This window comes from Sutcliffiella tianshenii (genome assembly GCF_016908565.1).
GTDB lineage: Bacteria > Bacillota > Bacilli > Bacillales > Bacillaceae_I > Sutcliffiella_A > Sutcliffiella_A tianshenii.
Map to the genome: position 1 here is coordinate 230687 of NZ_JAFBED010000001.1, position 57671 is coordinate 288357.

Annotated in this window: 50 protein-coding genes (1 of these 50 cut by a window edge); 8 read left to right on the forward strand and 42 right to left on the reverse strand. The window is 39.4% G+C overall.

All coding sequences use genetic code 11. The features are described from left to right. Positions 1-286: 286 nt before the first annotated feature. The 15 genes from JOC95_RS01010 to JOC95_RS01080 form a co-directional block, all read right to left on the reverse strand. Positions 287-1018: a flagellin N-terminal helical domain-containing protein gene (locus JOC95_RS01010; RefSeq protein WP_204412598.1), complete on the reverse strand. Its 732-nt coding sequence runs from the start codon at positions 1016-1018 to the stop codon at positions 287-289. Positions 1019-1181: 163 nt separating this feature from the next. Continuing rightward, the gene (csrA, locus tag JOC95_RS01015) at positions 1182-1409 is read right to left on the reverse strand and encodes a carbon storage regulator CsrA (RefSeq protein ID WP_204412599.1); all 228 of its coding nucleotides are present in this window, start codon (positions 1407-1409) and stop codon (positions 1182-1184) included. A gap of 15 nt (positions 1410-1424) precedes the next feature. Continuing rightward, entirely contained in the window at positions 1425-1862 is a 438-nt protein-coding gene (gene fliW, locus JOC95_RS01020) for a flagellar assembly protein FliW (RefSeq protein ID WP_204412600.1), read from the reverse strand. Between the two features lie 12 nt (positions 1863-1874). Beyond that, on the reverse strand, positions 1875-2468 hold the full coding sequence (locus JOC95_RS01025; protein ID WP_204412601.1) for a DUF6470 family protein: 594 nt from the start codon (positions 2466-2468) through the stop codon (positions 1875-1877). A gap of 73 nt (positions 2469-2541) precedes the next feature. Beyond that, positions 2542-3420, reverse strand: coding sequence for a flagellar hook-associated protein FlgL (gene flgL, locus JOC95_RS01030; RefSeq protein ID WP_204412602.1), 879 nt, complete (start codon positions 3418-3420; stop codon positions 2542-2544). 9 nt (positions 3421-3429) lie between these two features. Beyond that, positions 3430-5292, reverse strand: a complete 1863-nt coding sequence (flgK, locus tag JOC95_RS01035) for a flagellar hook-associated protein FlgK (RefSeq protein ID WP_204412603.1) — start codon at positions 5290-5292, stop codon at positions 3430-3432. Between the two features lie 12 nt (positions 5293-5304). Then, a complete protein-coding gene (flgN, locus tag JOC95_RS01040) occupies positions 5305-5769 on the reverse strand; it encodes a flagellar export chaperone FlgN (protein WP_204412604.1) in 465 nt (154 codons plus the stop codon). Between the two features lie 9 nt (positions 5770-5778). Then, a complete protein-coding gene (gene flgM, locus JOC95_RS01045; RefSeq protein ID WP_204412605.1) occupies positions 5779-6036 on the reverse strand; it encodes a flagellar biosynthesis anti-sigma factor FlgM in 258 nt (85 codons plus the stop codon). A 63-nt stretch (positions 6037-6099) separates the two neighbouring features. Further along, positions 6100-6516 (reverse strand): TIGR03826 family flagellar region protein, encoded by a 417-nt coding sequence (locus JOC95_RS01050; protein ID WP_204412607.1) that lies wholly within the window; start codon positions 6514-6516, stop codon positions 6100-6102. A gap of 60 nt (positions 6517-6576) precedes the next feature. After that, positions 6577-7257: a ComF family protein gene (locus JOC95_RS01055; RefSeq protein ID WP_204412609.1), complete on the reverse strand. Its 681-nt coding sequence runs from the start codon at positions 7255-7257 to the stop codon at positions 6577-6579. Further along, positions 7250-8671 carry an ATP-dependent helicase ComFA gene (locus JOC95_RS01060; RefSeq protein ID WP_239582648.1) on the reverse strand — a complete coding sequence of 474 codons (1422 nt, stop codon included), beginning with the start codon at positions 8669-8671 and terminating at the stop codon, positions 7250-7252. Before JOC95_RS01060 ends, JOC95_RS01055 begins: the two co-directional genes overlap by 8 nt. Continuing rightward, positions 8668-9639: a nuclease-related domain-containing protein gene (locus tag JOC95_RS01065; RefSeq protein ID WP_204412611.1), complete on the reverse strand. Its 972-nt coding sequence runs from the start codon at positions 9637-9639 to the stop codon at positions 8668-8670. The genes JOC95_RS01060 and JOC95_RS01065 overlap by 4 nt, the downstream gene beginning before the upstream one ends. A gap of 356 nt (positions 9640-9995) precedes the next feature. Then, positions 9996-10838, reverse strand: coding sequence for a DegV family protein (locus tag JOC95_RS01070; RefSeq protein WP_204412613.1), 843 nt, complete (start codon positions 10836-10838; stop codon positions 9996-9998). 184 nt (positions 10839-11022) lie between these two features. Continuing rightward, complete coding sequence (locus tag JOC95_RS01075; protein ID WP_204412615.1) at positions 11023-11724, reverse strand: response regulator; 702 nt, start codon at positions 11722-11724, stop codon at positions 11023-11025. A gap of 26 nt (positions 11725-11750) precedes the next feature. Continuing rightward, the gene (locus JOC95_RS01080) at positions 11751-12893 is read right to left on the reverse strand and encodes a sensor histidine kinase (RefSeq protein ID WP_204412618.1); all 1143 of its coding nucleotides are present in this window, start codon (positions 12891-12893) and stop codon (positions 11751-11753) included. A 356-nt stretch (positions 12894-13249) separates the two neighbouring features. Between JOC95_RS01080 and JOC95_RS01085 the strand changes: the two genes are divergently transcribed. Further along, on the forward strand, positions 13250-13888 hold the full coding sequence (locus JOC95_RS01085; protein ID WP_204412620.1) for a YigZ family protein: 639 nt from the start codon (positions 13250-13252) through the stop codon (positions 13886-13888). Between the two features lie 19 nt (positions 13889-13907). Continuing rightward, complete coding sequence (locus JOC95_RS01090) at positions 13908-14891, forward strand: LCP family protein (protein WP_204412622.1); 984 nt, start codon at positions 13908-13910, stop codon at positions 14889-14891. A 126-nt stretch (positions 14892-15017) separates the two neighbouring features. On the opposite strand, the gene JOC95_RS01095 is transcribed toward JOC95_RS01090, so the two are convergent. The 9 genes from JOC95_RS01095 to JOC95_RS01135 all read right to left on the reverse strand — a co-directional run bounded on the left by JOC95_RS01095 (position 15018) and on the right by JOC95_RS01135 (position 25242). Beyond that, a complete protein-coding gene (locus JOC95_RS01095) occupies positions 15018-16364 on the reverse strand; it encodes a sugar transferase (RefSeq protein ID WP_204412624.1) in 1347 nt (448 codons plus the stop codon). Between the two features lie 274 nt (positions 16365-16638). Then, the gene (locus JOC95_RS01100) at positions 16639-17700 is read right to left on the reverse strand and encodes a glycosyltransferase family 4 protein (RefSeq protein WP_204412626.1); all 1062 of its coding nucleotides are present in this window, start codon (positions 17698-17700) and stop codon (positions 16639-16641) included. A 340-nt stretch (positions 17701-18040) separates the two neighbouring features. Continuing rightward, a complete protein-coding gene (tuaG, locus tag JOC95_RS01105) occupies positions 18041-18811 on the reverse strand; it encodes a teichuronic acid biosynthesis protein TuaG (RefSeq protein WP_204412628.1) in 771 nt (256 codons plus the stop codon). Next, positions 18792-18947 carry a hypothetical protein gene (locus JOC95_RS01110; RefSeq protein ID WP_204412630.1) on the reverse strand — a complete coding sequence of 52 codons (156 nt, stop codon included), beginning with the start codon at positions 18945-18947 and terminating at the stop codon, positions 18792-18794. Before JOC95_RS01110 ends, tuaG begins: the two co-directional genes overlap by 20 nt. Before the next feature lie 4 nt (positions 18948-18951). Next, on the reverse strand, positions 18952-20985 hold the full coding sequence (locus JOC95_RS01115) for a cell wall-binding repeat-containing protein (protein ID WP_204412632.1): 2034 nt from the start codon (positions 20983-20985) through the stop codon (positions 18952-18954). Between the two features lie 34 nt (positions 20986-21019). Further along, positions 21020-21520 (reverse strand): hypothetical protein, encoded by a 501-nt coding sequence (locus tag JOC95_RS01120; RefSeq protein ID WP_204412634.1) that lies wholly within the window; start codon positions 21518-21520, stop codon positions 21020-21022. Between the two features lie 121 nt (positions 21521-21641). After that, a complete protein-coding gene (locus tag JOC95_RS01125) occupies positions 21642-22958 on the reverse strand; it encodes a UDP-glucose dehydrogenase family protein (RefSeq protein WP_275580503.1) in 1317 nt (438 codons plus the stop codon). A gap of 19 nt (positions 22959-22977) precedes the next feature. After that, complete coding sequence (gene galU / locus JOC95_RS01130; RefSeq protein WP_204412636.1) at positions 22978-23856, reverse strand: UTP--glucose-1-phosphate uridylyltransferase GalU; 879 nt, start codon at positions 23854-23856, stop codon at positions 22978-22980. A gap of 15 nt (positions 23857-23871) precedes the next feature. Continuing rightward, positions 23872-25242, reverse strand: a complete 1371-nt coding sequence (locus JOC95_RS01135; RefSeq protein ID WP_204412638.1) for an O-antigen ligase family protein — start codon at positions 25240-25242, stop codon at positions 23872-23874. Positions 25243-25448: 206 nt separating this feature from the next. Between JOC95_RS01135 and JOC95_RS01140 the strand changes: the two genes are divergently transcribed. Then, positions 25449-25823 carry a hypothetical protein gene (locus JOC95_RS01140; protein WP_204412640.1) on the forward strand — a complete coding sequence of 125 codons (375 nt, stop codon included), beginning with the start codon at positions 25449-25451 and terminating at the stop codon, positions 25821-25823. An 11-nt stretch (positions 25824-25834) separates the two neighbouring features. On the opposite strand, the gene JOC95_RS01145 is transcribed toward JOC95_RS01140, so the two are convergent. The 8 genes from JOC95_RS01145 to JOC95_RS01180 all read right to left on the reverse strand — a co-directional run bounded on the left by JOC95_RS01145 (position 25835) and on the right by JOC95_RS01180 (position 40437). Next, the gene (locus JOC95_RS01145; protein ID WP_204412642.1) at positions 25835-26641 is read right to left on the reverse strand and encodes a glycosyltransferase family 2 protein; all 807 of its coding nucleotides are present in this window, start codon (positions 26639-26641) and stop codon (positions 25835-25837) included. Positions 26642-26686: 45 nt separating this feature from the next. Then, a complete protein-coding gene (locus tag JOC95_RS01150; protein WP_204412645.1) occupies positions 26687-27601 on the reverse strand; it encodes a glycosyltransferase family 2 protein in 915 nt (304 codons plus the stop codon). 30 nt (positions 27602-27631) lie between these two features. Continuing rightward, on the reverse strand, positions 27632-28750 hold the full coding sequence (locus JOC95_RS01155) for a glycosyltransferase (protein ID WP_204412647.1): 1119 nt from the start codon (positions 28748-28750) through the stop codon (positions 27632-27634). Between the two features lie 203 nt (positions 28751-28953). Then, positions 28954-31206 (reverse strand): SpoIID/LytB domain-containing protein, encoded by a 2253-nt coding sequence (locus JOC95_RS01160; protein ID WP_204412649.1) that lies wholly within the window; start codon positions 31204-31206, stop codon positions 28954-28956. 32 nt (positions 31207-31238) lie between these two features. Further along, positions 31239-31988 carry a hypothetical protein gene (locus tag JOC95_RS01165; RefSeq protein WP_204412651.1) on the reverse strand — a complete coding sequence of 250 codons (750 nt, stop codon included), beginning with the start codon at positions 31986-31988 and terminating at the stop codon, positions 31239-31241. A gap of 58 nt (positions 31989-32046) precedes the next feature. Beyond that, complete coding sequence (locus JOC95_RS01170; protein WP_204412653.1) at positions 32047-34116, reverse strand: cell wall-binding repeat-containing protein; 2070 nt, start codon at positions 34114-34116, stop codon at positions 32047-32049. A 218-nt stretch (positions 34117-34334) separates the two neighbouring features. Further along, on the reverse strand, positions 34335-38954 hold the full coding sequence (locus JOC95_RS01175; protein ID WP_239582649.1) for a cell wall-binding repeat-containing protein: 4620 nt from the start codon (positions 38952-38954) through the stop codon (positions 34335-34337). 376 nt (positions 38955-39330) lie between these two features. Next, a complete protein-coding gene (locus tag JOC95_RS01180; RefSeq protein ID WP_204412655.1) occupies positions 39331-40437 on the reverse strand; it encodes a heparan-alpha-glucosaminide N-acetyltransferase domain-containing protein in 1107 nt (368 codons plus the stop codon). 95 nt (positions 40438-40532) lie between these two features. On the opposite strand from JOC95_RS01180, the gene JOC95_RS01185 reads away from it, so the two are divergent. Next, the gene (locus tag JOC95_RS01185; RefSeq protein WP_204412657.1) at positions 40533-41267 is read left to right on the forward strand and encodes a PIG-L deacetylase family protein; all 735 of its coding nucleotides are present in this window, start codon (positions 40533-40535) and stop codon (positions 41265-41267) included. 34 nt (positions 41268-41301) lie between these two features. Here JOC95_RS01185 and JOC95_RS01190 read toward each other — a convergent pair whose 3' ends face one another. From JOC95_RS01190 to JOC95_RS01200, 3 genes are all read right to left on the reverse strand, one after another. Further along, positions 41302-42624: a cell wall-binding repeat-containing protein gene (locus JOC95_RS01190; protein ID WP_204412659.1), complete on the reverse strand. Its 1323-nt coding sequence runs from the start codon at positions 42622-42624 to the stop codon at positions 41302-41304. 138 nt (positions 42625-42762) lie between these two features. After that, a complete protein-coding gene (locus JOC95_RS01195) occupies positions 42763-45057 on the reverse strand; it encodes a cell wall-binding repeat-containing protein (protein WP_204412661.1) in 2295 nt (764 codons plus the stop codon). 666 nt (positions 45058-45723) lie between these two features. Beyond that, positions 45724-46533, reverse strand: coding sequence for an SGNH/GDSL hydrolase family protein (locus JOC95_RS01200; RefSeq protein WP_204412662.1), 810 nt, complete (start codon positions 46531-46533; stop codon positions 45724-45726). A 206-nt stretch (positions 46534-46739) separates the two neighbouring features. On the opposite strand from JOC95_RS01200, the gene tagU reads away from it, so the two are divergent. Continuing rightward, entirely contained in the window at positions 46740-47687 is a 948-nt protein-coding gene (tagU, locus tag JOC95_RS01205; protein WP_204412664.1) for a polyisoprenyl-teichoic acid--peptidoglycan teichoic acid transferase TagU, read from the forward strand. A 47-nt stretch (positions 47688-47734) separates the two neighbouring features. On the opposite strand, the gene JOC95_RS01210 is transcribed toward tagU, so the two are convergent. From JOC95_RS01210 to JOC95_RS01240, 7 genes are all read right to left on the reverse strand, one after another. After that, complete coding sequence (locus tag JOC95_RS01210) at positions 47735-48502, reverse strand: tyrosine-protein phosphatase (protein WP_204412665.1); 768 nt, start codon at positions 48500-48502, stop codon at positions 47735-47737. A 92-nt stretch (positions 48503-48594) separates the two neighbouring features. Next, positions 48595-49284 carry a CpsD/CapB family tyrosine-protein kinase gene (locus JOC95_RS01215; RefSeq protein ID WP_419096211.1) on the reverse strand — a complete coding sequence of 230 codons (690 nt, stop codon included), beginning with the start codon at positions 49282-49284 and terminating at the stop codon, positions 48595-48597. Continuing rightward, entirely contained in the window at positions 49277-50023 is a 747-nt protein-coding gene (locus JOC95_RS01220; protein ID WP_204412667.1) for a YveK family protein, read from the reverse strand. The genes JOC95_RS01215 and JOC95_RS01220 overlap by 8 nt, the downstream gene beginning before the upstream one ends. A gap of 238 nt (positions 50024-50261) precedes the next feature. Continuing rightward, positions 50262-51023: a tyrosine-protein phosphatase gene (locus JOC95_RS01225; RefSeq protein WP_204412669.1), complete on the reverse strand. Its 762-nt coding sequence runs from the start codon at positions 51021-51023 to the stop codon at positions 50262-50264. Positions 51024-51267: 244 nt separating this feature from the next. Beyond that, the gene (locus JOC95_RS01230) at positions 51268-51879 is read right to left on the reverse strand and encodes a class D sortase (protein WP_338083038.1); all 612 of its coding nucleotides are present in this window, start codon (positions 51877-51879) and stop codon (positions 51268-51270) included. Positions 51880-52122: 243 nt separating this feature from the next. Continuing rightward, positions 52123-52440 (reverse strand): hypothetical protein, encoded by a 318-nt coding sequence (locus JOC95_RS01235; RefSeq protein WP_204412671.1) that lies wholly within the window; start codon positions 52438-52440, stop codon positions 52123-52125. A 156-nt stretch (positions 52441-52596) separates the two neighbouring features. Beyond that, positions 52597-53385 carry an N-acetylmuramoyl-L-alanine amidase gene (locus JOC95_RS01240; protein ID WP_204412673.1) on the reverse strand — a complete coding sequence of 263 codons (789 nt, stop codon included), beginning with the start codon at positions 53383-53385 and terminating at the stop codon, positions 52597-52599. A gap of 222 nt (positions 53386-53607) precedes the next feature. Here JOC95_RS01240 and JOC95_RS01245 point away from each other — a divergent pair, with 222 nt between their 5' ends. The 3 genes from JOC95_RS01245 to JOC95_RS01255 all read left to right on the forward strand — a co-directional run. Further along, positions 53608-54159 carry a BsuPI-related putative proteinase inhibitor gene (locus tag JOC95_RS01245; protein WP_204412675.1) on the forward strand — a complete coding sequence of 184 codons (552 nt, stop codon included), beginning with the start codon at positions 53608-53610 and terminating at the stop codon, positions 54157-54159. A gap of 128 nt (positions 54160-54287) precedes the next feature. Beyond that, complete coding sequence (locus JOC95_RS01250; protein ID WP_204412677.1) at positions 54288-55838, forward strand: hypothetical protein; 1551 nt, start codon at positions 54288-54290, stop codon at positions 55836-55838. After that, a protein-coding gene (locus tag JOC95_RS01255) for a DEAD/DEAH box helicase (protein WP_204412679.1) crosses the window boundary here: on the forward strand, positions 55831-57671 show its 5' portion. It continues 967 nt past the right edge of the window; only the first 1841 of its 2808 coding nucleotides appear in the window; it begins with the start codon at positions 55831-55833; the stop codon falls past the right edge of the window. The genes JOC95_RS01250 and JOC95_RS01255 overlap by 8 nt, the downstream gene beginning before the upstream one ends.

The window sequence follows — 57671 nt, forward strand, 5'->3', positions numbered from 1 at the left end:
GTAGGGGTCGGGCACTTCGGATTCACAATGCTGATGGACATTGTATCACCTATGGATTTCATCACCATTGCTTACGCTTTAGGTGGTTTATCCTAGTCGTTGAACCTTCTCCATCCTTTCGGAACAGGAGCTTGGCTGCTGATTGCCAAATCTTTTCTTTTATCAAACCATCACGATTGTCGTTTCCAACTGCGTTGTGGTAAGAAAAGCTCTAATGGGTTTCCAGCAATTCACCCGATCATAATCACTAACCGTTACCAGTTAGGACGACTGTGCTTGTTGCTGCTTAGGCAACTAAAGCATAATCAACGTCACGGATACGAGATTCCGCAGCAGTTACATTTTCAGAAGCATTGTTTAAGTTATTAATAGTGTGATCTAATCTGTTTTGAAGTGCTCCAAGGTAAGAACGACCAGATGACACACTTTCAATTTGTGATTGGACAGCAGTAATCGCCGCATCGGCGCCAGATTGAGTAGAAATATTAAGAGCAGAAACAGCTGAGGTAGCAGCAGTTAGGTCAACTCCTACAGTATCTAAGTCAATGTTAATTACTTGTCCTGCATCAGCACCAACTTGAATTTTCAATGCAGATGAATGAGAACCATCTAATAATTTTTGTGTATTAAATGTAGAGTTGTCTTTAATACGTCCAATTTCAGAAGACAACTGATCAAATTCAGCTTTTAATGCTGTACGGTCAGCACCAACATTTGTATCATTGGAAGCTTGAACAGCTAGTTCACGTTGACGTTGAAGGATAGAATGTACTTCATTTAATGCGCCTTCTGCTGTTTGAATTAGAGAAATACCATCTTGGGCATTTTTAGAAGCCATGTCTAAACCACGAACTTGGCCACGCATTTTTTCGGAAATCGCTAAACCTGCAGCATCGTCTCCAGCTTTATTAATACGAAGACCTGAAGATAATTTCTCCATAGATTTCATTTGTCCGTTGTTTGCAGCGCCCAATTGACGGTGCGTATTCAACGCAGCGATATTGTGATTAATTCTCATTATTATTTTCCTCCTTGAGTTGTCGCCGATTTCACGTCCTTGTGTAATCGGTACTATATTTGCAGACAGTTCAAAAGTCGGCCGCCTTTTAATTCTATCTGCTTACATGTTTTATATCGACCTGACTCGACAACGTTTAATAGGGTTGGGAGAAAATTTTACATTATTTTTTCATTTGTTGTGACAGGGCCTGAAGCAGGTCCAGGGAGGAGTGAGACGCTGCGTTGTTTTCTTCCTGTATGGATAAATAAATTTCTTTACGGTGTATTTCCACATGCTTTGGCGCTTCGATTCCGATTTTCACTTGGTCGCCGCTGATGCCAATCACTTTAATTTCAATGTCATCGCCAATTTTGATCGCTTCATCTTTTTTACGAGTCAGTACTAACATGCTGTCTCCTCCTTTCTATTTGGCTTCAGCTTCTTGGAATAGTTTGTGTTTTGTCAAATAAGGTGAACCTGATAGAATGACTTGCTTGCCTAGCTTTTTCATTCCATTAATGACAACCGGTGCCTGCAGATTTGCTGTTGTTCTGGTGAATGGTTCCTGGACAGTCAGCACAGTAAATACATCCACCTCTTCCGGGGCATTTAGTTCTAAAGCCTCGACAGCTTGGTTCTCCAGCTTAAAATCATAATCCGGGAAGAATGCAAATGGATTCGTTATGACAAAGCCTAATTCAGAAGTGCTTACACTTTGTAGAATCTGAAACACTCCATCCTCAGAGAATGGAATTACCGTGAACTGCTTTTCTTCATTAAAACCTGGTATCCCATTAGGAAAAGTTACGACATCCTGTTCTGATACTTCCATAACTCCATGATATTTCGTCTCTATTTTCATCTTTTCACAACCTTATATAGTTTGTTCGTATCCGCCTGTGCCCACATGGCGCAGGTTCTCGAAATCTATTTTTAATGACTGGTATCTTGCAAGATTCACTTCTGTTGAGCCCGGGGTGTATTCATGGACCGGTTTATTGATCTGCACCTGGATATTCGGACTGTTTTCCTTGAAGCGGATTTCCACTCTACCCGGATCATAGTCAATTTTCACACTAAAATGGGAGGGAATCCAGCCAATATTGAACTGATCTTGGGAACCCTCACTGTTGCGTTTCGCCTGGCGTACAATGGCACCGCCGCCATGCTCGATCCGCATCATCTCATTTCCGTCCTGAGCAACTCGAGCCATCCCCTCCAGCCAGTCCTGATAGCCTTGTTGGGCCGCTTCTTCAATCCGCCGTCCTACACTTTTCAAGTCCATATCTTCCCGTGCCTTGGTCTGGTCGATGCTTAAGCGAGAAGCGGTTCGGTCAATTATCAATTCCGCTTTAGGCTGTTCGATTATCATTTCTGCCTTGGGCTGCTGGATTTCCTGAACTGGCTTTCTTACCGATAATTCTGTCTGAGCGAATGATGACTCCAATCTTATTTGAGGAAAAAGCATGTTATATAACCCCTCCTATTCGAAAAAAACTGCCTTAAAGCTCTGTCATGCGACAGCCTTAAGACAGTTCCTTTTAGCGTAAAAAGTCCATTAATGATGGCTGAAGGATTCGCGCTCCCACTCCAAGTGAAGCTCGGTGGACGCTTTCCTGACTCGTCAAATCCATGATCACACGCTCTATATCCGCATCCTCGTTGTCTGAAAGGATACGTGTTGCGACAACCTCTTGGTAGCCGATGCGATTATCGACCATTTCCAGTCGGTTATAGCGTGCCCCAAGTTCTGAGCGCTCCGCTGAAATCAGATCGGTCTGCTGATCAAAACGTCCAGCAAATTCCTTCAGGCTATCCATATCACTTGTTTCAAGTGCTGTTTGAATCCCGTTCCAAACTTCCATCATCTCTTTATTGAATACATTATCCACATTGATATTGGCCTGAAGCTTGATGCCTCTGGAAACTTCAATTGTGAAAGGTGAATTTTCTGTGCTGACAGAGGAAGGATCAATCGAATCTGTAATTCTTGGTTTATCGATAGCTGTCCCGTTAAAAATGTATCTTCCTGCGACCTGAGTGTTTGAAACCTGGACAAAATCCTCTTTCAACTGCTCGATTTCCACCGCAATCGCTTTACGATCTTCTGGAGAGAGCGTATCCGTACCGCCCTGTACCATCAACTCCCGCGCTCGATGCATCACACTTTGTACATGATCCAAAGCCGCTTCCGAATTCTCCATCCACGCATACGATTCACTAAGGTTCCGCTTATACTGCTCAAGCTCCGTAAGGTTCGTACGATAGTACATCCCTTTCATCGCGACAACCGGATCATCAGATGGCCTGGAAATCTTTTTGCCTGTGGAAAGCTGTTCCTGCAATTTCCCAAGCTTCCCATAACTTGTACTTAATTGTCGCAACGAATTTTGACTTAACATGCTTTGTGTTACTCGCATTTAACTCTCCTACCTTCCGCCGATGCCCATGCCGTTGATGATCTTGTCCAACAGTTCGTCTGTCAGGGTGATCATACGGGCTGAGGCATTATAGGCATGCTGGAATTGGATCATACTTGACATTTCTTCGTCCAGGGATACACCGCTCACCGATTGGCGGCGCTGATCCACGGATAATTTTAATGTTTCACTGTTATAGGAAAGGCGATTGGCTTCCTGTGCATCCACTGCCAATCCACCGATGACACTTTCATAGTAGTCCTGGAATGTGGTGGATACGCCGTTCAGTTTTAATGCACGGGCTTTTACCTCTGCAAGGGCGATTGCATTGGATCCGTCACCGATCCGTCCTGCTACCTCTCCCTTTTGAGGAATGTCTATTGTAATGAAGTTGCCGTCAGACACATCATCCATTCGGACCAATTCCATATCAAATGCTACAGAAGGTTCACCGTTCTCATCGACAAATTCCTCTGAAAGGGTTACTGCCAAATCATCCAGGCTTTCAAAATTATCTGAAGTCATCATTTCCACTTTAGGCGATTGCGTCATATCATAGATTTTATAAGTGAACTGTCGGACACCCTCAGCATCCAACGTTGACTGTAAAGTGATAGACACTGCGTCTTTCCCGTTGTAGCCATGGAAACTCCCTGTCGGAATGACACCTTGGTTATAGCCGGAAGCTGCAATGTTATCAAGGGACCGCATGATATCCTGTGAAACCGTGAAGAGCTTTGCCGCATCCTTCTTTTTCTCGCTTGATACATCTGTATTTGTAAAAGAGAAAAATTCATAAGAAGTATGCTTACCTTCATTCATGCTTGATACACTCCATCCGGACTTATGTACCCTGTTGATTTCTTGTGCAAAATCATAAGCGATGTTGTCCAAGTGATTCAGCATATCAGGATAGATTCCCATTTCCTTTTGGCCATCCATGAATCCAAAAGAATCAATCAGTCCTCTCAATTTTCCGGAAGATTGGAGAGAGTTTACACCAAAACTATTATCCCCTATCTTGAAACCATCCACCAAGCCTGTTCCTTGACGGAATTCCAAGTCCATATCATATGATTTCAATCGGGATGCATCTACTAAAGTTCCAATTTTTATACCTGCATGGTTTACTAAATCGATATTTACCTTCCCGTCCGCGATATCCTTTGCTGATCCACCGCTTCCTACAGGTGTCGTTTTTATATTGACGATCTTGGAAAGCTCATCCACCAATCTGTCGCGTTCGTCATATAAATCATTCGGTAAATATCCGTGAGGTTCTATTTCCCCGATTTGCATATTTAGGTTATTTATTTGCTGTGTAAGAGAATTGACTTGCTTGATCGTAACATCCATCTCATTTTTAATATCTTGCTGAACTGAAGTGATAGAGCCGGATAAGTAGCCGAACGTCTCTGCAACTGCCAAACCGCGCTGCCTTACTACAGAACGGGCGCCTGCATTGGTCGGATTCACAGCCAGGTCCTGAAATGCCTGCCAGAAACGATCGAGCGTCGTGGATAATCCTGTTTCAGAAGGCTCATTCATGATTTCTTCCATCTTTTGCAGGGCATCAGCACGTGATTCCCAATAACCAACTTTATTATTTTCACTTCGATATTGAATATCCAAAAAACCCTCACGTACACGTTGAATGCTGCCAGCCTCTACACCAGTTCCCATTTGTCCAGGAATTTGAGGGCGATTCATGGAAGCAGGAGGATAAGGCTCTGTCTGAGTGAAGTTTACGCGTTGTCTTGTATATCCAGGCGTGTTGGCGTTGGCAATATTGTGACCTACTGTCTGAAGGGCCGTCTGTTGTGTGACTAAACCACGTCTCGCTACCTCGAGACTGTGAAATGTTGAACGCATGGGGTCTTCCTCCTAAGCTTTTGAATCGAACATGGAGCGTGTCGGGGTGTTGGTGTTCTTTTTGATGTTTGCACTCTTTTCATAGGTAACCGCACTAGGCTCCTGTGTTAGCGTGTTCAGGGTTACTGCAATGAATTGCAAGGACTGTTGTAAAAGCTGTTGATTTAAATCGTTCTGTTCTTGTATTTGTTCGATGCTTATTGATAAACGGTCTTTTAATTGCAATAGCGCAGTTTTTTCCTCATCAGTGGCTACTACCATTAGCTCCGAAATGGTCTTATTGTTCGAAAGTGCCAACCTTTGCTGTTCAAGCTGAGAAATGGCTTTCAGGAATTTCTGCTCTTCTTTATTTAGATTCTGCAAGTCTTCCAAACTGTTATTTTTCACGATATCTGCTTTCCGCACAGTTAATTCATAAAGATAGTCGTGGAGTGTTGCCAGTTTTTCTAAAATCGTGATAATGGCTGAAATGGACATAATCGCTCCTTAATTCTTATAAAAATCAATCATATTTTTCGCTACAGTTTTAGGGTCTACCTGATAAGTTCCATTCTCGACAGCAATCTTCAAAGATGCCACCTTCTCCTGACGGGCTTCAGCAAACTTGGAACGCTCCTGCAGCTCCAATGCTTTAGTGGAAATTTCAATCTGATCCGCTTTTGCATGAGTCGAAGCTTTCATCGTCTGCTTCGCCTGATTTTTATATGGATTGATACCAGAAGGACCAATATTATTTATTTTCATAAGCATATCCCTTCTTTCTCGTTCGATTTTCTACTTATTATATCGGCAACCATATTTAAAAGTTTATCTCTTATTTTTATTTACGGCATGGTAGGTTTTACCTAAGTTTTTCATCTCTAACTGACGCTCTTCTTCCCTGTCCACTTGAGTCAGCTGTGTCTGGATATCCTTTTTACAGGATACACAAAGCTTTTCTTCCCTTATTAATGTACCACAACGGTCGCATGGGTACCCTAGATGCGGGAACTGGGCAAGCTGGATTCTTCCCTTACGGATGAATTTAATAATCAGCGCTTCTGATACACCCGTACCGTTCACTACATGCTCCATCGTCGCAGTCCTGTTTTGGCGCTGACGGATGAACTTATAGACATTCTGGTAATCCTCTTCCTCCTGCTTATAGCAATCCATGCACACATCGCGAAAAGCATTCTTTATGTAAACCTGCCCGCAATTTGGGCAATTATCAAGCTGAGACATCGCGAAACTCCCCTTTGTCCGAATTCTTCTATCCTTTATATCGTATGGATTTCGAAAAAGTTAACTTCGAACAAGCGTGAGTGAGGAGATTTCTTTTGCCCCTGCATCCTTCAGACGTTTGGATGCCATCCGGATGGTTGTTCCGGTGGTATAGATATCGTCGATGAGCACAATATCTTTATTTTCAATGGCTTCTGGCAGTGCAACGTAAAAGTGATTCTCTCCTGACATGCGATCTAATCGTCCCTTCTTTGACTGCTTTCCCGCTTCGCTCTTGGTCAACGCCTCCACAATTTCGACATCCAGCTGCTGAGCCAAAAACAAGGATTGATTGAACCCCCGCTCATATAAACGCTCTTCACTCAGCGGGATCGGTACAACAAGCAGATCCTGAAAATGTGTCTTGTAGATCTTTTTCAACTCATCCTTAAAAAGTTTCGCAAGCACAGCATCACCCCGAAACTTGTATAGTGCCAGCACTTCCTTCATAAAAGAATTATAGTGATAAACAGACCTGTTGTACTTCAATACCCCTTTATATTTTGTGTTCTCCCATCTCTTGCAGTCCGGACACACACCATCCTTCCATTCCCGAACACACCAATCGCACAGCGCTCCCCCGATCTTTTCGAACCTAGCATCACACTCAGTACAAATCAGCTTTTCCTTTCCCAACCCTAGAAATTCGGTCCATCCAAAATGCGCAGCGATCGACTCCTGACATATGAGGCATTTACTCATGCAGGAACCCTCCCTGCTTTGCCCGGTAATTCATCCTTCTTATGTGGTCTCTTGCCCGAATCATTTCGCCTGTTTTGCCATAGTGGAAGAAGCGCACATCACCTGAAGCGAACTTGGCATTCCGTCCCGCCCTTCCCGCTATCTGCACCAAAGCACTTTCCGTAAAAATGTCATCCTCCGCTCCAAGCACCCCCACCTGCACATTCGGCACGGTCACCCCGCGCTCGAGAATGGTCGTCGTCACCAGGATTTTTACTTTACCTTCCCTAAAACGCGCCACTTTCTCCTTTCGTTCTTTATCCTTGGAATGCACGCCAGCAACCTTATCCCCATAGCTTTGCTGCAAAATCCCCACAACCTTTTCCAAGAGTTCAATGTCAGGCACAAAAAGAAAGATAGGTTTTCCACCTTTAAAATGTTCTTCTAGCCACAGTTTTACATTGATCGGGATTCTACCTTTTCCAAGCTTTACGCGCCATTTCCCGCACCACTTAAAACTTGGCACTGGTAGAGGCTTGCCATGATACCTTGCCGGAATGACCACACTGTCCAGCTTTTTCAGTCTCACCTCACGCTGCATTTCCATTGAAGGAGTGGCAGAAAGGTAAACAATCGCCCCATCCTCCGTCCTTGCTTCATTCGCAGCATACTGCAGCATCGGTTCCATCGAGTAAGGAAAAGCGTCCACCTCATCAATGATGATCGTGTCGAACGCCCGGTAGTAGCGGAGGAGTTGATGCGTAGTCGCAATCGTGAGCACGGCATTTTTCATTCGGTCCTCGCTGCCGCCGTAAAGCACCGCGATATCCGTTTCCGGGAAAACCTGCTGAAGGCGTGGTGCCAGTTCCAGCGCGACGTCGGTACGTGGAGTGGCGATGCAAACCCTTTGTCCTTTCACGAGAGCAGCCTCGATTCCTTTGAAAAGGACCTCTGTTTTTCCAGCTCCGCAAACTGCCCATACAAGTAGAGAGGTCCTGTTATGCACGGCCTGCACAACCTGGTCGGAGGCAAGCTGTTGTCCTTTTGACAAGGTGCCGTCCCACTGAAGCCGGTGATTTGTGGCATTTCTCAGGTTAGGACCATTCCAATTGATCAAAGGCGTACATTCACTCACCCGTCCCATCTGAATGCACTTCCTGCAATACACGCACTCCTTCTTGCACCTGGCACAATGAAAGCTCGCGAACAGCTCACGGTCCTTGTTGCCACAGCGGTTGCAGATGTAGTCTTTAACACCGTGGTGGAAATGTAGATAGCCGTTTTGATGTTGATGTTTAATCAGGTCGTTTGTAAAGGGAAGCTCTTCTGGGAGGAGGCGTTTGCCGGTGAGGAATTGGTGGAGGTCTTTTGAAAAGGGGTATTCAGGATTGGGTGACGGTTGATCAGTGAAGTTTTTCATTAGAATTCGCATCATGGTTGGTTAATCCCATCGAGGAGATAAACGCTACCTTTACCCTGTCCCTCACTCTGAAGTTTCATAGGGCGAAAAATGTACCCAACTGCCGATCTCGAAGGCAGACACAGAAATTCTCTTGCCTGGCTATTGGTGATGGATTTACCTATCAAAAGACTATAGTCCATCAGCGCATCTAAATGTGCGGTTTTTGAACAACACCCGCAGGATTCGCAAAACCATCCTGACTTCAGCTTTACCATTGGAGCGTGTGTACATTGCGGACAAATTACACCTTTTACAAGCTGATCAGCATTCACTCCAAAAAAGTTGAAAAAATCAAAGCTGTCTGGGACATGCTTCTTGATAAGTGTCCGGGCAATTTTCCGAAGCTCTTTTTCATTTAAAATAGGGTTTTGGAAATTTTCATTAAAGGTTTTGATTTTGTTTGGGAGATTGGTCAGGAAGGTGACTTTTTTCATAAGTGCTGGGGTGACCCCAATGAGGGTTGAATTTTTATTCGTTAGGACAACTTGTCCTGCAATTGGGATGTGTTTGCCAAAATGTTGCTCCATCCACTTGCCTAATTGTAATTTTTGCCGCTCCACTTGCGAAATTGGATCTCCGAAGGTTTCATATCCATTCTGGGACTTTCTTTTCAGCTGATGGCTAATCTCATCAAATTCGAGCTCGCCAGAAATATTCTTTGAGTCGAGAATTACTCCATGTGTTGAGGAAAGCAACAAGGTATCCATCTGAAAAAACCTATTCTTATGGTCTTCGAGGCGAAGACCATGGAAAATCAAATAATTTTCATGGGGGAGAAAGGTTAAATAGTAGTCTAGTGCTCGTTCTCCGCGGTACCCTGCCTGAAGTCTTCCTAATTCCCCTTCAATTTGTGAATAACTCAGATGATTGGGCCTAGTCCTTCTCGCCCCTGCTTCAACGGTGAGCAATCTTACTGACTTTTCACGTGCTTTTTTGATCATTTCATCACTCCTTTAGGTTATCTACATAGGATTCTTCACCGTGATTGTCAAATCCTGCTTTAATTAAATGTCATTTTCACTGCATTTCTTGCCGAAAAATTGCTTATGCACAATAATTTCGATTTACGCTCAATTTTAGAGTGGTTATGCACAAAAAATGCAATTTACGCTCAAAAACTACCCGCTTTCGGTGAAAAATTAAATTTTATGCACAATCCGCACCTTTCGCCACTAACCAACAAATTCCGCGCGCGGTCATACTCTCCCCCCGCCTGTATGTATTCAAAAAACAAAAAACACCACACTCCCAAAGTGTGGTGTCCCCCATCAAAACCCGCCATACAACACAAAAACATCTACCTCTTATACCACCCAAGCCCCAACGCACCCTCACCCAGATGCGTACCGATAACCGGGCCAAAATAACTCACAAAAAACTCCACGTGCGGGTATTTCAATGCAAGCTCCTTCATCATCTCTTCCGCTTCCGCTTCACGATTGGCATGAATCACCGACGCCCGCATCGGGACTCCCAAGGATGCATCTTCATCTAAAAGATCATACATCCGCTTGACCGCTTTTTTACGGGTACGAATCTTCTCAAAAGGAACGATTTTCGTATCCACGAAATGCAAAAGTGGCTTCACTTGCAATAAGCTCCCGACAAGCGCCTGGGCACTGCTCAAACGGCCGCCGCGTTGCAGATGGGAAAGATCGTCCACCATAAAATAAGCGCGATCCGACTCTTTCATCTCATTCAACCGAGTCATAATCTCTTCCGGACCCTTTCCTTCCGCAGCCATTTCAGCAGCTTCCAAGGCGTAGAACCCCTGGATCATGCAGCTGATTTCTGTGTCGAAAGCGTGCACTTCGATATTGTCCACCATGTCCCCTGCAGCAACCGCGCCCTGGAACGTTCCGCTGATGCCGCTCGATAAGTGGATGCTCACCACCGCGTCATAATTAGCGGAAAGCTTCTCATAAAGCTTCACAAATTCACCGATCGCCGGCTGGGAGGTGGAAGGAAGCTCCTTCTTATTCCTTACTTCATCGTAAAACTGGTCGACCTTGATTTCGACTTCCTCCTGGTAGGATTCGTTGCCGAATATCACATTAAGAGGAATCATATGTATGTGATGCTTTGCGCGTATTTCCGCTGGGATATAGGCTGTACTATCCGTAACTATAGCCGTTTTCATAATAAGTAACCTTCCTTAATCCATATTTCTTATAGGATGTTTTCGCATACAGTGTTGCTTTTGACGTATTCAACATAAGCAACAAACTTTACGAAAAGAGCCTTCTTATATATAGATTGTACATGAAACCCCCATAAGTTTCATCCAAAAAAAGAAAAGCCTTGGAGCTTCTTACTCTCCAAGACTAACGGACCTCTACCCAACCGTTTTTGATTGCTACTACTACGGCTTGTGTGCGGTCATTTACATTCATTTTTTGAAGGATGTTGCTGACATGGTTCTTCACTGTTTTTTCACTGATGAACAATGCTTCCCCAATCGCCTTGTTGCTTTTACCGTCTGCCAAAAGCTGAAGCACTTCGCATTCGCGGCGTGTCAAGAGGTGCAATGGACGTCTGATTTCGACTTGCTTATACGCAAGTGTTGCAGCACCACCGCCGTTGGATCCGCCGTTTTCGGATAGGCGTCGATATTCCCTTACCAGATTATGCGTCACCTTTGGATGCAGGTATGACCCGCCATCAGCGACAACCTTCACAGCGTCGACCAATGCATCTGCATCCATTTCCTTTAACAGATAGCCGCGTGCTCCTGTTTGCAGGGCGTGTGTCACATAGTTTTCATCATCATGGATGGAAAGGACGATGACCTTTGCTTCCGGGTTTGCCTCAACCAATTGCTTGGTCGCGTCGACACCGTTCATCTTCGGCATGTTGATATCCATGATGATGACATCCGGATTATGCTTTTCCATCAGGTCCAACGCTTCGATTCCATCGTCACCCTCTGCCACTACATGAAAGTTGGCTTCAAAATCCAGAATGCGTTTTACTCCTTCGCGGAAAAGCTGATGATCATCAATAATTACGATTTTTGTTGTATCCATTCTCTCTCATCCTCCCAAATCTTTCATTAGCTTAATGGAATCTGGATAAATACCGTGGTTCCCGATCCCGGCTTCGACTGTATCTTCAGTTCGCCGCTGATCAGTTCCACCCGTTCCCTCATTCCGAGTAAGCCAAACGACTTTTCTTTTTTTTCTGTCGTATCGAACCCTACTCCGTCATCCTTGACGATAACTGTAATAAGAGTGGGTTTTAATTCGAGTTTTACATGGATATGATTTGCTTGTGCATGCTTGATTGCATTTTGCAACGATTCCTGTACTAAACGGAATACTGCCACCTCTAGATTTGCCGATAGTCTTGATTCGGAACCCATGTGCATGAATTCCACCCTTGGCTGACCGTTATGATATTCCTCTGTTGTCGAAATGTATTTCTTTAAGGTTGGGATCAAGCCAAGATCATCCAGCGCCATCGGGCGAAGATCGTATATGATTCGCCTCACCTCATAAAGTGCGGAACGGACCATCACCTTCAAGGAGCGGATCTCGCTTAACGCTTCCGATGCCCCGCGTTCACGGAAGGTCCGGTCGATGAGATCTGACCGCATCATGACGTTGGCAAGCATCTGGGCCGGCCCATCATGGATTTCCCTTGATAGCCTCCGACGCTCTTCCTCTTGTGCTTCCATAATTTTAAAACCAAACTCACGCTTCTCAGATGCATCTGCTATCATCTGGCCTACCTGCTGCAGATCACTTGTTACATAATTCAGCACAACGGACACTTGACTGACTAGGCGATCAGCTTTCGTGATCGTCTCTTCGAGGTTGACCAGCCTGCGTTCAATCTCGTTTCTCCGATTGCGCAGCTGCACTTCCAATTGTGATGTTGTATGCAGCTCCAGCTGTAATTCATGCGCATGGTCATAGGCATGCCTGATTTGTTCTTCTGTAAATTTTTTGAATTGCCTGCTCACTTCTGATAATCGGTTTCTTGCCATGCGAACCTGCATCTCAAGTTTATCCTGCTTATGGATCAACTGTGCAACTTCAAGCTTTACCGAATTTAATTCCTTGGCCAGTGTCTCGAATTCTTTTCTTGAATTTTCCCCTATTTCGAAAATTTCATCTTTACTCACTTCGACCGTTTTTACCATTTGATCAATAATCATGTCTAATTGTTTAGAGTTTATAACTTTCCGAGACATAGGACATCCTCCAAAAGACCCTGTATTCTTAAAAGAATATCAGTATTACTTCTTATTCTATATAGTACATTATACCCAATAGACCAAAAGACACTACACGGTATACTATTCTTAATATTTTTGCACTTTGTGGGGGTAATGTCGAAAATTGTCCATTACTAATTATATCGGACAAAAGTTTTACTTGTATAACAATATTATTACAATTCAATTAAACAATGGTTATATTGTCGATTATAAGGGATTTGGAACTATATTTCATTTGATGTCATCTCCTTATAGACTTATAATGAGTAAGGTATGGCTTTGTTAAAAGTTATACCCATTGCATTTGTAAGCGAAGGAGAGTTGTCCGATTGCTATCTCAATACTTGACCGTTAAAGGGTACGGAGAGCACGAAATAATCATACAAAAATCAAGATTTATCGCCTATTTTAATAGAGCCACGACTGAGAATGAAGCACAAAATTTCATACAAGAAATCAAAAAAAAGCATTGGGATGCAACGCACAATTGTTCCGCCTACTTGATTGGTGAAAACGACCTTATCCAGAAAGCAAATGATGACGGAGAGCCAAGTGGCACAGCCGGAGTACCCATGCTCGAAGTATTAAAGAAAAAAGGGCTAAAAGATACGGTAGTAGTAGTTACCCGTTATTTCGGTGGAATTAAACTTGGTGCAGGCGGGTTGATTAGAGCTTATGGAAAGGCTGTTTCTGAAGGGTTGTCTGAAACGGGGATTGTACAGCTTACACTTACTAGACTAATGCATACAAGTATCGATTATACTTTGTTAGGAAAAGTTGAAAATGAAATTCGATCATCAAACTTTTCTATAAAGGATATACAGTATTCAGATTCTGTTCAATTGGATATCTTAGTCGAAGAAGAGCAAGTAGAAGATTACCTAAACTGGATAATAGAGCTTACCCAAGGTAAAAATACAACAAAAGAAGGCATATTAATGTATAGAGAGCAACAAGTGGTTATTTAGCCTAGAAGGAGATCAAACATTGAACAATTCAAGAATTAAACGTAGAAAGAACAAAAATAGAGTCATTAAACGCATTCTTAAGTTCTTATTAATTATATGTATAATTGGATTAAGTTATGGTGGTTATGTTATTTTCCAAACGCTGCAAGCAGCGAATGGAGCTTATACTGAGATCGACAGGGGTGGCAAGTCAGACCTGAGGGATAAAGAAATAAAGATAAGCAAAGATCCGTTCTCCGTGCTTATTATGGGTATTGAAGATTATTCTACTGGGGGGACGAACGGACGAACAGATAGTTTGATTGTTGCAACGATTGATCCAGGGAAGAAAACGATGAAGATGCTAAGTATACCTCGTGATACTCTTGTTACCGTACCTGAAGAAGGAGAAACCAAGATAAATCACGCACATGTATACGGTGGAAAGAATCTTACCATAGAAACAGTAGAAGATTTCTTAGAGGTACCTATTGACTACTTTGTTACGGTTAATTTTGAAGGATTTAAAAATATTATTGATATCGTGGATGGAGTTACAGTTGATGTACCTTTTGACTTTACTGAGACAAGCGATGAAACTAAAAAGAGATTAAGCTTCTATGAAGGAAAAATGAACCTTAACGGGGAAGAAGCTTTAGCCTATGCTAGAATGAGGAAGCAGGATCCAAGAGGTGACTTTGGCCGTAACGACAGGCAGCGTCAGATTATGGCAGCGTTCATTGATGAACTAGTTTCACCTAAGAACATTTTCAAAGTTGATGACATCTCAAAAGAACTGGGTAAAAACGTTGAAACCAATGTACGTGTTTCTGAAGGGATTGGACTTACTAAGCAATTTGCTAATTTTGACTCCAAAGACATTAGTACAATAACCTTGGAAGGTGAAGACTCCTATATTGGTGGGGTTTATTACTTTGTCCCCTATGAGGAAAGCGTCGAAGAAATAAAAGGCGAGATAAGAAATCATTTGCAAATTTCAGCTCCTGAGCAGGACTTGGAATAAAAGAAACCCCCTACCGTCATATGGCGATAGGGGGTTTCTTATTCTTATTAACTTCCTTTTTAACATCCAAAATAAAAACCGGGTAATTGACCAATATTTTGTGTCAACTACCCGGTTTTTATTAGTTTAGTTATTTTCTTGAGGCTGAGTTTTAACACCCTCTGATTTCGTTTTATCTACTAGTACCAGTACTGTTCTTAATAGAATTATGATATCAAACATCAATGAATAGTTACGGATATAGTGTAAATCAAATCTAAGTTTATCTTGAACGCCAGTAGTATATTTACCCATGATTTGAGCATAGCCAGTAATACCAGGTTTTACGGAGTTACGATATTCGTAAGAGCTGATATCCTTTTTAAACTGCTCAATGAAGAAGCTTCTTTCAGGCCTAGGACCAACAATAGACATGTCACCCTTAAGAACATTTAAAATTTGAGGAATTTCATCGATTCTCGTTGCTCTTAAGAAACTTCCTATTTTAGTAATGCGGGGATCTTTTTCTTTTGCAAGAGTTGGACCCGTGGCACTTTCTGCATTTTCAACCATTGTACGGAATTTAAGGATGCTAAACTCTTTATTATCTTTTCCAAGACGGGCTTGTTTGAAGAAAATGGAACCTTTCGGGCTCTCTAACTTTATTAATAAAGCGCCAAAAATTCCAATAGGTATTAAGAATGGAAGTACCACAATTGATACTACTAAATCAAACGTTCTCTTAATAATCTGTTGATCAATCGAAAGTCCAAATGGCTTGATGGAGAGTGCCATCGTATCTTCAAATGGCGTAATGTCTGATTTAGACAATAACAAGTCATAGAAAGATGGGACCAGATAAAGGTTCTTATTGTTCTTGAAGGAATAGTAAATGATGGAGCTCTTTTTCTCATCCGTATCCTTGGAGCCAATCACAACAGACTCTGCATTTTTAATAGCTTCATATATTTCTTCTATAGGAGAATTGTAGTCTATAAAATGCAAATTAATTTTTGAAGCAAATGTTTCTTCAACTTGATACATAAGTCTTCTTTTATCCTGAGGATTGGAAATAATTAGTACATTCTCAGGATTTGAAGTTTTTCTAATATACAAGAAAATAACTTTCCAAATAGTCAGTAGGGCAATTCCTATTATAAATGAAAGTAATATTACCGAGCGAGGTAATCCAAACGCTCTGAAAAAGAACGATACTGCCATGGTAGCAATCGTGATGGAGGTGGTACTGACAATGATGCTTCCAAAGTAATCAAACAATCTCTTTCTGCGAGAAGGATTTACTTCAAATACTGACAAGAAAAATACACTGATTAACATGATCCAAGGGAGGACCGAGAAAAAGGAATCCCAGTTTCGCGCATCATATGTCTCAGAACGTATATAAAAGGCCAGAAAATACGATATTGTAATCAAAGCAACATCAACAACTATAAAAGCAACTCTCGTTCCTTTTTCATCTAGAATGTTTTTCAAGTTTAAAACTCCTTTTTTAATGGTGTCTGTAAGTACAACGTAATAATCTATAAGTCTGAATATCTACCTTTATAGGTCAAAGAAAAAAATAAAAGTTTCTATTTCATGAATCGTAAACCACAACAAAAACTAGTATACATTCTATAAGCAAAAAAAGAAATAACTAGTTGTACCTTTTCAAATTAAATACCCTGGGAATTTTTATGTGATTCATCAGACTTTCTTCCTGAATTTCTAAGTTCATCAAAAAAGAGTGATCAAAGGTAATGCGTAATCACTCTTTTCCTGTGACCTTTTTATATAGATGGATAAACGGTTTATAGCGAACATTTATGATGCCCACAAGTTCTGCAGTAAATTGGATGATGATGATCAACGTTATAATGATGACGATTCCACCAATAAATGTCGCTGATTCTAACAGTACTGCACAGACACTGAAGAAAATTCCGAATGCATAGATGAGTAACACGGTATTTCTATGTGATATCCCTCTTGCTAAGAGGCGATGGTGAAGATGGCTCTTATCAGGAGCAGAAATGGGTTGTTTATTAAGTATTCTCCTTATGATGGCGAAGGCTGTATCAAATATTGGAACACCCAGGATGATGATAGGAATGACAAAACTAAAGAGCGTAACGCTTTTATACAGCCCCAATAATGAAAATACCCCGATACAATACCCAAGGAATAAAGCCCCAGTATCACCCATAAATATCTTGGCAGGATGGAAGTTGTAAAATAAAAACCCTAATGTGCTTGCAAGTACAATTAAGCAAAGTGCAAGTATCAGCTCTTTACCCGCAAGTCCTGCCATAACTGCCAATGTAGCAAAAGCTATTGCTGAAATACCAGCAGCTAGACCATCAAGACCATCAATCAGATTAATGGCATTTGTGATGCCAATAATCCAAAGAAGTGTCACCGGTATGGCGAACCACCCTAAATCAAACCTATCGAATACAAATGGGATTGTTAAAAAATCTATAGTAAGACCTGAATATATGACAGTCCCCGCAGCAAGGATCTGACCCAAAAGCTTCATTTTTGCACTCAACTCATACATGTCATCCAAAATGCCTGTTACAATAATTATTACTGCACCAGCCACGATACCGTATATTCTTTCATCATAAAGGCCAAATACCAAATACCCCACTGCTACACCGATAAAGATTGCCAATCCTCCAAGTCTCGGCATTATCTTTTGATGCACCTTTCGAAGGTTAGGTTTATCAGTTGCTCCAATTTTATGGGCGAGCTTTATGACTAAAGGAGTAACGAATAGGACAGTAGCAAAGGAGGCCAAAAATGTAAAAATAAGTTTTATGTCCATTGTTACAACCACCTATCATTTATTTTTCTTATTTTTTACAAACAAATGAAAATGAATGTAAAATAAAATAGCCAATATTTGTTTTAATCAGCAGATGAATAAATTCTAGTTAATTGTAGCAAACTTGATTCGACATAATTCTAACAATAACATTATATTTTGATTAAAATTATGACAAAATTTTCATTAAAGCATTTCACTCTTTAAATACCCAATTTGTTAGACGTAAAACACTCAAAATAGTTTCACTTTTTTAGCATAATAAAGAGGCTAGTACCCAAAACAAAGATTATCCCTATTTTGAATCAGCCTCTTTTCAATTTTTAATAAGTGCTACAACTTACGCTTGAACTCTCTTTTTAATGGCGGTATAGGCATAATTCATAAAACACCAGCTGGCATATATCAGGTTCAGCTTTTCGATTTTTCGGTAGACATACCAGTTTCTTTTTGCTGCCTGCAGTTTGTTGCTTGAAATGGAGCCTTCCACTATACGGTATATCGACAAAGGCTCATGAACTGCGTAAGCCCGGTGCCCTTTTTTCAATATAGACAACCATAGGGCAAAATCTTGTCTTGTACGGATATTCGGCATTCGAACATTTCCTACCTGCTCACGATCAAGAATGACCGTTAAGCACCCTATAATAGTATTCTTAAGCAAGCCTTTATAGTCGATGCTGTCTGGCATGCTTATTGTTTTATCTAGAGGTGTGCCGTCTTGATCCATCAGCTCGTAGGCGGTAAAAGTAAATGCATATTGATTTTTCATCATAAAAGCAAGCTGTTTTTCTAGCTTGTACGGTTTCCAAAGGTCATCGCTATCCAAAAAGGCAATATATCTTCCTTCAGCAGCATCAAGGGCTGTATTCCGCGCAACTGCAGCTCCACTATTTTCTGTTAGCTGGATCAATTTGATTCTTTTGTCTTTTTGCATATACTCATTAATGATTTCAATACTTTGATCAGTAGACATATCATCAACGAGTATCATTTCCCAATTTTGATATGTTTGATCCATTACGGATTCGATTGATTTTCCTATATATTTTGCAGCATTATACACGGGGGTAATGACTGAGACCAAAGGTTCATCTGTCTGGATATTCATATTCTCTTCCTCCTGCCATCAATGAAGCAACTATATTAATAATGTTTACAATAAAATTAAATACATTCCCAATAAATATGCAAATGGCTACCGTAAAACCGATAGCCATAAAATTATTTATACTATCATCAGTCATACGCCTAATATCCAGACAGCAATCGATCTATTTCCCAAATAACAGAAGAATCGACCGCTTTTCTTCCACCGAATATATTAAAGCTTTTCTTTGGGTGAATGAGTAAATATTTCTCGGTGGCAGCATCGACATCATCAGGTCGTACTAAAAGTAATGCTTTATTTTGCTTCGCAGACAGTAATCCTCCTGAAAGGGCATCCTTAAAATCCTTTCCAGTAGCAAAATTATATCCCTCACAATGACAAGGAAAACTAGATAATACCTCAATATTGGTTGCATACCGGTTGGCACCCGATATTCTTTTCGCATCCAAAGATGCTTCCAGCGCAGTGCTCACAACTGCAGTACCACCTATTATATAACGGTTTTTAAAATCATTATCCTGGATGAACTGTTTAGTTGCATCCGGAACCCAAGTTTTTTCTACAAATAAAATGGGTATTCCCTTTGTTGCTGCATGAGCAGATATCGATAAGGCATCAGGAAAACTCTTGCCATTTACAACTATAACATCTTCACTTGTTGTGGAGAGGAACTTATTTATCTCTACCGCTGTATCGTATCTTGTTTTCCCTGAAATCCTTTCTGTTATCAAACCATTAGTGATAAGCTTCTTTTCTACTTCTTTGCTTATTGCCTGTTCTCCGCCTACTACAATAACATGATTGACTCCCATCTCCTTCATCGTAATAATGGATGATTGTGGAAGGTAGTTGTTTTCTGTTAAAAATATAGGACTATCCAATTTATAGGCTAAAGGAACAGTAGCTAAGCTGTCTGCGAAATTTTGGTTGCTGGCTAACAAGGCAAACTTTCCTTTTATATTCCTTATACCGTTTGACAGTGTTTTTTCTTCCAAAGTAGTCCATCCATTAAGTGCTATGGCAACGGAGGTTTCGAGGGAGTTCTTTCCTGATATTCTATTTTTCTGATGATAGTATTGAACCGCTTCCTCCACATTAGCAATGCCATGCTTCACTGGCAAATGATCCATATGCACACTTGACTCTTCAATGATATGTGAGAGTTGGGCTGAGGAAAGTCCATAGTCTATGCTTTTCAAGAAAGCTGCTTGTGAAGCGATTATCGGTGAAGCCATACTCGTTCCATCCATGTACTTGTAACCTTCAGCAAAAGTGGTTAAATGCGTACTAAATATATTTACACCTGGGGCTGCTACAGAAACCCATTCCCCGTAATTAGAAAAGCTAGCCATATCATGCCCATTAACTGCTCCTACAGAAAGTACATCTGAATAGCCAGCAGGAAATTGCACTTCAGGTGATGCACTGTTTCCTGCAGCTGCAACTACCAGGACATCCTTGGAGATGGCATTTGCAATTGCAGTTTGAACCAAAGTACTTTTATTTGGTCCAGCAATGCTTATGTTGATGATATCCGCGCCATTGTTTACAGCAAAATCAATCCCCTTTGCTATATCTGAAGCGAATGCTCCATCCTTGTCGCCAACTTTTATCGGCATAATATTTACCTCTCTTGCAATAGAAGCTATACCAATGCCATTATTTGTTGAAGCACCTACAAGTCCGGACACATGGGTACCATGCCCAATTTCATCTGTAGGCATACTTCCAGGTGACAATACATTAAAAGGCTTAACAATTCTACCTTTTAAGTCAGGATGCATGTGATCAATACCCGAATCAAGTATAGCAACAGTCGGAGTTGAATTTTGGTTATTATTCAACCATGCATTTTCCACACTTAATATTTCAAAATAATTCGCTTGGTTATTGATTAATGGATCATTTACTGCATAGTAATACTTACTATCCTCTTCCATGTAATCTATGGCAGTATTTCTTTCGAGCTGTTTCTTAATTTTTTCAAAATCCTTCTTCTGAATATTCTTTATCTCCAACTTCTCGTTTTGAGTATAGGATAATTTGCGATTTTCCTTATACTTTATGATAATTCTCATATTCTCTTCAGAGTTCGCAAATGCTTCTTCTGTACCTAATGAGAAATAAATACAAACAAAACTCAATAGAAGAAGTACTCTGTTAATTTTTCTCATACCATTGTTTCTCCCCGTTGCTCACTTCTAAAGCTTATTTAAAATCAATATCTGTAATTACCCAGCCGTTTCCGGACTTTTCAACGAAAAGGAAAACATCTATGGATTGATATTCATCGAACCAGTTCACACGAACTTCTTGATCTTCCAGAGGGACATATTCCGCACCTTCAATTTCAGAACTCAATGAAAGAAACCGATTAACAAGTCCATCCACTTCGTCACTCTCTCCAGACCAATAGGCAGTCAATTTGCTCAGGATGGGATCGGAAAAATAATTAGATAAATAATCCTCTATCTCTTCTTTGGTCATATCTTCTGGATTAGGGTAGTCCTCTGACATGGTTAAGTTGTGGAATTTAAACTTAGCTATTTCAATATAAGACATAATATTCTTTTGTTGCCCAGTACTTACTTCTACTTCTTCTTCTTTTTCTTGGTTATACAAAACTTCCCCACTATCCAAAAAGAAAAAGCCGGAAATAAAAAGAACCCCAAACAATATAAGTACAATCTTTTTCCAATTGTTTTTCACAATTATTTCACCTCAATGAGAGTCATTATTACATTTTTTATTTCTACATAACCAAAAGATGTGTAGAAGTTCCTACACATCTTTTATAGTCAATTAGGTGTTGCGATTGAACCGCCAATTATTAGATTTGAGCAGCTTTAACTGTTTTCCTACCTATGGAAGCATAGTAGAAGCCTAAATTCTCCATCTGCTCTAAAGGAAACATGTTTCTACCATCTATCATAACTGGATGACGAAGCTTGGATTTAAGGTCTTGAAGATCCATTTCTTTAAATTCGTTCCAATCAGTTAGAATGATTACAGCATCTGCATCTTGAACCGCTTGTTCGTAAGATTCAACTGTTTGAAGACCTGCAATTTCTTTTTTGGCGTTTTTCATTGCTACAGGATCATACGCCAGGACCTCTGCACCGTCACTATGCAGCTTTGGGATGATATCAATGGAAGGCGCTGCTCTCATATCGTCAGTGTTCGGCTTGAATGCCAATCCAAGAATTGCAATACGCTTGCCGCTAATATCCCCATTCAAAGCTTCAACCAATTTGTCATATACACGATATCTTTGTTGCGCATTTACATTTTCGACGTCTTTAACAATTTTCAAGTTGTACCCTGCGTTTTCAGCGATATTGATCAAGGCATTCGTATCTTTCGGGAAACAAGAACCACCATATCCTATGCCCGCAGACAAGAATGCTTTTCCAATTCTGTTATCATGCCCCATACCTTCTGCCACTTTTGTAACATCAGCACCTACTAATTCACAAATGTTAGCTATTTCATTAATAAAGCTGATTTTTGTTGCAAGGAATGCATTAGCCGCGTACTTAATCATTTCAGCTGTTTCGATATCCGCAATAACCAAGTTTGTTTGAAATGGTTCATGAAGATTTGATAAAACATCCTTTGCTTTATCTGATTCCACTCCTATTACTGCACGTTCCATATTCATGGTGTCATAAATAGCAGAGCCTTCACGAAGAAATTCAGGGTTAGAAGCTACATCAAAATTTGAATGTCCTGCTTCTTCCGCAATAATTCCTTTAATCCATTTTCCGGTTCCAACTGGCACCGTACTCTTTGTGACAATCACTTTATAATCCGTTAAGTTTTTCCCAATAGATCTTGCTACAGCCTCCACAAAGCGAAGGTCCGCTTCCCCTGTTTCTTTCGGAGGTGTCCCAACTGCAATGATCACCACCTCCGCATCGTTCATTGCGGTTTGTAATTCCGTAGTAAAATGGAGTCGATTTTCTTCGATGTTTTTCAACACTAATTCATCAAGACCTGGCTCATAAATTGGGATTATTCCCTTTTTAAGATTTTCGATCTTATTTTCATCGATATCAACACAAGTTACGTTATTTCCTATATCACTAAAACAAACTCCAGAAACCAGGCCGACATAGCCTGTACCAATTACACAAATATTCATCATTTATCCCTCGCTCGCTATTCTAAATGTTGCGGACTAAATCTTTCAACAGCTTTGAAACTGGGTCTCTTAAATCGTCCCTCATTAATGCAAATTCAACTTGAGCTTGGATGAATCCGAATTTATTTCCAATATCATATCTTCTTCCTTTGAAATGATACCCATAGACATCCTGAATATTCGTAAGTTCTTGAAGTGCATCCGTTAGCTGGATTTCATTCCCTCTGCCAGGTTCAATTGTTTCCAGGATATTTATTATTTCTGGTGTCAGCACATATCTTCCCATTATCGCTAAGTTTGATGGTGCTTCTTCAAGAGGTGGCTTCTCTACTAATGCGTTTACCTTGAATAAGTCTTTGCCACTTTCATTCTTATCATAATCGATAACACCGTAGCTAGAAAGGTCACTATCCGGCACTTCCTGTACTCCAATTACAGAAGAGTTATTCATTTCAAACTCATTGATCAATTGTTTTAGACAAGGCTCATCTTTGGAAACAACAATATCATCTCCAAGCATGACCGCGAATGGTTCATTACCAATGAATTTTCTTGCACACCAAATGGCATGTCCCAATCCTTTAGGTTCTTTTTGACGAATATAATGAATATCGGCCATTTCCGAAATCATTTTTATTTCCTCTAATTGTTCATACTTCTCTTTGGCAATTAAAGTTTCTTCTAATTCCAAGGAACGATCGAAATGATCTTCGATTGCTCTTTTTCCTCTACCGGTCACGATAAGAATTTCTTCAATTCCTGATTGGATGGCTTCTTCAATAATGTATTGAATCGTTGGTCGGTCAACGATTGGAAGCATCTCTTTTGGTTGTGCTTTTGTCGCTGGCAAAAATCTTGTTCCTAAACCCGCTGCTGGAATAATTGCCTTTTTTACTTTCATATACTTACACCTCAATCAATTATTTTTAATAGCTGAATTCCTTCCTATTCCTCTTTTCCCTAATTCCATAAAAATAAAAATAATAATGATCATCACCCAAAATCTTGGAGATGCAAAATCAGCACGATACATAGCAGTGATCCCAAGATGTACCCACAATATTAAGGCGTATAGAAAGTACTTATGTTCATTTCTCTGTCGGAACAAACGATAGAACACAAACACAAACATGCTAATAAGGAAAAGGAATCCAAAAACTCCATGTTCAAACAATAAATCAATATAGATATTATTGGACGTTGCACTTACAGGTCCCTGGTGATACAAGAACTTTGTTTGGTTTAAAAACCAGTAACTTCCCGGACCAAAGCCAAAAATACCATTTACAATTGAGTAGTCAAAAAGCCATACAATTGGCATTACGAGCATATACAGACGACTGTGGCGTTGTATATCAAATAAGGTGTCAAATCTGCCAAGGATAGGCTGTAATGCCTGCAATACAAAATCCCATTTAAAAAGCGCTAAAAGCAACAATGGGATGAGTGCATACAGGGAATATAAGAAAATCTTCTTTTTATTCTCAACCTTGGTAGTCAGTAAAACCACAATTACAAATCCCATCAACATCATTAAGTTGGCATATCCACTGACTGAAAATGAAAACACTAAAACAAACAAGGATGGAATAAGTACTTGCCAGAAGTATTTAGTTTTTTTACTGTATACTACAAATCCTATTACGATGGCATCAATTAGAAAAGGCACAAGATAACTTGGTTCATCCGTTAAAGAAGTCAGTCTGAAGTTGAATAGAACATCCGATTTCACACTGTGTACAAACGAACGTGTGTTAAGGTCAAGCATTGGGTATCCGATCATGAAATGAAGGAATTGCCAGATGCCGACAATTACCACGACTAAGATTCCATACAAATAGAATCTTGTAATGGTTAACAGTGTTTTTTCACTTAAAAAACGAATTAGTTTAAAGAAACTATAGAACAAAACAAAGTACATGGTAAGGTTTATCATTCTAGTTGGCATAGATTGCATAACATAATCAACATATTGAGAAGATAGCATATATGTCAAATTAAAAAAAGCGGCTAAAACAGATAACACAGCCGGAAGGTATATTGAGCTTAAATAAAATCTCTGTTCCAAATTAAGTTTTTCAAACTTCTCTCTTTCTTTAATATGTAATAGAAATACAAAGAAAATCAAGCATGTTGTGAAAAATGTTACTAACACAGAAGAAGGGACAGGCGTTAGTTTCTGAAAGATTCCGGAAACTGAGAAAGGAGCCAAAAACATAAATAGACCCATAGCTAACAGGATTATTTTATCCTGGTGCTGTTTAGATGCTGTTAATAAATAACCCATTTGATGATACCAATCCTTTACTTTTCTTTTTTCAACTCACCTAATTAGATATAATAACATATGTGCTTCCCTACGTTAAATAGTTTACCCACTTTGCTTTGATTCATTTGATTTATGCGAAAAAAGCTTTATAATATTGCTATATTGCTTGAACATGTCCCGTAACAAATAGTACGTAAATGAAAAAAATCTTCTGGGGGATGACAATGAAGGCTAAACTCTTATGTATCATTTCAATACCATTAATGCTCTTAACTGCATGTGGGGACAATGTCCTCGTAGTCAGAACTCCTTTAGAAGGAGATTATTATGTCAGAACTAATATAGAGAATCTAGAGTGGAAACATTTTTCAGACATGATTTCTTCTGATAGTGGAATTGAAGAAAAAGACTTTGATCAATTAAAGTTGACTTTGAAAACCAACCCAAAAACCAGGTATATCATGGTTGCAGATGAACTATACAGGTTTGATCAAAATGGAAAAATGATTTATTATACCGATTGGGAAGAAGAAGAAGGTGAGTATAAAATGGAAAGCTTGGTTTTTCCTGATTATGATACTACCGAAAACATCGAGTAGAAAACGTAAATTTAACGTTTTCTACTCTTTTTATATCGAAACATCTCACCGAGTGAATTCAAATAAAAAGGAATAGGCTTTTCCAAATGATTTAGCTTCTTCAGAAATAATAATGTTAGTAAAACTATTCCAATTGGTGTATTAAAGATTCGCTTGAACATTGGACCTTTACTTGCAAATGCTTTTTTATTCAATCTTGTATCCATACTCGGTTTAGCATGATACACAACCACTTCCGAGACATAGCCTGCCTTGTATCCTTCCTTATGCATCGTATGAAGAAATATGTTTTCTTCCCCACTTGGATATTTCGCCCCCAATCCAAAATCCTCATCGAAGACCACTTTATCTTTATCAACGACAGATAAATTAATGAATATTTCAATAGATGATTTACGAAATAATTCGAGAAAACTAACTTTCTCCTGGGGTTCTTTAGGATATTCTTTATAATAAACCTCTTTTTCCGGATCATAAATCTGAAAGCAGGCAATGCCAATCGAATGTTGATTGAAGTAACTTTGAACCTTTTCAAAAGCATCAGACTTATACCAGCAATCATCATCAGAAAAGGTTACGATGTTTCCTTTTGTATATTTAATCCCTACATTACGCGAAAGGGATAGACCTTTTTGCTCAAGTTTAATATGTTGTATAGGAAAGGAGTACGGTGCAAGTAGTTCTCTCACTTTATCATGGTTATCTTGAGAAACTACAATTGCTTCGAAATCTTGCAGCGTCTGACTACTAAGACTTTGAAATAACCTTACTAATTCCTTTTCCCTGGTTCCTAGTGTAGGTATGACAACACTAATCATCTTTATCGCCCTCACCATCTGCATTATTAATAATTGATTATCAAATTACTTTCGTTTAAGTGGAAGAACAGAAATTATTTCTAATAAAAACGGTGGCAACAAATATGCTACTGCTTTTGCATTTGGATAATAGTAAAAGCTCTTAAACGAATATTTCAACGAATAGAAGTATCTGGTACGATGAACAGCTTTGGATAAATACAAATACCGCGAAGATTTAAATCTCTTTTTATATTTACTGTCGATTGCTTCCAATGTATCCTTGTATTTTCCGAATAGATATTTTAATGCCTGGTGGTGATTTTCGCTTTTCCCACTGATTTGATTCTGAGCATTCTTGGCGATTGTATATCGAACATTATATTTATTATCATGGGCAATGTTTGTATATTTGCAGCATCTGATCCATAGATCATAGTCCTGCATGGCAAGCAGATTATCATCAAAACCGCCTGCTTTTTCAAACACTTCTTTTTTTAGAGCAACAGATGAAGTTGTTCCTATATGATTATCTTCAAATATACTCGGATATAGGTTGCCACTTCTAATTGCAGGGATTTTCCGGATGACCTTCTTCCGGTTTGTGTTATAAACAACTAATTTACCCGAGTAAACTAAACCTACTTCAGGATTCTTTTCAAAGACATTTAATTGACTTTTGATCTTGTCAGGCTCCCATGTATCATCGTCATCCAGGAACATGAGAATACTTCCTGTAGCATGACCAGCGCCTAGATTTCTAGCGTAGCAAGCGCCTTTGCTGTTCTCAATTTTAAATACATGTAATTGATAATCCTTGCTTTTAAAACCCTTTAATGATCGTTCTGTTTTTTCATTAGCACCATCAATAACCACAATAACTTCACTCGGCCTCACTATCTGCTCGTTTATACTTTCCAAAGATTGAAGCAAAAGATCCGCTCTATCGTGTGTAGGGATGATGACAGACACTTTGTTCATATATGCTTTCACCCTAACCCTTCATTTCTTCTACCTGTCTCTAACCAATATCTTTTCGTAATTTCTTATAACATTACTCTTCTCCATTTGACTTAAATGATCACTGACTTTATTTTGATCAAACTCAACGGGATGTTCCATATATTGTAATATCGCTGAAGCAAGTCCATTTCGGTCTCCTACATCGACCAGTTTGCCAAACTCCCCATTTTTAAGTATTTCTTCAGGACCGCACTTGCAATTAGTTGAAACGACAGGTGTTCCAAGATGCAGTGCTTCCACTAATACATTCCCAAAACCTTCCCAGCGTGATGTTAATACAAAAAGAGAAGCTCTTTTAATGAATGTATATGGGTTGGGGGCAAATCCATATAGGTCAACGACATCCTGAAGTTTCATCCTATCAATAATTTCATGCATTTCTTTTTTTATTGACGTCTTCCCATCCCCCAAAATAATTAAACGTGCATCAGTTCTCTCTGAGTACACCTTTGAGAATGCATATAAAAGAGTAGGGTAATCTTTCGCTTCAAAAATCCTTCCAACAGAAACTATTGTAAAAAACTGATTGTTATCCAACCAAGGATGCGATATCGCCTCCATCGCATTACATGTAATACTATTATCAATGACCGGGTTATAAATCACATCTATATTACCACTTGGAATCCCTAAAAATTCCCCTGATTCTTCAGCCACGCATTTAGATACTGCTACATATCCTGAGGCATATGGAAATAGCCATCTCATTAATCCAGGATAAATACGATGCATCATTGTCCTCGGCTTTAAATAGGATTGCTTTAAATTTGTATGAAGACTTATTACATGACGAGTTTTCACACTGGCTAATCTTATGGCAGCACTGGCAATAATATTAGCATTATCTAACGCTGAAAGAAGTACATCTGGCTCTTCCTGTTTAAGGTAGCTACTCAATTTCCAAATACTAAAAAATGTTTTTTTTGCACCTAAGTCGACTAAATTGACTTTGGGTGAAACACTTGTCAGTAATTGTCCGTTCTTTTTAACTAATACAAGATCAACCCTATAGTCCAATTCCGCAAAACCGTTTGCTAATGTAATTATGACTTTTTCAGCTCCGCCAAACGTTAGAACGGGTATAAAGAAAGCAATATGTTTTTTCATTCCCATGATACCTCATATCTTTTGATATCCCATTTCTGTCCCTGGTTCTTCAAGTAAAACACCTGATTTTCTCTACTAATCAATTACACTTTATTAGAAAACCGATTCTACTTATACTTCATATATTATACATAAAAGTCCAATTAACTAAAACTCTCTAGTATAAAATGAAAAGCTGTCCTTAATTGGACAGCTTTTCACCATTAATCCAGTACATTTTGCTGAATCATATTTCTTGTGTATTCCGATATCGCGCCAGTACCACCTAGATAGTGAATTTGGGGGATATAATGAATATTCTCGTTGATAAACCCACTCACCTCATCTGGAAGGGAGTCTTTTTTCGTTAGTAATAATGGAGCCTCCATTTTTGCTGCAAGTACAGAACCTGGTAAAGCATCGATGAACTCTTCGCCTCTAGCAAAGAATAGATTACGCGGATCCAAATCATACTCGTTGACTATTGCAACACTAGTTGCGTAGCGGTCTGTCCCTCTCACCCTCTTTACCTCTTCTGTTAAAGTTTTTAGCTTCATTTCCACATTTTCTGAAACAGCTTGAGTTCCACCGATAATCGTTACTTTTTCTATATTATGATCAATCAAGTATTTTTGAACACTATCTGGCAGTGCATCATTTCTAGTAAACAAAATCGGCACTTGATTCAAAGCTGCATATGAAGCGATAGATAATGCATCCGGAGAAGTAGAGCTGCCTGATGTAAGAATTACTTCTCCTTTTGGTTGAAGTTGTCCTGCTACGTCTACAGAAGTATCATATCTGTCACTTCCACTGATTCTTGTAACTTTAGTAGAGTGATTCTGAAGATTGTTGAATGTCTTCTCAGAAATTGCTGATGTTCCACCGAGCACCAAAATCTCATTGATAGCAACAGATTGCAATAGCGTTTGGACTGAAGCCGGAATTTCATCGGTTTTTACCAATAGTAGCGGAGCATTATGTTTTTTCGCCAGTACACTACCTGTTAATGCATCTACAGGGTTATCTCCACGACCAATTACCACCGTTTGGAATCCATTGTCCCAACCATACTCTGCAATTCTTACACTAGTTTCATAACGATCAGAACCTCTTAGACTTGTATTTATCTGATTAAAGATGTAGTTTTCATAGTTTGTATTTTCATAATAAAAGGACAGGATTTCATTATAGGATAGTCCTGAATCAGCCATCGCCTTTGCGCCATATTGGCTCATCCCGACTCCGTGACCCCATCCTTTTCCTTTGATTTCAAAGACAGCATCTTTAAGAGTAATGGACTCAATAAAATGACTTTTAAATTCATTAATGCCGAACATAGTGCGCAAGTTACTGATAGCCGTGTCCGACGCTTGGAAAGAATGAAGTTTTATCTTCCCTTCTTCCATAACAAAACTGCCATCTTTATTTTTCAAGAGGTACTTAATGCTGTAACTCCCTTGAGTTCTTCTTTGGCCTGGTGTGAGTGAATCGGATACTGCAATATTGTCGATACTAGTCAGCTTTATTTCAAGATCTTTTAACGCTGGGACCTTGGTCTTTAAATAGGTTTTAATATTGTTGATTACTTTGGCTTCCGTGGTATCCTTTAAACCCGACTCTTTTGTTTCATTCCACCATTCAGCCGGCTTCTCCATGTTTAGTTCTTCTAGGTCAATTTGTTTCTGATTCATTTTTAAACTCCAAGGAAAAGCTGGATCATAAGGGTCTGCCTTGGCTTTTAAGTAGTCCAGCTGTGTTCCCCCTGGCCAAGCACCTTTGTTACTTTCTATATAGCCTCCATTATTGGAGCTGAAAACTGCATCAATCAAGTTTCCTTTATAGGTTAATACTTGACCTTTTGTAGCATTGACTGCTTCATTAGTATTCTTATATGATGTTTTATTCAACCATATGTAACCATCATATCGCTGGGAGCCAACATCATCTGTTATTACTTGGTTAACTCTTTTTAAAGCGTAAGTCCTTGCTGCAACAGCCTGAGCTTTTAGGGCTTCCACATTCCAACTCGGAAAAACTTCACTTGGTAAGACACCTTTGAGGTAATCCTCCATAGGCAAGGTGTTGATAGGAACAACATTATTATTTTCCAGAGTGAATTTGATATTCCCTAAGTAAGGTCTTCCTTGTAACTTAATGTGGTTGTCTTGGCTATATTTGACCGGTTTAACTTCAAAAGGTCCTGTAAAACTCTTAACCTTTGTACTATTTTCATATAAATCTATTTGTTGGTTATTCACTTTAACCAGATAGTCATTATCCATGCTTAAAAGGAACGAGCTGTCCCCTACCAGTTGATAGGATCCAACAAAATTAAATGCAATCTCGTTTTTCCCTTTCAGATGATACTTAAGCTTAACTGAAACCTCATTTGGGATTGAAGAAGCTTCAACTTGATTAAAGCCAGGCACTAAAATAAAACAAGTGAAAATTAAAGCAGTGATTATATTTTTCAATTTTCTTCCCCCTTAATATACTTTTTCTCTAATTAATTTTCTATTGTAGCTAATTCAGTTTCTCCTTTATAGCCATTCTCCCCTGTCACCTCTAATGACTCTTTGACTAATCCGACACCTGGTGCATAGTAACGAGTGTAAATAGTATCTGCACCCTCTATTTCATCCGTGATTTTTTGGACTACATAAACATTTTCGAATGTTCCATATGCCACTTCAACTTCTGATCCAATTTCGATAATTTCCCAATCTCCTATTACAGCGTCCTGAAGCGTAATAATCACTTGGGGATTATCCATTGGCGTGAAAGAATCCAGAATGTTCTGTGCTGGGTTATCTACCGACTCTTCCTCAAATACAAGCGTAATTTCATCATCTGTCCACTTATAAACCTGAAAAGAAGTATTTCCGCCGATTGTAGTTGCCATTTGAATGAATTCCCCTTTTTGAGCGACAACTTTTTCAGAAACAAGTATTTCCACACCATCGGTAAACTTCTTCTCCATTCCTATTTTAGGAAGATAAACTTCAAGTCCTGAAACTTCGGTAGACTCGGTTTCATCTGTCTGATCTTCAGCCGAATTTTCTTTGGCAGCATTTTCTTCCTTACCCTCTTCTTCTTTCTCTTTTATATCGGTTGAATCGGCTTCATGTGTAGCTTGCTCTTGCGTTTTCTTGTTAGTAGCTGTATCAGATGCCATTCCATTTTGTTCTGATTTTGCACACCCAGAAACAACCATCATTAAGCAAGATAATGCGAGTAAAAAAATATACTTTTGCAAATTAATCACCTTCCAAAAGAAACTCGATAAGAAATTTTCCTATCGAGATTCTCTTTTGTTATTTTATTTTTGTACTAATAATAGAGACCTTGCTGTCGTCGACTGCACTTGTTCCCCCAATAACATGGATATTATTTACACGAGCATTGTTTGTGTAAGCCATAAGGAAAGCTTCCACATTTCTATTTCGGTAATTACCCAATAGAATCAGAGGTGCATTATTTTTAACAGATAATGGTGCAGATACGAGTGCATCTGGGAAGTTTTGGCCCGTCGATACAAGTATTGTTTCACCTTGTAAATCCTCGGCGAAGTGCCATAGCAATTTAGCTAAAGTCTCATACCTATCTGTACCCGATAATCTTGTAATATTATTGGTTCCTACAAGGGAATGTTCAACCCTCTCGGAAACTACAGCTGTACCTCCGACAATAACTACTTCTTTCCCCGCTAGGTAAGGCATAGCCAGTTCAGAGATCCAACTTTTCTCGGTTAATAGGATACCCCATCCTTTTTTAGCAGCAATCGGTGCACTTGCCAATGCATCTGCAAAGTTTTGACCAGATGCTAAAAAGACACCATTCAAATCTCCAAGTTCTGTCAAAATCGCTCTGTTCGTTGCATACCTGTCTTTTCCTGAAATACGGGTTACTTCTAATCCTTCAGCAGTGAGCAAATCTTCTGCAGATTGGGATACCGCACTATATCCCCCGATAATAACAACTTTATTTGCACCTAATCGTTTGATTTCAGCCAGAGCACCTTCATTCAACATTTCTGGCTTGGTCAATAGTATTGGAGCACTTCCACTTTTGGATGCAAGAGGTCCAGCTGATAATGCATCTGCAAACTGTTCACCTGTGGCTAAAAATACAGTTTTCTCTTCTTTATCTTCTGCAAAGCCAGTTGGATACATTTTTTTCGAGGTTTCAATAGCAGTAATGTATCTATCTGTTCCTCTTAGTCTCTCTATAGCAATTGTTCTGTCAACTGGAACTCCACTCATATTCGTCCAAAGAACCTCTTTAAGCCCAATGGAGGTGATTTGTGATTTAGAATAAGATTTAGCGATACTTAACGCGTGGTCATAATCAAAATATTGTCCTACCAACACGCTCCCATTATAAACTTCATACTTTTTAGTAATATAATTGGACCAAACAATATAGCCGGTTTTATCTTGAACGACTCTTGTTCCAGGTTGCTTTTGAGCAAAATTAATTGCTTCTTTTTCGGTGTAGAACTCATTCATCAAACCGTTTATTTTATCAAAAACCTTAAATTTATCACTTGAATAGATGATCTCTTGCTTATCTTTATCAAGAACCTTAACAAACTTTGTTTGAGATTTTGCATAATTGAGTGCATCTTCTCTTTTATCATAAGTTGCCAGTTTCTTATTGTTTTGATCATACACCTCAAAGATTTTGAAATAGTTAATTATTGCAGTGGCCAAACCTTGAGCAGCATTTTGTTGAAATTGTGGAGTTTTAATATATTTTTCTTCATCTCTATTTGTCATAAAACCTAGTTCAACAAGAACTGAAGGCATTTGAGCATTTCTGATAACAAAGAAAGCTTGGTTGTTACGAACTTTTCTGTCTAGCATATCGACCCTTTTTAAAGTTTCGTTATGTACGAGATTAGCAAATCTTTTATTCTCATCTACCAACAGCAATTGCATTGGATCTGGTGGATAATCTTTTTCATATTCGTTGATGCCATCGTAGTAATATGTCTCAAACCCTTTTACTAAAGGTTGTGTAGGATGAGCGTTATGATGAATCGACAAGAACAGACTGTTTTCGTTATTCCCCTGTACAAATCCATTTGCCACTTTCATACGTTCCTTTAAATCATCAGCAGATGTGGATGCAAAAGCTTTATCCGTATCACGGGTCATAAGCACTTTAATATCACTGCTCTTTAAAATCTCCCTTAGTCTAAGTGCAACATCCAGATTTGCATTCTTTTCACAGTATCCTGTCTGATTTCCTGAGTAGCCACAGGTACCTGAAAATTTACCGCCATGACCCGGATCAATAACAATGACCTTTTCTGCAAAAGAAACAAAAGGTGCCATAAAAAACAGGAATAATAGCAAACTAGTAACCTTTAAATAATTCACAATAAAAACTTAACCTCCCAGTAATGAAAAAAATATCGAATCTTGTTATATTATACCATTGTGTCGAAAAATTTTGGGGGCCTTTTTATAGTGAATTTCTCCCAATTTTATTAAGTATTTTCTTAATACCTATGCACTGGAAAAATCCTAGTCTTTCATTTCCCCAGAAAAATAAAAAAGAGTAGGGCAACAAATGTCGCCCTACTCTTCCTTAATAATTATGGTAAGATACTTTCAATCTTCTCAAATACAGAGTCGCTAACTGCAGATGGTCCTCCAAGAACCGCTACATTTGTTACATTGTTGTCAACAAGGTAGTTTTCAACAGATGCGTCCAGATCAGATCCTACAAGCAGGATTCCGCTATCAAGCGTAGCTGCTAACGCTGCACCGGATAGTGCATCAGCAAATTGCTTGCCAGTTGCCACAAACATTCCAAGCTCTGTATTAGGCTCGAAATATTCAGCTACCGCAACACTTGTTTCATAACGGTTTGATCCTTTTATTCTATCTGCTCCAGGCAATTTGGAAGCTACTTTTTCAGAAACTGCAGCATTCCCACCAATTACAAGGGTATTAGAAGCGTCTAAATCCTTGATTGCTTTACTTGTAGCAGTTGGAAGTTCGTCCTGTTTTGCCAACAAGATTGGTAATCCGTTCGTTCCTGCATATGAAGCTACAGATAATGCGTCAGGGAAGTTCATACCATTTACTACTACAACTGTGTCTGAACCTTCTGGAGCAACTTCATGTGCAATGACAGCTGCAGTATCAAAACGGGTCTTACCTGATAATCTTTCCACTTCGATCTCACTGTTCATTGCCTCGATTTGGTCGACAACTTCAGAACCTATTGCCGCTTCACCACCAAGAATATAAACCTTAGTAGCTCCCAGTCTAGCAATCTCATCCTTTGTCACATCATCCAATTTGTTCGTACGTGATAACAGTATCGGAGCATCATGCATTGCGGCCAACGGCACTCCTGCCAATGCATCAGCAAAATTATCTCCACGAGCCAAAACCACTACATCAGATGATTCAAAACCTGCTTGGCTGATCGCCACGGACGTATCATAACGGTTCGTTTCGCCTTTTAGACGGTACACATCACTTGCTGCACGGTAAACCGTTACTTCTTCCGTAGTTGTATTACCTGCTAGGTCAACAAGTTCTAATTCAAATACGTTTTCACCTGGTTTTAAAGTTAATTCAGTAGTTACTTCCTTACTGAAAGGAACCATAGCATATCCAGGCATTTCATTGTAGAACACTTCACTTCCGTTAACGTAGAATCTTAATTCTTCTGCATTGTCGGATAGAAGAGCAGAAAGTTCTACCGTTTCAGTAGTGCTATTAACTCTTGATGGTACATCTGCAGATAATTCCGGAGCAGTTGTATCAACAAAAATTGTTCGGCTGTTTGTTAAAGAATGTTCGTTTCCTGCTTCATCAACCGCCACTACTTCGATAGGGTTAGCTCCATCTTCAAACGTTACTGTAGTCTCGAATGTGTAAATAGATTTCTCAGCATCCCAAACCAGTTCCGTTTCCTGACCATTTACACTGAATTCTTTAATCTCAGTATGGTCTGTTACTGTTCCTGCCACTTTAATATCGCTCGTATTGTGAATGGAGAATGTGTCAGGTGTTGTAACGCTAATGACTGGATTTTCGTTGTCATTGACACCAGCTACTTTATATTCAGTTGCATTCCCTGCATTATCCACAGCAATAACAGTTACAGGTGTCCCTGCTGGCAATGCTTCTGGGAATTCAATTTCAGTCGAGTCGCCTTCAACTTTAACTTCAACAATCCCTTGTGATTCTCCATCAACGAATACCTCTAGATAGGATAATCCTGATAAAGAATCCGAAGCGTCAACAGTTAATACTTTACCATCAACATCAGCTTCCACTGTCGGAGCTGTTGTATCAACAAATACTGGTACATGAAGCTTTTGAGCTTCTTTTCCAGGATAGTCGATTGTTGATGCAATTTCATAATAGTATAAACCATCTTCAACAACTTGCTTGTTCACAGTACCATCCCAAGCAAAATCTGTTTTAATTGTATATTGAGCACCAAGACCGCGGTCATAATAGTGCTTTCTTACATTTTTCTCAGATCTTACCGTACGTAAATGGTTTTTATCTTCATCAAGGACACTGTACTTTACTTCCTTCGCATTTCTTAGGAAGGATAGCATCGGAATGATCTGATCTTGTTCTCCATCACCATTTGGAGAAATTGCGATTCTTTCCAGCTCCTTACCTTCAGTAAATGGATTGAATCCAAGATAGTAGAAGGAGTCTTCCTTTGTATATAGCATTGCTGCCATCTCATAGAAAGAGTTATGGTCATCGTAAGCCAACTCGTCAAGAACCGGTGCAGCATTCCAATCACCATGGAAACCAACATAAGGAACAGATAGTTCCGGTTGAGCTTCGTTGGATAGTGTTACGAAACCTTCAACAAAGTATCCGTTAGGGAAAATTGTTTCAGGATCGACATACGCGCTTGCATTTGTATTTAATACTTGGGCTTCGGATACATCGATTGAAACTGTAAACTCAACAGTTTCCTTAGCCGGAATTTCCAAAGTGGACTTACCGCCATTGATTGTTACAACGGCACCAGCCAACTCTTGAGCTTCCAATTCATTTGCAGCGTATCCTAATTCACCGAACAAAGCCAGGTCAGTCTGAACATTTGCTGCTACATCATAACTTACAGCCTCATCACTGTAGTTAGTTGCTTCTAATGTAAAGCTGATTTGATCTTCTACTTCTTTAAGTGCAACTTTTGCCAACCCTGAATTCTTTTCCTTCACTACAACAGGAGTGCTTAATGCTGCATGTAGCTGCATTAATCCAGCACCTTGTCGACGTGGGGAATATGGATTGTCAAAACCGAACGCTCCATTGATTGTTCCTTTATCCTTAACAGCAGCTGCAGTGTTCATAAGGATATTTTTAGCCATCTCGACACGTGCTTTTCCATCAAGGTCAAACTCTTCATCAACACGTTGTAGAACGATTGCTGATCCACCGGCTACGTGCGGAGCTGCCATGGAAGTACCACTCTTCACACCATATTCATTATTCTGAAGCGTAGAGTAGATGTTTCCTCCCGGAGCAGTGATTTCAGGTTTGAAATCAAGGTTTGGTGTAAGACCCCATGAAGTGAAGTCTGACATTTTACCTGCAGTCGGGTTTGGAGCAGTCGTCTCTTCTCCATTAAATGAAAGTGTTACATTAACGCCTGCAGCTACTTGTGCTTTCAATGCTTCTCCATCAACCTTTAACATGAATAATTGAGGAATCTTAATTCCAGGATCTGACGCCATGTTTACATAGCCCTCAGAGTGGTTATATACAATAACACCGGCAGCGCCAGCATCTTGTGCATTGAAAGCCGTATCAGTAAATGCATTCCCGCGTTTTACAAGTACGAATTTACCTGTGTAATCACCATCTGCCCAATCAGCCTTCACTCCTGTACCACCGCCACCGACGTGTACTAAATCATGAGTTTTTGTCTCTAGGCTATTTGGGTGGACACTGCTGGCTGATAGGAATGGATGCAGTCCTGCTTCCACACCATCATAGGCAGCCTGTGCTGCATCTAAATCCATGAAACTATTGTCCAATGACGCAACCTGTAAGGAATCATAAGATAATCCAGGAGCACCTACCACACCTATATCAGGGTTGGATGCATAAGGATTCCAGAATCCGTTTCCTAAATGAGCAGAGTTACCAGCAGAAATGGACATTACTACGCCATTTTCCACTGCTCTAGCGATTGCTTTTTGTTCCGGATCTTCAGGAGATACGAAAGAAGCAGTCGAGCCTAAGCTTAGGTTAAGAACGTCAGCTCCTAAGATAATCGCATCGTCAATAGCTTTTACATAGATATCTCCCCAGGTAGATGGCATGTTTGGATCATTACCAAATACTTTTAGGGCTAATAATTGTGCTTCCGGAGCAACACCCTTAATTCCACCGTTTTCTTCATCTCCATTTGCACCCGCTGTTCCAGCTACATGCATACCATGGTGAGAAGCATCCGGGCCAAGGTCCAATACTTCTTGATTTTCATCCATATAGTTATATCCATATGGTACTTTTGCTGTATGGTACTGACCAGGAAGGCCGTTTTCCGAGATGAAAGTTTCCACTTCCGACTTGGATAATGCTGCTTTGGAGTCATCAGTTAGGACTAGATCTCTGTGATTAGGGTCGATACCTGTGTCGATAATCCCTACGATCATGCCTTCACCGTTATAACCGTATTCGTCCCAAGCTTTTTGCGCTTCCACAAGCTCTTTACTGTACTTCATATTCGGCTCTTCTACAGGGCGCTCATATTCAGTAGCAATCGTTACACTTGAAACACCTGTTAATTTTTCGATTTCAGCAATCTTGCCAAATTCGACAACACCACTAAATCCGTTGAATGCTGTAGTGAAGCTTTCTTTAAATTCCACATTCACTCTTTTTGAACTTAATTGGTCTTTGACTGCTTGTTGTTGATTTAACGCTTTGTTTTGCAGTTCTGTCTTTTTGGATTCAGAAAGATCTGCATATTTTTTACCTTCTTTAGTTGCATAGGCAATCGCAGGGTCACCTTCTACCTCTACAATTACACGAACTTTATCATCCAGCTGATATTGCTCTTTTTGAGCTTCTTCCTTATTGAATGCAAGTTCGCTAGTGTTAGTCTTGACCGGTTTTGTTCTGTCTGGTGCCTGTAATGGTGAAGCCGCAAGAGCAGCGTTTGAGAACACCATTAAAAAGACCATTAACAATGCTAGAATTTTCTTAACGTTCAATGTTTCTCCCCCTATCAAAATAATTACGCAATCTTCCGCCTTCTAGTTCTGATAACCTACAAAACTATGTAATGTAAATGATTAACTAGAAAACCATGAACAACCTTAGTAGCAATTCCCTCCCATAAGATTGAATATTTTACTATTTTAGTTTAGTCCTAATATACTAAATAGTCAAATAATTATGAGTGGTTTTTTACAATTTTCTCAGCAATATTACACGCCTCAATTCGACAATACATACCGTAACTTTGGTGTAATGTTATTGAAATATTGGTATCACTCGATTCCCTTATCTACATAGTTCTTCTTTTTTTGATATCATAATATTTTTTTAGCATAAATTACCAAAAAAAGACACATTCGAATGTGTCTTTTAAACCTTGAAGTACAACTTACGGGAATGTAATATCATAGCGACAATTGACCAGAAAACAAAAAAGAAACCTCCATACAAAATGTGGGGATAGGAAGAAATGCTTCCAAAATAATTAAACAAATGGGAGGAAACTGTGGCTTCCTTATTTAAGAAATCAATCTGAATCTTTCCGATAATAGCAAGTAAAATCATCTTACCAAAATATATCAATAGACTATTGCGTCCAACCGCTTCTAAATACCATAGAGAAAAGCTGGATATCTTTCTCCCCTTCCTCTCCCGGGTATCAAAGATGAGAAATAGTAATGCAAGGAGTAGAATGGTCATACCACCTGTCAGCAAAGCAAATGAAGGACTCCATATTCTTTTGTTAAATTCAATAAAGGGATAAACAATAAAGGAGAGGGTAAACAAAATTATTCCGATACCAAAAATCCTTCTATTTACATTCTGTTTGAGTGATATGACCGTTCCTACTGCATATCCCATAAGTACATTGCTGATGGAGGAAAAGATACTTAATATTCCTTCCGGGTCAAATCCCTTCTCACCCTGTGCATACATATGATTTTCACCAAATATTTTTTTATCTATGATACCTGACAAGTTGCAATCTGTCTGTGGCACCCCACCCTCACAGCCGGTGCTTGTTGAGAGCAATAGTAGCATATAGGTTCCACAGATGAGTATACTTAATGTCAGCATCCACTTCCAAGTCGTCACTGCCCTGGTAATTAACATAACCACTAACCCAGTTATACCGAATAATTGCAGAACCCCTGTAAATCTTAGATTACCTAAGTCCAAACTCCACCCTACAATGAAGTTGAAAATCAGACCATATAAAATGAGGAGGAGAGACCGCTTTAAAACTCCTTTCCATTTGACTCCATTTTTATAGGCAAGTCCAAGTCCCAGGCCATATAAAGTCAAAAGTGCCGGAAAGAGAAAATCAGTAATTGTAAATCCATACCATGGTGCATGGTGAAGATATTCATAGCCACCCCAAGGTATAGCACTTACAAAAACTGCAATAAGAACGATCAGTCCTCTTGTAACGTCAATAGATATAAATCTTTTAGATGAAGCCGCTTTTTTTTCCATAGATATATGCCTACACTTTCTAGTACTATGTTTGTTAGAATAATTGTAGCATAATATGAAGAACTGTATATACCTAACATGAAGGGAAAACTATAATGAAAAAAATTGCCTTAACGCTTTGCATTGCCGTATTTTTAAGTGCCTGTAGCGGGGGAGTGGAGTCACCAAAAACAGATGTTTTCTATTCACCTCATCCAGACGATGAAGTTCTTAGCATGGGAGCCGCCATCATCGATTCTATTGAAAATAATAAAGAGGTAGTCGTAGTTCTCCTTTCTCATGGCCGCGCCAGTAAAGCTATCAATAAAGTCAATAATAAACTTTTAACCGAAAAGCAGCCCCCTATTTCTGAATTAGAGTTTGGTAACGCCAGAGTAACAGAATTTAAAAATTCTGTACGGGAATTGGGGGTCAAGGATAGCAATATCCACATATTGGATCTGCCGGATGGAAACATCTTAATAGGACAAATGGTGGATGTAATCCTCGATTTCGAGAAAAAGTATGAAGGAGATGTCAATCACCATGTAATGAGCGATTTAGATCCACATCAAGATCATGCAATGACAGGAAAAGCATTACGCGAATTAGAAAAGGACGGGAAAATCAATGGTGGATTATATTACTTGCCTGTCCAGGAACATAATAAAATGAAATTCGATAAAATCATTAAAATAGAAACAAAAAATAATGAAAAGCACTTTTTAAAAGCATTAGAAGCATATGAAAAATGGGAACCTGCTTCCAATAATTATTCGATAGGGAAGATCTCTGTTCCAGAATATTTCGAATACGCTAAAGAGTGGAAGGAAAGTCGCTATCATAACTAAAAATAATCCGACATCGTTGATGTCGGATTATTAATTAATGAAGACGTTTAGCACCTAGATATCTCGGGTAAAAGTAACTGTTAGACATGCTATGAATCGTGACTCCAGCTGTAGAGCTTGCATGAATAAACTCATTGTTTCCTATGTATATTCCCGCGTGCGATGGACCTTCCTTATAGGTTTCAAAGAAAACGATGTCCCCCACTTCCGGCGTGGATACTGATATCCCTTTCGCCCAAATGTCTGCTGTGGTCCTAGGTAAAGAAACGCCATTCTTGTTAAATACATAGTTTAAATAACCGCTGCAATCAAAGCCTGAAGGAGTCGTCCCCCCCCATACATATGGAACTCCCATATAATCTTTTGCGGTATTAATTAATGCAGTTACGTTAAAACCCAATTGCTTTTCTACCTCTGTAGATACTGCACTCGTTCCACCAATTATTGTTTTACTGGCAGTATTGGCAGTTGTAAGCACTTGCTGAACAGAACTTGGAATTTGATTTTTCCCTACTAGAACTAATGAAGTATTCTGTTTTGCAGCTAGAACTGATCCGGTCAGAGCATCTGCAAAACTCTCACCAGTTGCTACATATAGATTAGGCCCAAAAGTGACGTTTAATTCTTTTATTACATTAGAAAGAGTCATATAACGATCTGATCCTGAATAACGTTTCGCTCCAGGCAGTTGACTGAAGACCTGCTTGGAAATTACCCCTTCTCCTCCAACTACAATTGTGTTCTGATAGTTAGCTAACACTTCTTTCGTTCTGGCAGGCAAAGTATTCGTATCTGTCAATAAAATAGGATACCCTTTTCTAGCGGCATATGAAGCAACCGAAAGGCTGTCAGGAAAGTTCTTCCCATAAACGACAACAGCAGTATTAGATTTATTCGGTAGTGTTTCAGCTATTTTTGCAGCTGTTTCATAGCGGTCTCCCCCTTTGATTCTTTCCAAGGAGATTCCTAGCGCCTCAATTTCTTGAATGACTTTTGAAGAAACTGCACTCTCTCCACCAAGAATAATGACTTTTTTTGCTTTTAATCTCGTAATTTCATTTTTTGTTTCACCCGGTAAATAGTCTTTGTTCGTCAAAAGAATAGGCGCGTTTAAAGAGAAAGCTAATGGTGTTCCTGTTAAAGCATCAGGGAATTTATCCCCTGCAGTAACGATGACAGTATCCGCTCCTTCAATCCAACCTTTTTTCGAGACTTCCACTGCTGTCTGATATCTATTTTTACCACTGATTCTATCTACACTGGAACTACTGGCATCGGTTGAGGAGGGTAAAAACGCAAGAACTACTATACTTAGGACAATTGCGACTATGAATTTCCTCACTAATAAACTGTACATTATTTCCTCCTATTTCTACATATTATTACATTTTTTACGAGACTATTATAACATTTAAATAACTTTTAAAATATTAAATGTATGTAACAAAAGGAGGACGTGCACATATAAATGTACATGTCCTCCAACATTGACATTCTATTTTATTAGTCTTAATACACTCTCATTTTTCACTGCAGCTGTTCCGCCTAATACGGAAAGCTGATTGAAGCCTTTAGCATCTACTAGATTTTGAGTTTCTACTGGTAAATAAGAAGGATTAACTAGTAAAAGTGGTGCATTAAGTTTAGCTGCCAAAACGGAACCTGTTAAAGCATCAGGGAAATCATGACCATTTACTACTAATCCAGTATTGGACGAGAAGTTAAATTCTGTACCAATTTTATAAGCTGTTTCGTACCTTGTTGATCCAGATACGCGTACTGCTTTAGGCATTAATTTTAATAAATGATTAGAAACTACAGACGTACCACCAACTACAATTGTATTTGAAGCGTTTGCGAGCAATGTTTTAGTCGGTCCTGGTATATAGCCTTTTTCAGTAAGTAAAATCGGTATGCCATTTCTCGCAGCATAAGGAGCTATTGCAAGTGCATCAGGAAAGCCATAACCATTTGTGACAACTACAGTTGAGAAGCTCTTACCCATTTTATTCGCAATAAGTTTAGCTGTTTCAAAACGAGTTGTTCCTGCAATTCTTTCTACTTCAATTCCCAAGTCGCGGATAATATTTTCCACTTCAGGAGTTATAGCACTGCTACCACCAAGAATAATTATTTTCTTTGCATCAAGTCTAAGAAGTTCCTGTTTTGTTTCCTCTATTAATTCATTGCTTTTAGTTAATAGTATAGGAGCATTAAGCTGATATGCTAATGGTGTACCTGCAAGAGCATCAGGAAAATTGTCCCCTCTTGCCAAAACAACTACATCTGACTTGTCCCAACCAGCTCTAGAAATACTGACAGCTGTAGCATACCTATTCACACCAGAAATCCTCATATTCTCCAAATAGCTTGAAGCAATATAATATGTCTCATTTGAATGCATATCTTTTACGGGATACCATACAAAGTGGTTCGAATTATTAGTGCCTGCCTGATAAGCTCCAACTATTTGCAAAGCTTCTCCAGCTAAGGTTTTTCTAACTTCAGTTCCTTCCGGAGTTGTTCTTAAACGTACTCCACTTTCTGTTGCCTTTACAATATCCCCACTATTGAATAAGTGTTTGGAAGTTTGATATGGCCCATTAATATGATAATGAGGTTTTCTGAATTGTAAGGAGCCTGAGTTTGTATAATATATATCTTCTCTTAATAGTTGTACCGGGAATGCTGTCGTTACCACTTGTGAGTATCTTTCAATGTGACTGTAGATAACATCTTGGTAAGTATTATTTGGGTAGTATTGTGGATCATTACGTCTTGAAATCCCATTATACGCCATGATAGCAAAATACCAATCTTCCATTATCTTCATGTCATTTCCGTTTATTTGCGGAATTCTGCCCCAGTTACTGTAAGTCCACTTGTCTTTTAATATTCTAATACCCTCTTGGATATTATATACAATATCCGTTTTAAGTCTTATAGCTCTATCCGCTGTCATATTAGGCTCAGTAATCTGCATGATTCCAATACCGCCATCAAATGACACAATCGGGTCGCCCTTCTCCCAAGTCCCATTGGGATCGTCATTCGTTCTGTATTGTCTCCATGAGCTTTCCTGCCACGCTATCGCTTTTATTATTTCAGGAGGAATACCTGCTTTAAGCGCCTCTTGAGTTAGTAAATTGTTTAATTCTGAAGTAGTCGGGTTTTCCCCTTTTAAATCATCTTCAGCTCCTGTTGATTGAAAGGAGAAGATTTCTTGTCGAGGAGAGTTCATTTCGACATTCGCTTTTATTCCTTGTTCTGTCAATGAAATTGTCCCGTCATTATTCTGGACATATAGATCCTTCAAAAGACTATTACTTTCAAGATGGTTTCCATTACTGTCTAGATAGGTTACTTCTATTCTATCATCTACCATCTCAATCGAACCTGCTTGATAATCATTAGATAAAAGAACACGTTGCATTTCATCATCATTTAGCTCAAAGATAACAAAACGCGTGAAGCTTCCAGTTCCACTTAAAGTACTTTCAAGCAGAAAATAATGTTTCTCATCTTTTTTCCAAGTGTAAACTTTTGAAATACCAGCAAATTCATCTTCCCACTCTTCTATTAATCTATCATTGGTATAAACGCTCACTGATACAGAAGATGTCTCACCGTTCGAAATATTTATTTTGTAGTTTCCAAAGACTACCGTATTAGCACCGATAGGATTCATTTGATGTTTTTGAACATCCATTTCGGCAAAACCTTTATCTACAGCCATTAATAACATAAGCACAAAACAAAACTTTACAGCAACAATGCATTTTTGAGTCAAAAGTTTTCCTCCTTTAATGATAAGTGACAATTATTTCATTACAATTTCAATATTACCAAAAAAATGACACGATCATGAATAGGTAATTTGTCTAATATTTCATTAATATGTAACTTTTAATAGTTTTTTGTAGTGGAAGTTTTTGGATTATCACCCACAACAATATGAATTTTACTTTATAAAGGAATAATTTAGCATATTTTTTAGATTAGTTGGGTAGTATATAAATAATGAAGTAGATAGATTATTAAGGGGGAATTAGCAATGGAGTTTTCAAAAAAATTTTTTCCGGCCATCAGGCGTCCTTCCATAAAATTCAATAAAGTTAGCTATGCAACCTTTTTCGAAACGTATTGGCTACATACTATTCTATTCACCTGCATATCTTCAACTGCTCTCGGAATTCCTGCATTCGTTTTTAAATTCGCCTATGATAATGGAATTTCCCTCTTCTATTTATTAGCTCTATTAATCGCATTACCCTGGTTTTTGGTACCCACTCTCTATCTACTCTATATAGGAAATGATTCAAAACGCGCAAAAGTATCATCTTACTCGATGATTGGTATTTTAATCGCTTCTCTTTTCACATGGATAATCTGTCTTTTTCAGCTATAAAAAGACTCCAGTGCAATCTTCATGCACTGGAGTCTTTTAATATTATTCCTACTTAGTTGCAATAAATAATTCAGTAATATATTCTGCCCAAACTTCATGTCCTTTTTCATTAGGTGCAATACTTGCACTATCATATAAAATATAATCTTTAATTTCTTCAGATTGGTAATCCGGCCAATTCTTCCAATGATCAATAAAAGTATGTCCTTCATTTTCAGCTAAGGTTTTCAACTGTTCCACTTCCAACGGATAAAAAGTGGCATTATAAATTGGGTGGGATGGCTGCAAGAATACATATACCTCTTTATTCACTGCCTTAAAATCATCAATAATCGTCTGAATATTAATTAGGGTATCGTCGATATTTACAGCGCCATTATCATTTAACATAAAAGGCTCAAAAATTAAGATATCCGCATTACTATTTACGGCTTCCATATGTAATCCATCACTCACAACCATTTCTGTGGTGACATTCTGAATATCAAATACATCAATGTTTACCATTTCTCCATACGTTTCATTCATCTTCTCTTTAAATATGTCCGGCCATATACGGTTTCCCATTGTATTGGCTTCTGAACCTACAATAACAATCTCAACCGTATCGTCTGATTCTTTTGCGGCAATAAGCTTGGATGCTGCTTCAACTGGTAAAGAAGATGTCACTTCTTTAATAGAAATATCCTTCATTTCCATTGTATTTTCATCGGTTTTCGGATCCTTCTCGTTTTCTATGATTGTAGTTGCAATAACTTCCTCAGTTGATACTGTAGCGATTTTTTGCTTCCAATGCATACTCCCGAAGACAATCGCCGCCACACAGCTTATGGCTACTATACCAGTTAATATTCTCATATAAATCACCTCTTCATTTAATATACTATTATTATCCAAAACTTCAATACATCTCCGGAAAATTCTACTAAAATATCTTTATGTATTTGTAATAATTATACATTACATATATTTTTCTACAATTTGTGATACGATTGTAGTTGTATTGGATTATATAAATACCTATAATCAATGTGTAAAGATTAATGAAAAAGGAAGAGGACTATATGTTAAAAAAGAAATGGTTTATTATTTTAATTAGTATTTTTAGTGTTATTGCGCTTGGTGTTGGTGTGTTTGCTTTTACTGTATATAAATCATTGGAGGATACTGCCGCTTCCATGCATACACCTCTTGATCGAACTACATCTGAAAAACGACCAAAAGAAGTAGATTTCAAGAAAAAAGATCCACTATCCTTTTTAATTCTTGGTGTAGATGAAAGACCTGGTGACCGTGGACGTTCTGATTCCATGATTGTTCTAACGGTGAATCCTAATGATAAATCCATGCAAATGGTTAGTATTCCCCGCGATACAAGAACCGAAATTATCGGAAAAGGCTTTGATGACAAAATAAATCATGCCTATGCCTTTGGCGGTCCTGAAATGTCTATCGCGACGGTAGAAAACTTCTTGGATATTCCAATTGATTATTTTGTCCAAGTAAATATGGAAAGCTTTAAAGATATCGTCGATGCTGTTGGTGGAGTGACAGTTGAAAACAACTTGGTATTTAGCCATAGTGGATTTGACTTTACAAAAGGAACTTTGGATTTAGATGGGGAAAAAGCTTTAGCATATTCACGTATGCGCTATGATGATCCTCGCGGTGATTTTGGACGTCAACAACGTCAAAGAGAAATCATTCAAGGAGTAATTAATAAAGGTGCCTCCATCTCATCAGTAACAAAATTCGATGATATCCTAGAAATTTTAGGGAATAACGTAAAAACCAACTTGACTTTTGACGAAATGGTTGACATTCAAGCTAATTATAAAGATGCAAGACACGAGCTACAGCAGCATCAGATCTCTGGCCAAGGCCAAATGATCAGTAACGGAACTCAAGATATTTACTATCTTATTGTTACAGAAGAAGAAAGAATGAAGCTTTCTAATCAACTAAAAGAACATTTATCCATAGAAGGCGAATCGGTGGCAAAAAATCAATAGTAACCTAAAAAGACTACCCCATTAAATCAATGAGGTAGTCTTTTCAATTAAAATATACCTAAAAACTTTTTCTTTTTTATTCGTTCTGGAGGATCGATCATCAACCCTTCACCATTTACCAGATACTCAGCATTTTCCATAAAGTAATACTTCATGCTACTACCAAAGTCGTTATCTACTAAATTGAAGGCCTTCTGCATATTAAAGTTTCTCGTTTTTAGTCCATGTGCATCAGAGGCAATGAAATGAGCTTGGTTCGATTCAATTAATTCATAGGAAAACTTCTTAATTTTCTTCCCGAAGCCACCGACTAGACTTGTAGCTGTCACCTGGGTGCAGACCCCTTTTTTCACTAAATTGTAAAGGATCTCTGGATTTTCAATTATCTCGGAATTACGTTCAGGATGAACAATGATTGGTGTGATGCCTTGGAGTTGAATATCATAAAGTAGTTGTTCTGTATATCTTGGTACATGATTGGAAGGAAGCTCTAAAAAAAGATACTTCCCAGTATTATTTAATGTGAGAATTTCTCCGCGGTCATAATCCTCTAAAATCTCTCCATAAATTCTTGTTTCTTGTCCAGGCAGAATGGTTAAATCAATCTGTCTGTTTTCAAGAACTGAATTTAATTGTGTAACATATTTATATATTTCTTCTTTAGTGTTATTGTATTTACCGTTTTTATGGTGGGGAGTTGCGATAATATGTGTAATACCTTCTTTTACAGCCTGACTCGCCATTTCAACACTTTCCGTTAAATGCTTTGCACCATCATCTATATTAGGAATGATATGACAATGAATATCAATCATGTTAGTACCTCCCTGCATTTAGGTATTTATACCTGATTAATTTCTTTAATAGTATCATAGAAAAATAAAAAAAGGAAAGATAGTCAAGACGACTATTTTTCCCCATAGTAATAATAATAATTTCCCTCTTTAAGCTTTTTATTATTAAGCACTACACCAATAACATTTGCATTTGCCTTTTCTAAAAGCTCTTTTCCTTTAAGTGCATTTTCATTTTCTGTCTTGCCGCTTGAAACCACTAAAATGGTTCCATCACATTTATTAGCCAAAATCTGCGCATCTGTAACTGCCAATACAGGAGGTGTATCAAACAGAACTACATCAAACTCTTCTTTAAATTCATCCAACAAGTCTCTCATCATTTTTGAACCGAGTAATTCTGCCGGATTTGGAGGGATCGGACCACTTGGAAGTATGAATAAATTAGGAATCTTGGATTTGAATACCGCTTCTTTTAATGTTAACTGCCTAGTTAACACATTGGTAAGGCCAGTTGTATTTTGTAAGCGAAAAGTATAATGTACGGTAGGTTTTCTTAGATCCGCATCAATTAAAAGCACTTGTTTACCCTGTTGGGCAAAAACCGTAGCCAAGTTAGCTACAGTAGTAGATTTCCCTTCTCCTGGGCCTGTTGACGTAACCATCAGCGTACGTATTTCACGATCAATTTGAGAGAACTCAATGTTTGTCCGAATCGTACGATATTGTTCCGAAATAGGGGACTTCGGGTTAGTCATCGCAATCAAACTTCTCATTAAAGATGCCTGTTTTTTCTTAGCCAACTGACTCACTCCTTACAGAACCGCGCTTTTCTCTAGTTGCAGGCATTCCACGTTGGTCGTTTTCTGTCATAACAGGAATAGCACCTAGTACTGGTAAACCCAATAGTTTCTCTATATCTTGCTCAGTTTTAATTGTGTTATCCAAATATTCTAGAAGGAACGCGATTCCTACTCCAGCCATTAAGCCCACTACAAGAGCAATAGCCATATTTAATGCTGGTCTAGGTTTTACAGGTGAAGGGTCTTCAGCTAATTGGGCAGCTGCAAGAACACTCACGTTGTCAACATTCATAATATTCGTTAATTCACTTTGGAAAACATTAGCCAGTGTATTCGCAATATTGACTGCCATAGCTGGATCCTCATCCTGCACAGTAATGGACAATACTTGGGAATTCTGTTCGCTCGAAACCTGGATTTGATTGTTTAATGCACCTGTAGAACGTTCCAAGTTTAATTCTTCTTGTACTAGTTCTAAAATCCTCGGACTCTTAATAATGACATTGTACGTATTAATTAATTCTATATTTGTTCTGATATCATTAACATTGTACATATTTTGCTCATTATTGCTAGATTGGTTGACTAATAGCTGTGTTGAAGTTTGATAGATTGGCGTAAGTAAGAAAAAACTCACTACCCCACTGACAGTAGTTGCAATTAACGTAATAATAACAATAAGAGAAAGACGTTTTTTCAACGTTTGAAATAACTCCCTTAAGCTGATCGTCTCTTCCATTTGAACCTCCAAAATTTAATTTAAATACATAAAGTATCTAGTTTCCTTGACATACAATTGATATTATATAAGAGTTGTCTCCATATATCTACATTTTCTTACAAAAAAGTAAGTAGATTTCTGTTTCCATTTTATAATTGTACATATAAAAGGTTTCGACCGGATGCTTTTTCACAGGATAGAACCTTTAGAGCATAAAAAAAAGGCACCTTTTATGTGCCCCATCAACGCCCTTAGCCTATTTAAAAATACCGAACAGCTTTTTTCTTTTCACTCTACTTGGAACTTCTTTGAAAACTGAATTTCCTTCGAAAACTAATTCTGCATTTTCCAGAAACATTTCCTTAATATCAGATCCGAAACTTTTTTCAATTGTGGAATACGCTTCTTGCAACATAAAAGAACTACTTTTCTTGTCACGGGCATCTGAAGCGATAAAATGAGCCAAATTGGAATCTATGATTTCACTAACGAACTTCTTGACTTTTTTTCCATTATTACCATTTACACTTCCAGCATTTAGTTGCACACACGCTCCCTTTTTAACCAATTGATAAAGTTTGTCTGGTGATTCCATTAGTTCTATATTCAATTCCGGGTTGGCAATGATAGGGGTTAAACCTTTCATTTGGATATCATAAATAAGCTCCCCTGTATAGTGAGGAACATGACGACTCGCTTCAAGACTGAGAAAGATGAATTTTTTGGCATTGTTAATGGTCAGTATTTGACCATTTTCGTATTTCTCCATAAAATCTTCTGAAATGGGACACTCTTGACCGGGTACAACTGTCACGTTGATGGAATCTTTACGCAATCTATGATTCATCTCATCAACTTTTCCCAAAATATCCTCGATAGATCCATTGGAAATAGTAGGAGTAGCAACTATTATTTCAATACCTTGTGACTCTGCCATTCGAGCCATTTCGATACTTTCGGTCATATGTTTAGCACCATCATCCATAGATGAAAGTATGTGACAATTTATATCTATCATATAGAACCCCCTATTAGTACTTTTGAACCATTCACTTACAGTATATGTTATCAAATAAGAAATATTCTGTGAATAGACTTTTTTTGTCGTAATACTTGTTATTTTGTAAGATATTTGCCGTTTGAACCATGCAATGTTTTTTACTTTTTATGGAATGACTTTAAGTCTTTTTCCCTAAATTGCATTAATTAAAACTTTTTTTGATAAATAAGAAAAAGAACACCTAAATGGTGTCCTTTTCTTTTTATAATACCGGCTTCGCATACACAATATATCTCTCTGGTGCCCGGCCTGTCAGGGTGAATGGATAGCAGGTAGTCAGAATCAGTTCTTCATTCTCTTTCTGCAAGGTTATGATGCTCGTATCATCGTCATCTACAATCTTTGTTTCATAGATTTCATACATATAGTCCCCATAAGGGAGGGAAACCACAAACTTATCTCCAAGCTCCAATTCCCCCAGGCGGAGGAATACGGTGTCACGATGCCCGGAGAAGACGATCTGGCCAAGCTCCCCAGGGTAAGATGCACCACGGTAGTGCCCCACTCCTTTTTCCAATTCGTCAGGGTCCGTCCCTTCTACAATGGGGAGCTGGGCTTCAAACCTAGGAATCTGAAGGATACCCACTACATCCCCGGTAGCCGGATCCCAATCTTCCGGTTTTTCCGGCCATTCCCGCTCCTTTTCCGTACTTGGAGCAATTTCCTTTTCCTTATTTCCGGAGGTCAGCGCCACCGCATCCTGAAGGGCAGCTTCCGTTTTACGATCCAGTGTCCATTTCTCATACAATCCATAACCGATAAAAGAAACTCCTCCCACAATAAACAAGAGGGCCAGAATCATCCCTTTTCTCACTATCCACTCTTCTCCTTTTCATGTCGGATGACACCCAAAAAAGTGCATGCAACATATTTTCTATCTTCATTATATAGGCGTGATCGATCGTTTTCCATATTTATTACAAAAGTCAGTACTTTTACTGACAATGGATTTGGACATAAAAAAATCGCCTGCACCGGATAGTATGTAAAAGGCCACTAGTGCAAACGATTTCATATGTACTATTTTACACAAAAATCAGAAAACTTCAATATTTTTTTATAAAATCCCATTAAAAACACCCGACATCTTCTGCATCAACATGGGTAATAACGCTGCCAACAGATGTGTGGCAATCAAGGTATAATGGTAAAATTTCTGCTTTGCCATCCGGAATACCAGCGGAATGACCACCAAGAAGATCCCTGTTAAACTGATTAAAGAATAGATCAGCATTCCCTTCTCTTCCCCATATGTAACAAGCAAATAGAAAAAACCTACGATACTGATATTATAAATCAATAATAGCAATGACAAGGCAAAACAGATGAAATTGATCACAGCTTTTGATTTGGGCCCAATACGGAATTTCTCCAAAAAGATTCCCCCCTTTCTTTCTATTTCTGACAAATTAACTATTTATTTCGATAAATAAGGACAAATTTCCTGTTTTTATGTGCATTTTTTTAATTTTTGTAATCGGGACGGCCAAAAAGGGTGGACCGCCGCTGCAAACAGACTCCACCCTTTATATTATGCACTGATAAAAGTCGGATACCCTTGCTTGCGCAATTGTGTAGCCAGACGGTCCGCGTTTTCCTTTTCTGAAAATGCGCCAACCTGTACCTTATACAAGACTTGCTCGAGGAAAACAAAGGTGCTGTATCCTCTGCGTTCAAGTTCTCTTGCAAGGTTATCGGCATTTTCCTTTGACTTGAATGCCCCGACCTGCACCTTATAGACCTCTTTAGATGGAGCCGGTGTCGGCTTAAGCTTAAGGTTGAAGTATTCCGCTACCCCTTGTGCAATGGCACGTGCACACGTTTTACGATAACTATCTGTCTTTAAAAGCTGCGCTTCTGGATAATAAGTCATAAATCCGCATTCCACCAGGATGGAAGCCATTTTTGCCTCCCTCAAAACATGGAAGTTTGCGGTTTTGATCCCTCTGTCCCTTCTTCCGGTCGCCTGGATCAATCTAGGATGCACGAGTCTGGCAAGCCGATCTGAATTCGGGGAATTGACAATTGGCGTATATGTTTCAATGCCTTGCGCTGTGTTCCAGCCTCCTGTTCCATATGCATTCGCGTGAATGGAGACAAAAGCATCCACTTCCCAGCCATTAGCTCGGTCTGAGCGCTCCTGCAATGGCACATCCCTTTCATCCGAATGGGTAAAAAGGATCTCGACATCCTGGTATTTTAACAGTTCACTTCTTGTATACTGTGCTACCACTCTATTAAATTCATATTCTCTCATTCCATCAGGTGTACGTTTTCCTGCAGTACTATATCCATGACCTGCGTCCAATACAATTTTCATTTTTCCACCTCATTATTCAAAGTTTAATACTTTGTACTATTAGAATATGCGCATTATGCCATTTATTGACAAAAACAGATTGATGCCTTGTCCACGCCTCTGTAACCTTTTATATTATTTTGCGTCTAACCTTACAAAGAGACGTATGGGTCATTACAGGGTTTGATAGAGTAGGAAACAAGGTATATCCCAGAAGGAAATAAGTCAGATGGAGGAATGATGATGAAGAGAATCGCACTTTTGCTGACAATGTCATTTGTTCTTGCAGCATGTGGTACAACACAGGAAAATTACAAGGCTACTGATGCACCGGAGGAAACGACAAAAGATTCAAATGGTAGTAATGTGGATAATACGGCAGGCAGCGGAGATGGCGAAAAGGGCTTGAAAAAACCTGAAAAATCAAAGGAAGTCACAAGCGAAGACCCGAACAAGCAGGAACTTTCCAGCACGTTGGAACAGAAGGACAATTCCTTCGTTTTTACAGTCAAAAATGATACTGGCAAAGACGCGGGAATAACTTTTTCTTCTGGTCAGGAATATGATTATATGGTGTACGATGCATCAGGTAAGCTAGTGAAGAAGCTTTCGGAAGGAATGATGTACACGCAAGCAATCAAAGAAGATGTACTTGCCCCTGGTGAGGACATCACATACTCCGCATCCTATCAAGAAGTCACATCCGGTCTGGATAAAGGGGAATACACCATCGAGTTTGTCTTTACAGAGCAAAATTTCCAGGCCTCGGCCAAAGAAGCCTTTAAGGTTGAATAAGAAGGGAAGTTTTCCCCAAGGTTGTAACTCCTTGCTAAAAAACCTATAATGGAATAAGAAGATTTTACCGTAAAGAAAGGTCTACATTTGATAAGTAGGCCTTTTATTCGTTCTGGATGGTGACAAAAATGGAGCAGTTTGCAACTTGGTTAATCAATACATATCCGCTGTCAGAGGAAAGAAACCGTGTCCTTTTGAAAGGCGCCCTGCAGCTTTTCCGGCAAGGGAACGTGATACATGCATTTGAAGATGGCACAAGCATCACCGGGAAGGTGCAGGATAATGGGCATCGCCATGTACTGCTTGATATGGACATCCATGAATTGAGCAGATGTTCATGTGGAGCGGACTCTTTATGCATCCATCAGCTCGCAACCTTTCTATCCTTCTGGTCACAGACGAGAACCATCGCATCGCTCATTGAAAAGTGGAAGGAAGCTACTCCACATACAGCATCAGGACCGTCCCCCCTATTTCAAAAGAAGAAAGTGGATAGCTATTCAGATGCATCTCTTGCAAGCTGGCTGGACTTTGTGGACCATCAACATGATCAATATAAGCGATCCATCCCTTCAACAAGGACATATCTGACCGGCCTGACACATGCATTCTTTCCGAAGCTCCGTTTATTGGCACCAAAAAAGGCTGAGGTCCGCCCGCTCTTCCTCTTGCACGCTTCTCTTTTTTGTATGCAAGAGGTGATGAAAAGCTATGACTCCTCACAGCCTTATCAATATATAGTAGATATCCTGCACCGATTTGTGGATGTGATCGAGGAGGAAGCAAAAGGCCTGTTTCATAGCGCCATCGCCTTCCAGCTCGACACATTGTTGAAGGAAAGCAGGGAAATGATCCGCCATATGCTCCTTGGGCAGAAAGAGCCTTTCATACGTGAGGTGTTTTATGCCTATCAGTTCGTATGGAATGATGTGTTCCAGCGCAGGAATTGGATGTCATCAGAATTGAAAGAGCTGGAAGGCGACCAGTCCCTGCAAGCGGAATTAGCGAAAACGCATCTTCTTTTTCTTCAAAAAAAGGACGATGATGCATTGCATATCGTAAAGAAGCATGCCCATCAATATGCGCCTTATGTGTTCAATTGGCTTCAGGCCCTCGCAAACTCCAAGGCGAAGGACAGATTGGATACTTGGCTGCAAACTTCACTGCCTATCGTGACAACCTATATCCATGACGAGCCTACCTATGAACGAAAGCGTCAGCTCACGAAGCACCTTTTGAAGCTTTTGACGGACTATGCGCTGGAAACAAAGCATGATGCCATGTACATCGAAGCGATGAAAAGCTTGATGCCATACAGCTATGGCGAATATGAGTGGTATCTTTTCGAAACGAAGAAATATCGCAAATGGGTGGAGCTCCAGCTCTGGATGGGATTTGAACTGAGTGGCCTTGAGACGTACAAAATCAAGGAAATCAAAAAGGCCGATCCGTATGCCCTCTTTCCCCTATATCATATTGCTATCCAGCAGGCGATCGGCCAGCGGAACAAAAGCTCCTATAAGGAAGCGACAAGCCTCTTGAAGGCCCTGCATTCTTTGTATAAGAAGGAAAAGCTCGAAGATGTCTGGGTGGAGTATATACTTCAAATAAAAGAAGGAACAAAGCGACTCCGCTCCTTCCAAGAAGAACTGAAAAAAGGAAGATTCACATATGATTAATGGATCCTTATCCGCCAACTCGATATACGATGAAAAAACGAACAGGTTTTTCCTATATGTGCAGCTGAAGTCATCCGTACTTCCGCCATCGCGATACATCCCGCTGCTATTTACCTGGCACGAGGGCTCTTTTTTCGGTTCCTTTTTCCAGGAATCCACCTTCGAAGGTAAAACGGGAATCTACCTTTCCCCATCAGATGCACTGGAGCTTTTTGCGAACAATACAGAGAATTCCTTCCTGGAGCTTGTTTGGTGCGATCAATCGGAACTGTACCGCCTTTTGGCACCGACCGTCTCTTCCATTTTCAATCAGAAAGCCTTTATACCGGATTTTTCTGAGTGGCAGAAAGGGAGGCTCTCTTTTTCATTGACCGAGGAAGGAAAAAACCTAGTCGGAGAGAATCCGCTTCTTCCCTCTTATACGGAAAAAATAGAGGAATGGGTCGGATCCATCATGATGGACTGGATTAAAAACGAGAAAACCGAGACATTGCGCTCTTACTGGGCGGAATACTCGAATTCGAAAGCCCTCCTCTCCCCTTCCACCCCTTCTGTTTATCTGGATGAAGAGGATTGGCTCAAGGATATCGGCTGGTTGAAGGACACTACCCCGTTTTTTGTGGGACTCCGTTTATTGGAACCGGAAGAGCCATACTCGGACTGGAAGCTTGAAACGCTCCTTAAAGATAAAAAGACAGAGCAATTATATGTATGGGAGCAGGATAAGCTTCCCGCTTCCTATAAAAAGTATAAAAATGAAGTGGAACGAAGCTTTAAAAAGTGGCAGCAAATCACCCCCTCCCTTTTTTCAAATGGCCAGATGCGGGAGGCATTAACCGAGGAAGATGCATGGCGCTTTCTCGTGGACGGCAGTGAAAGGCTGCTTGAAATCGGCAGCTTCATCCTGCTTCCTTCATGGTGGCAGGCTGTAAAGGACTCCCGCTTGAAGATAAAAGCACGAGTCAACAGCTCCAAAAAGGGATCCTCCCATTCCACTTCCTTTGTAGGCTTGCAGTCTCTCGTTAATTTCGAATGGCGTTTCTCCACCCGTAATACGGAGCTTTCGGAAGAGGAGTTCCTCGCATTGGTGGAGCAGAACAGGCGCCTTGTCCAAATCAAAGGGGAATGGGTCGTCTTGGATCCGCAATTCATTGAAGAAATAAAGCTCATGATGAAGCAGGCGGAAGAAACCGGTATCCGTATCGAGGATCTCCTGAAAAGCCACGCTGCCAATCATTTTGATGACATGCCAGATGAAAACGGAAGCTATTCCATGAGCGAGATCACCTATGAAATGACCGGTCCCCTTCAAAATCTGGTAGAGCAGCTCTATCAAGGAAAAGCACTTCCAGATTTCAAGGCACCGCCAACCTTCAAAGGAGAACTGCGCCCATACCAGGAGCAAGGTGCCGCTTGGCTTCTATTTTTGAGAAAGCATGGTTTCGGGGCGTGCCTGGCAGATGATATGGGGCTCGGGAAAACGATTCAGCTTATCGCCTACTTCCTCGCCTGCAAGGAGCTTGAGGAGGATCAAGTCCGCGAACCTGTTCTGATCATCTGTCCGACCTCTGTTTTAGGCAACTGGCAGAAGGAGCTGGAAAAGTTTGCTCCAAGCCTAAACGTCATGCTGCATTATGGAACTAACCGAAATAAGGGCGGTAGCTTCTCGGATTCGATAAAAGGAGCCGATGTTGTGCTCACTTCCTATGCAATCTCGCATCTGGATGAAGAGGAACTTTCGAACGTACGTTGGAGCACCGTCTGCCTCGATGAAGCACAGAACATCAAGAATGCCGATACGAAGCAGTCCCAGGCAGTCAGGAATCTTGACGG

Bases quoted from the DNA above. Each gene is read 5' to 3' on its own strand.
- JOC95_RS01010 (WP_204412598.1), bottom strand. From the start codon at position 1,018: ATGAGAATTAATCACAATATCGCTGCGTTGAATACGCACCGTCAATTG.
- csrA (WP_204412599.1), bottom strand. From the start codon at position 1,409: ATGTTAGTACTGACTCGTAAAAAAGATGAAGCGATCAAAATTGGCGAT.
- fliW (WP_204412600.1), bottom strand. From the start codon at position 1,862: ATGAAAATAGAGACGAAATATCATGGAGTTATGGAAGTATCAGAACAG.
- JOC95_RS01025 (WP_204412601.1), bottom strand. From the start codon at position 2,468: ATGCTTTTTCCTCAAATAAGATTGGAGTCATCATTCGCTCAGACAGAA.
- flgL (WP_204412602.1), bottom strand. From the start codon at position 3,420: ATGCGAGTAACACAAAGCATGTTAAGTCAAAATTCGTTGCGACAATTA.
- flgK (WP_204412603.1), bottom strand. From the start codon at position 5,292: ATGCGTTCAACATTTCACAGTCTCGAGGTAGCGAGACGTGGTTTAGTC.
- flgN (WP_204412604.1), bottom strand. From the start codon at position 5,769: ATGTCCATTTCAGCCATTATCACGATTTTAGAAAAACTGGCAACACTC.
- flgM (WP_204412605.1), bottom strand. From the start codon at position 6,036: ATGAAAATAAATAATATTGGTCCTTCTGGTATCAATCCATATAAAAAT.
- JOC95_RS01050 (WP_204412607.1), bottom strand. From the start codon at position 6,516: ATGTCTCAGCTTGATAATTGCCCAAATTGCGGGCAGGTTTACATAAAG.
- JOC95_RS01055 (WP_204412609.1), bottom strand. From the start codon at position 7,257: ATGAGTAAATGCCTCATATGTCAGGAGTCGATCGCTGCGCATTTTGGA.
- JOC95_RS01060 (WP_239582648.1), bottom strand. From the start codon at position 8,671: ATGATGCGAATTCTAATGAAAAACTTCACTGATCAACCGTCACCCAAT.
- JOC95_RS01065 (WP_204412611.1), bottom strand. From the start codon at position 9,639: ATGATCAAAAAAGCACGTGAAAAGTCAGTAAGATTGCTCACCGTTGAA.
- JOC95_RS01070 (WP_204412613.1), bottom strand. From the start codon at position 10,838: ATGAAAACGGCTATAGTTACGGATAGTACAGCCTATATCCCAGCGGAA.
- JOC95_RS01075 (WP_204412615.1), bottom strand. From the start codon at position 11,724: ATGGATACAACAAAAATCGTAATTATTGATGATCATCAGCTTTTCCGC.
- JOC95_RS01080 (WP_204412618.1), bottom strand. From the start codon at position 12,893: ATGTCTCGGAAAGTTATAAACTCTAAACAATTAGACATGATTATTGAT.
- JOC95_RS01100 (WP_204412626.1), bottom strand. From the start codon at position 17,700: ATGGACATAAAACTTATTTTTACATTTTTGGCCTCCTTTGCTACTGTC.
- tuaG (WP_204412628.1), bottom strand. From the start codon at position 18,811: ATGAATATCCAGACAGATGAACCTTTGGTCTCAGTCATTACCCCCGTG.
- JOC95_RS01110 (WP_204412630.1), bottom strand. From the start codon at position 18,947: ATGACTGATGATAGTATAAATAATTTTATGGCTATCGGTTTTACGGTA.
- JOC95_RS01115 (WP_204412632.1), bottom strand. From the start codon at position 20,985: ATGAGAAAAATTAACAGAGTACTTCTTCTATTGAGTTTTGTTTGTATT.
- JOC95_RS01125 (WP_275580503.1), bottom strand. From the start codon at position 22,958: ATGATGAATATTTGTGTAATTGGTACAGGCTATGTCGGCCTGGTTTCT.
- galU (WP_204412636.1), bottom strand. From the start codon at position 23,856: ATGAAAGTAAAAAAGGCAATTATTCCAGCAGCGGGTTTAGGAACAAGA.
- JOC95_RS01135 (WP_204412638.1), bottom strand. From the start codon at position 25,242: ATGGGTTATTTATTAACAGCATCTAAACAGCACCAGGATAAAATAATC.
- JOC95_RS01140 (WP_204412640.1), top strand. From the start codon at position 25,449: ATGAAGGCTAAACTCTTATGTATCATTTCAATACCATTAATGCTCTTA.
- JOC95_RS01145 (WP_204412642.1), bottom strand. From the start codon at position 26,641: ATGATTAGTGTTGTCATACCTACACTAGGAACCAGGGAAAAGGAATTA.
- JOC95_RS01150 (WP_204412645.1), bottom strand. From the start codon at position 27,601: ATGAACAAAGTGTCTGTCATCATCCCTACACACGATAGAGCGGATCTT.
- JOC95_RS01155 (WP_204412647.1), bottom strand. From the start codon at position 28,750: ATGAAAAAACATATTGCTTTCTTTATACCCGTTCTAACGTTTGGCGGA.
- JOC95_RS01180 (WP_204412655.1), bottom strand. From the start codon at position 40,437: ATGGAAAAAAAAGCGGCTTCATCTAAAAGATTTATATCTATTGACGTT.
- JOC95_RS01185 (WP_204412657.1), top strand. From the start codon at position 40,533: ATGAAAAAAATTGCCTTAACGCTTTGCATTGCCGTATTTTTAAGTGCC.
- JOC95_RS01190 (WP_204412659.1), bottom strand. From the start codon at position 42,624: ATGTACAGTTTATTAGTGAGGAAATTCATAGTCGCAATTGTCCTAAGT.
- JOC95_RS01200 (WP_204412662.1), bottom strand. From the start codon at position 46,533: ATGAGAATATTAACTGGTATAGTAGCCATAAGCTGTGTGGCGGCGATT.
- tagU (WP_204412664.1), top strand. From the start codon at position 46,740: ATGTTAAAAAAGAAATGGTTTATTATTTTAATTAGTATTTTTAGTGTT.
- JOC95_RS01210 (WP_204412665.1), bottom strand. From the start codon at position 48,502: ATGATTGATATTCATTGTCATATCATTCCTAATATAGATGATGGTGCA.
- JOC95_RS01220 (WP_204412667.1), bottom strand. From the start codon at position 50,023: ATGGAAGAGACGATCAGCTTAAGGGAGTTATTTCAAACGTTGAAAAAA.
- JOC95_RS01225 (WP_204412669.1), bottom strand. From the start codon at position 51,023: ATGATAGATATAAATTGTCACATACTTTCATCTATGGATGATGGTGCT.
- JOC95_RS01240 (WP_204412673.1), bottom strand. From the start codon at position 53,385: ATGAAAATTGTATTGGACGCAGGTCATGGATATAGTACTGCAGGAAAA.
- JOC95_RS01245 (WP_204412675.1), top strand. From the start codon at position 53,608: ATGAAGAGAATCGCACTTTTGCTGACAATGTCATTTGTTCTTGCAGCA.
- JOC95_RS01250 (WP_204412677.1), top strand. From the start codon at position 54,288: ATGGAGCAGTTTGCAACTTGGTTAATCAATACATATCCGCTGTCAGAG.